The sequence below is a fragment of the Marinobacter mobilis genome, assembly GCF_900106945.1.
Taxonomy (GTDB): Bacteria; Pseudomonadota; Gammaproteobacteria; order Pseudomonadales; family Oleiphilaceae; genus Marinobacter; species Marinobacter mobilis.
Map to the genome: position 1 here is coordinate 227409 of NZ_FNNE01000003.1, position 57671 is coordinate 285079.

The following is a 57671-nucleotide window of genomic DNA, read 5'->3' on the forward strand; positions in this document are numbered from 1 at the left end:
TGGGTGCCTTCGCTATTAATAGCGGCTTTGTAGCTGCGGACCGTATTCCGGAAAACGGCATCTGCGTTGTCCGGATTTGGCAGGCAAATATCCGGAAAACCATCGTGGCACATATTCCGGTGACCAATGGCGAAGTCCAGGAAACCGGTGATTTTGAGCTCGATGGCGTCACTTTTCCTGCCGCGGAAGTGCAGATTGAGTTTATGGACCCCGCAGATGGCGAAGGCGCGATGTTCCCCACAGGAAACCTGGTCGATGACCTGGACGTTCCCGGCGTGGGAACCTTGAAAGCCACCATGATCAATGCCGGTATCCCGACCATTTTCCTGAATGCAGAGGAAATTGGTTACAACGGCACCGAACTGCAGGAAGCCATCAACGGTGATCCGGAGGCCCTGGCCCGCTTTGAAACCATTCGTGCCCACGGAGCCTTGAAGATGGGGCTGATCACGAGTCTCGAAGAGGCTGCGAGCCGTCAGCACACGCCCAAGGTGGCGTTTGTTGCTCCTGCCCGGGATTACCTGTCGTCCAGTGGCAAGCAGGTCATGGCAGCGGATATCGATGTGCTGGTGCGCGCATTGTCGATGGGGAAACTCCATCACGCCATGATGGGGACCGCTGCGGTCGCTATTGGTACGGCGGCTGCCATTCCAGGAACGTTAGTGAACCTGGCTGCTGGTGGCGGTGAACGTAACGCTGTGCGTTTCGGTCATCCTTCCGGAACCCTTCGAGTGGGGGCCGAAGCGTGTGAAGTCAACGGTCAGTGGGCGGCCACGAAGGCCGTGATGAGTCGCAGTGCGAGAGTACTGATGGAAGGTTGGGTGAGAGTGCCTGGCGATACGTTCTAGTGGCAGGCGTGATAGCAGCCGGTGCCTGAAAAAGCGAAGCCTCCAGGGCTTCGCTTTTTTTGTCGATAAATTTTACGACTGAGTTTTCCCGGATCTGGGTTTTATCCTTAAAAGTATAATTAAAACAGCAATCTGTAGTTGATGGCCCGGCTATTGCTTATTGGTGAGTGCGAGTGAACGAACTCAGGACCGCACTTATTTTAAGGAGCAGAACATGTTTAAGGGAAAATTGTCAGGAAGGACTCTTGGCGTGGCTTTGTCAGTGATGGGAGCTGTATCTGTTGCCGAGGCCGCTCCGATCCTGAACATCAGTGAAGAAGGTAGTGCCGCCACGGAAGCGGCGGAAGCCCAGTTTTTGTCTTACCTGCAGGGCGATTCAATCATCAAGGAGGGTTTCGAGGGGTTCGCCGACGGCCTTCAGCAGAATTCATTGGTAACGGCGGTGGGCGTGTTCACCCAGACTGTAGCGGGTGGCGATCCGGTTAACTCGCTGTGCGCGCCAAACTGTGCGGACGGAGTGGCTGTTCTGAGCGATGTTACGTCTCCGTTTAACGGGCGCTTCGCGGCCCCGGACGAGGCCGGTAATAATCAGTGGCTGGACAGCTTTGATTCCGAAGTAATGACACTGACTGTTGCTGACGGCGTCAACGCCATTGGCTTCTACATCACCGACCCCAACGATATCGATGGCCGCATGTCGGTGGGTGGCGTCGACTTCAGCTTTGCCGATATCTTCGGTCAGTTTAACGGTGACGGTGAGGTCTATTACATCAGCCTGTATGACGAAGCTGGCCTGGGCGATATTGTGTTCTATGCTAACAGTAACAACGACGGCTTTGGCATTGACAGCGTCACCATTGGCAAGGTTCCCGAGCCGGGCACCCTTGCGCTGATGGGTCTGGGGCTGGCTGGCCTGGGACTGACGCGCCGCAGGAAACGTGCCTGATTTGTATCGGCACAAACTGTCAGAGCCCTGATACATTCAGGGCTCTGCTGTCAGTATTTTTTACGCCTGCTTGTGCTGGATAGTTAGGAGGTGATTGATTGAAGTTTGAAATCATTACAGTACAATCTCTCACACCATGAGTTGGTTCCGTTGCAGTGGATGCACGGATCATTAGGTGTGGACAGCACAAGGAGTTGACGTGGCTCACGTCAGATTGTTCAGGCACTACATTCACCTTCCGTTTGTGATACTGGGACTGATTGACTTCCTGGTATTGGTCGCGTCCTTCACGATTACGGTCTTTTTTCGTTATTTCGGCGAAGTAGATTTGTTTCTCGAAAGCCTTGGCTTCGTGATGCCGTCTGCGCTTGTTTTCTCACTCATGAACCTGCTGGTGATGATCGCGATTGGCGTACATCAGTCCAGGCTTGAGGAAGGCATGTCTGGAATGATGCTCCGGACCATTCTCGCTCTGATCTTCAGTTTGCCGTTATCTGGTATTGCCTACCTGATCGCCAGCGACTGGCTCTGGTACCTGGGTACTGCCGGCGTCCTGACAACGTCGTCGGTCATTGGCTTCTTCCTGTTGGGTATCGTTCGCACCCTGTTTTTTGCCATTGCGGGTAAGGATGCGTTCAAGCGCAAGGTACTTGTATTAGGCGCTGGGGTGAGGGCCAGGCAGTTGCTTGAAGATCTCCAGACCCCCTTTAACCGTAAGGGTTTTTCCTTTGCAGGTTATGTTCCGCTTCCCGATGAGCCCGTTGAAATAGCCCAAAATCTGCTCGTTGACCCTGGAGCGTCACTGCATCGTTACGTGCTTTCTCATCCGGTCAGTGAAATCGTTGTAGCGGTTGACGACCGTCGCAAGGGCCTGCCCATGGAAGACCTTCTTGAGTGCAAGATGGAAGGCATTCGAATTGTCGATGGTGCAACGTTCTATGAACGAGAGTCCCGTAAGGTTGCCCTCGAAATGATTACCCGGGGCTGGCTGGTCTTTACCGATGGTTTCACGGTGTCTTCGGTGTCGGGTTTTGGAAAACGGGCCATTGACCTGTTGGCGGCGGGCGTTCTGCTGCTGGCGTCCTTCCCGCTCATGTTGCTCACAATCATTGCGATAAAGCTTGAAGACGGCTGGCGCGCGCCGGTGTTGTACAGCCAGGAGCGGGTAGGGCTCAACGGCCGGCCATTCAAGGTTCACAAATTCCGCTCCATGCGTACCGATGCGGAAAAGAACGGTGCGGTCTGGGCAAGCAAGAATGATAACCGGGTGACCAGAGTCGGGGCGTTTATCCGGAAGGTTCGTATCGATGAACTGCCTCAGATCTTTAATGTTCTCAACGGTACCATGGCGTTCGTAGGTCCACGGCCGGAGCGCCCGGTATTTGTCGAGAAGCTGGCGGATTCCATTCCTTTCTACAATGAAAGACACAGGGTCAAGCCGGGAATTACAGGATGGGCCCAACTCTGCTTCGCTTATGCGGATAATGAGGAAGATAGCCGAGAAAAATTGCGATACGACCTATACTACATTAAGAACCAGAGTCTGCTGCTGGATCTTTTAGTTATTATTCAAACAGTTGAAGTGGTGCTGTTCAAGAAGGGATCGCGTTGATCCATCGCTGAACGTATTACCAAGGGTAAATGACATGGAGACAGGAAGGGGACGCATGATGTCGCAGAAACTGAGTCTGGCCGGGGGCGTATTGTCCCTGTTGGTTACGTTGGTGTTGGCTGGGTGCGCAACCGGGCCCAATGCATCGTCACCGGACAAGATCCGGCGGGCACTTGCCCTGAATACGGACACCAGTGTTGAGCGTTACGTCCTGGGACCGACCGACGTCGTGAAGGTTTCAGTCTGGCGAAATCCTGAACTCAGCATTACCGTTCCTGTACGTCCTGACGGCATGATTTCCGTGCCGTTAATTGGTGATGTCGCAGCAGGTAACAAAACTCCCGAGCTACTTGCCTATGACATCAAAGGCGGGCTTTCCCAATATATTCGCGAGCCACAGGTCAGTGTGGTTGTAACTGCCATGGGTAGCCACGAGTTTACCGACCGGGTTCGTGTGACAGGAGCGGTGCAGTCGCCAATTTCGGTTCCGCATCGATCCGGTATGACCGTTCTTGATCTGTTCCTCAGTGCCGGCGCGGCCAATGCGTTTGCGTCTTTGAATGATGCCATGCTGTACCGGCCGATGGGGGACGAGGTCGTTGCCATTCCAGTGCGGCTTGAAGATATTCTGGAGCGCGGCGATATCAAGACCAACTATGCCATGCGTCCAGGAGATATTCTGTCAGTTCCGGAGCGTAGCTTCTGAGTTGGCTTGAATCGCTGATTCCTATGAATTGTACGCGTGCTCGTACAGGTTGTTGTACAGGATTTAAGTGAGAGCTTATGGCGCTTCCGTTGTCACAGTTGCCAGTTGAGATCCTCCGGGAAGTCCGTGAAAGGAAATGGACGGCTTTCCTGATGTTTCTGGTCATCAGTTTTACCGTACTCGGGCTCGGTTTTGTGTGGCCTTATAAATACAAATCCGAGGTTGTGATCTTTGTTGACGACAGCAACATAATCCAGCCGTTGATGGAAGGGAGTGCAGTTACGACCGAGGTTTCAGATACAACGTCTGCCGCCCGTGAGATGTTACTGACTCGAAAGGTCCTCGAAGCGGCGGCGGAGGACCGGGACATTTTTTCCGATTCCGGTCAGGTGTCGCCGGAGACCATGGATCGCCGTATCGGGGCATTGCGTTCGGGGTTATATGTGCAACCCAGAGGTGGGAATTATTTCAGTATTGGCTATGAGTCGACCTCCCAGATGGAGGCCTTTCGGGTAGCCCAGAAACTGGCGCAACTGTTTATCGAAGAAAGCAATGACCGCAAACGGTCGGAAAGTCGCAGTGCATATGACTTTATCGACAATCAGGTGAAGAGTTACGAGCGGCAGCTGGCGGAAGTAGAGCGACGGCTGCAGGTGTTTCTTTCGGAGAATGTTGATGGCACCGAGGGTGACGCTAATGCCCGCATGGCGACGCTTCGGGGCCAGATCGAATTGGCCCAGCTGGAACGGGAGCAGTTGGTCACCCGGGTGCAGTCCCTGGCCCAGCAGCTGAATGAGATCAGCCCGACCATTCGCCGGGAACAAACGGCGGATGAATATGCCGATCGCATTGCGTCTCTAGAAGAGCAACTTGATTCCCTGCGGCTGCGCTACCTGGATACCTATCCGGACATCGTGATTCTTCGTGAACAGATCGCAGAATTACGGCGGCAACGAACCAGAGCGATGGCCGACGGTGGTGCAGGTACCGTGATCAGTGATGACGTCGACAACCCTCTGTATCAGGAGCTAAGGACGTCTCTGGCAAGAGCCCGCACGGAAATCGAAACCATCGACACACGGATCAGTTCTCTGCAACGCCTGATGGTTCAACAGACCGCCCGCATGGAACGCATCCAGGGTAACAAGGCCGAATATGCTGAGCTAACCCGGGACATGCAGGTCAATCGCCAGATTTATGATGATCTCCTGAAGCGAAGGGAAAGGGCCCGGGTGTCTATGCATCTGGATATTGAAGGGCAGGGGCTCAAGTTCCGTATTAACGAAGCGGCGCAGTATCCAACGTCACCCAGCGGTCCGAAATTCTCAATGTTCGCGATGGCAGGCCTGGTGCTGGGCATTCTGGCGCCCTTTGGATCGGTGGCCGGGCTGCTTCAAATTGACCCTCGGGTCCGGGCAAAAGAGCAATTGGATGAAGAGATCGGGTTGCCAGTTCTGATTGAAATTCCCTACGTTCGTACGCCCTTTGAAAAACGTCGTGATCGCCGCCTGACCAACCTGGTGGTGTTCTGTTCCTTGGTCACGGCAGTAGTCTACATTGTGATAGCTGTAGCAAGCGGGGTCGGGTATTTCTGATGTCTGAGTCAAATCATCGTACAGAGAATGACAAGCGGGATACCATGGACGAGTCTGACGTCAAAGATTCCGCCACTGATAAAGAGAACACCGAGCAGACCGGGTCCTATTGGGGGCAGGCTTCAGCTGCGGGTGACGACCGGAAAGTGGCCTATTCCGAATGGGATGATTCTCGTTTGCTGGTGCCGAGTTCGTTTGATCTGGGGGCTGGTGCTGTTGATAAATATGTCATCAGCAAACAGATCTCGCGAATGCAGGAGCCGAGAAGGCTGACCCATGATGACCTGGATGAACGACGAATTATCTATCCGGAGTCGAAGGACCGAACACTGGTTAACCGTTTCCGGAGTCTCAGAACCAAGATCCTGGAACTGTCTGGTGGCAATAATTTCACCCTGGTGGTCAGTGGTGCCTGTGAAGGCTCCGGCTCATCGTTCGTTGCGCTGAATCTCGCAGCCGCGTTCGCCTTCGATCAAGCCAAAACGGCTTTGATCATCGACTGCAATTTACGAGAGCCGACCATTCATTCGCGGCTTGATATTGTAACCGACAGTGGCCTCACGGATTTTCTGGACGATCCGGAGTATGACATCGCCCGGATTCTCTATCCTACGGGTATTCCCAGGCTTCGGATGATACCTGCCGGAAGCCAGCGAGAAAGCGCGGCGGAGTTCTTCACTTCGTTCCGGATGAAGCAATTCATACAGGCAGTTCGCCGACGTTATCCCGACCGGTTCATCGTTATTGACACGGCATCCGTCGAGGAAAGCCCGGATGCCCGGATCCTGGCTGAACTTTGTGACTATTCGATGCTGGTTGTACCTCACGGAAAAATGACGCCTGGTGCCGTAGAGCAGGCTGCGCAGTCGTTCAATCCAGACAAATTTCTTGGGGCAGTGATCAATGGTTAATGCGGGTGAGCCAAGGATTCTCCTGAAAAGGCTTTTGTCCTGTTCTGCAGTGGTGATTTCAGGGTTTGCATCAATGCTGGCTATGGCTGAGCCCATTGCTGTATCCGTTGGTCTTGATGAGCGCTTCAGCGACAACGTCAGGCAGTCGAATACCGGCGAGGAAAGTGATCTGGAAAGCAGGGTAAACCTGAATGTGAGCTACAACTCCGACCCTGGTTACTGTAACGGTTCGATTGCCGGAAAATTTGGTTACGGTCGCTGGCTAGATAAGACGTACGACCCAGAGACCTATGTAAATAGCGATATTTTTGGCGATTGCCAATTATTCGATAATCTTTATTGGGATATCTCAAACCGAACCAGGGATATCGTGCAGGATTCCCGAGGGGGAGATAATCCAGACAATACCTCTCGCAAGAATATTTTCAGTACCGGTCCCAGGTACATCATGCGGCTTTCCGCCCGGGATCAACTGTCGTTCGATCTACGTTACGAGACTACCGACTACGATGAGCCTGATGAAACCGATAGTGAACGCTATGTGGGCTCAGCAGCCTGGAACCACTTGCTGAGCTCGACCCTCTCCGGTGGGCTCAGTGTACAGGTTGATCAGGCTGAAATGGACACCGGTCAAGAGGTTGACCGGGAAACCCTGAACCTTAATTTTAATAAGCAGTGGGTAGCCACCGTCGTTAGCGGTTCCGTGGGCCTCAGTAATATCGAGAACACCTTCGCAGGATCGACGACAGAGAACGATGGGCTTGTCTGGAATCTGTTTTTTGAACGTGAGCTGAACTCGTCATCCAGTGTCTACCTGAACGGCAGCCATGAGTTGACCGACCAGACGTCGGACTACGATTTCGTGTTTTCGGGGTTGGTTTTTAACGTTCAGGAAACGGAGGCCATTGAAGTTACCGCTGTGCGAGCCGGTTATCGCAATGCGCTTTCCAATGGCGATACTTTCCAGTTAGGGGTTTTCTTTAATCTTACCGATTACCTGGATTCTGGAGATGATGAGACGAGCTCGGGGTTTGAGGCGAGTTACAACCGGAAACTGACCAGTCATCTTCGCGGAGATCTGCTCGGTTCGTTTGACCAAAATTCCTACAGTGACGACGATACGGATGATCAAACCGTCACCGTTGCGGCTGGGCTGCAGTATGACGTAAGCCGGGCCATGACAGCGCAAATGCGTGTAGGCCGCGAAGATCGTAGCAGTGATGTGGCTTCGCGTGAATATGTGGAGCACTGGATACTCCTGGGGCTCAAATACCGTTTTCGGTAAGGAGTGACCCCGCCCCGATTATTGATTCAAGGCCAGGGAAGCCATGACAAAAATTGCAAATGCTTTAACCATTGATGTAGAGGACTACTTCCAGGTCGCTGCGCTTGCCGAGGCGGTCGACCGTGACGACTGGACGTCCATGGAATACAGGGTTGAAGCGAATACCGACCGACTTCTGGCGATGTTCGCCGAACGTGATATCAAAGCGACGTTTTTTACGTTGGGTTGGGTTGCTGAGCGTTCGCGGGCGCTTGTCAGGCGGGTACGTCAGGCTGGTCATGAAATTGCCAGCCACGGGTACAGCCATCAGCTGATCTATACCCAAACCCCCGAGGTCTTCCGTGAGGAAACCCGCCGCTCCAAGCATCTTCTCGAAGACATTATCGGTGAACCGGTGGCGGGGTATCGTGCGGCGAGTTATTCGATCACCGCACAGTCTCGCTGGGCCTTGGATATTCTCGCTGAAGAGGGCTTTACCTGGGACTCGTCGATTTTTCCGGTTCATCACGATCGGTACGGCATGCCGGGTAGCCCCCGTTGGCCCCACCGTCTCAAGACCGATAATGGTCATGAACTCGCCGAGTTTCCCTTAACAACACTTAAGTTGCCGGGCTATACCCTGCCCATTGCTGGCGGTGGCTACTTTCGTTTGTTCCCATACTGGTTCAGTCAGTGGGGCTTGGGGCAGATTAATCGCCAGGGCCAGCCGTTTGTGTTTTACCTGCACCCTTGGGAGGTTGACCCGGGCCAGCCGCGTCTGGACGTAAAGTGGTTTTCCCGTTTCCGCCACTACAACAACCTTGATGTGTGCCAGGACCGCTTGCAACGGCTGATTGATCACTTCCGCTTCACCACAATGAGTGACGTGTTGATCCAGCAAGGCGTGCTCGATCCAGGGCAGGCCGGTAACGGAGCCTTGCCGGCAGGACATACATCCACGGAATTTTCGGCTGCGCACCAGTTTGATGGTGCCTGAATCGTCAGTCTTCAGGTCACGGAAGAAATAGACCATGCTCATGGCTTTGTTTTGGCTATCGTTGTTCGCGTTGATATACATCTATATCGGCTATCCCATCCTGGTACGTTTTCTTGCCGGATACCTGCAATCCCCGATCAAGCAGGACGACAGTTTCGAGCCCTCCGTCAGCATCCTGATTGCGGCCTTTAACGAGGCAAAGGACATCCGGGCGACGTTGGAAAACAAGCTTGCTCTGGACTACCCGGCTGACAAATTTGAAATACTCGTAGTATCCGATGAGTCTGATGATGGTACCGACGACATCGTCCTCGAACTGGCGAGTAACGCCTCAGTTGCGATCAAGCTCCACCGTCAGGTTCCCCGTCAAGGCAAGACGGCGGGGCTTAACCAGCTCGTGCCGATGGCGAGTGGAAACATCATCCTGTTTTCAGACGCTAATTCTGAGTGGGAGCCTCAGGCACTGCGCCGGCTTGTGCGTAATTTTGCCGACCCCCAGGTAGGCTACGTGACCGGCAAAATGATCTATGTGAATGAGGATGGCTCTCTGGTCGGTGACGGCTGCAGTGCCTATATGAAGTATGAAAACTGGTTACGTGAGCAGGAGACCAGGGTTGGTTCAGTTGTCGGGGTAGACGGCGGTATTGATGCGATGCGGACCTCGCTTTATCAAACACTCAGGGCAGACCAGTTGCCGGACTTCGTACAACCGCTCAAGGTGGTGGAGCAGGGCTATCGGGTTGTGTACGAGCCGGAAGCCCTGTTAAGGGAGCATGCCCTTGCAGACGGAACCAGTGAATTCAGCATGCGCGTCCGGGTCAGTTTGCGAGCTTTATGGGCGCTGAAAGACATGGCTCACCTTATGAATCCGGGCAAGTACGGTTTCTTCGGGTTCCAGCTGGTTTCTCACAAACTGCTGCGCTACCTCGCTTTTATCCCGTTACTGTTATTGACTCTGTCGGCCTTGTTCCTGGCAGGTAAGGGGGGCTTTTTTGCCCTGTCAGCCATAGGTTTGGTTATGTTCTACGGCCTGTCCTGGGCGGGCCGAATGAGTGATCAATCAGGGCGTGATATGCCGGTATTCTATTCCATTCCCTACTACTTCATGTTGCTGAACATGGCCTCGCTTAAGGCCGCGCTGGCTTTCCTCAGGGGAGAGAAGAAGGTTACGTGGACTCCCAGGAAAGGCTAGGCCGATGAAAGTTCTTCACCTTATCGACAGCGGCGGTCTTTATGGCGCTGAAAAGATGTTGCTGGCGCTGGTCCAGCAGCAGCTCAAACAAGGGTTGTCGCCGCTGATTCTAAGCGCTGGTGAGCCCGGCATAGATGAGAAACCACTGGAAGCGGAGGCCCGCCGGCTCGGTGTTCCGCTGACTCCCTGGCGGATGCGTCCCGGCTTTAACCTCAGTGGTGCCAGGGAAATTTGGCGATGGGCTCGGGATAACGGGTTTGAACTGCTTCACTCCCATGGATACAAGTTTAATGTACTGATGGGATTGTGGCCCCGAACACTAAGAGGGCTGCCGCTGATCACCACATTGCATGGCTATGTCAAAGCTCCCAGATACACCAAGGCCTGGCTCTATGAATGGATCGACCGGATGATCCTGCCACAAATGCAGCAAGTCATCGTGGTGTCCGAAACCATGAAGCAGCAGATACCGCAGGTTCTCGCCCGGTCCGGCAAACTCTCTGTGATCGTCAACGGTCTGAACATGGAGCGGGTCATTGCGCATAGCCAAAACCCAGTTGATGAATCGTTGGAGGCATTTTTCGCAGCGCATAACCCGATGGTCTTGGGGGTTGGCCGATTATCGAGAGAAAAAGGATTTGATCGGCTCGTTCGTGCCTTTCCTGGAATATTGAAGGCATGGCCATCAGCCGGCTTACTCATCGTCGGCGAGGGCGGTCAGCGCCAAACCCTGGAAGAACTGATTCACACGTTGGGTCTGGAAGGCCGCGTTTTACTACCGGGGTATGTGAACAATGTCGCGGCGTCTATGGCAAAGGCAGGGGTCTTGTGCATGCCATCCCATACCGAAGGTCTTCCCATCACCTTGCTTGAGGCGATGAGCGTGGGCATTCCCATTGTGGCGGCTTCGGTTGGGGAGATTCCAGACGTTCTGGGGCATGGACGTGGTGGAACCGTACTCGATGATCTGTCGGAGCCGTCATTGTCGAACGCCTTGTTGGCGGCCATGGAGGGGCATGCGGTTGGCACAGAGGTCATTGCCTGGGCCAAGGACCAGGTGGCGGATCGCTATTCCGACAATGCCATGGCCGACAACTATCTCCGGGTCTACCAGAAGGTGGTGTCGTGAAGCTGGCGATCATCATGGATCAGTACAACAACCCCTTTGCAGGTACCGAAAGCCAAGTAATGAAGCTCGTCGAAGGGCTCAAGGCCCGAGGCTGGGACATTCGTTTCGCGGTATTTCGTGAAACCGCCTATACGCGTAGTGGACAGTTTCCAGTCCCCGTCGACCACCTGGGGGTGGGCAGTCTCTCCAGCCCGGGTAGCTGGATTAAGGTCTATCGCTATGCGCGCAGGCTGAAAGCCGAGGGTATCCGCCTGGCACATGTTTTTTTCAACGACACCTCCGTGATCTGCCCCCCCGTCATGCGAATGGCCGGGCTGCGAACTATCATTTCAAGAAGAGACATGGGGTTTTGGTACAACGGACTTTACCTACGGGCGCTGGGTTACACCGGGCGATTCGTCACTGCGGCGGTGTGCAACAGCCAGGCGGTTGCAGAAATAACAGGGCGGATGGAAGGCCTTCCGCAAGAGAAGCTGCATGTCATCTATAACGGGTATCCGGACACGGAGCAAGATTATCTGGCCGGAAGCACCAGAGACGATTCCGGCCCTCTGGTTATTGGGCTGGTAGCGAACCTGCGTCCTATCAAGCGTATTGATGACTTGATAAGAGCATGCGGCCGCCTCCATCAGTGTGGCTACAACCTGGAGTTAAGAATCGCGGGGGGAGGAACTCAAGACCGATACCGTGCATTGGCCGAGCAGCTTGGCATCGGGCATCAGGTGACATTCCTCGGTAGCGTGAGTAATCCAGAAGACCACATAAGAGAATTTGACGTTGCGGTTCTTTGCTCTGAAACGGAAGGCTTCTCCAACGCCATTATTGAGTACATGAGGGCAGGAAAGCCTGTGGTGTGCACCCGTACCGGCGGTAATCCGGAAATCGTGACGGACGGCACCAACGGCTATTTGGTACCCGTAGGCGATGTGGATGCTCTCGCAGAGGCGATACGTTCACTGATCGATAATCCTGAGTTAAGGAAGGCGATGGGAAAGGCAGCATTAGACGCTATGGCGGGCAAATACTCGATGGACAACATGGTTCAGCAACATGTCTCACTGTACGGCCGTTTTGCGGTACGAGAGGCCCGGCCATGATGAAGGTTCTGTCGAAGCACCTGTTTTATCCGCTATGGGATGCGAAAGATAAAAGCGAGCGCCTGCGGGAGTGGAAGCGACTGGAACAGCAGCAGTGGTGGTCCCGGGAGAAACTGGAAGCCTACCAGAAAGAGCGGCTGGCTGACCTCGTTCGTTATGCTGCCGAAAAGAGCCCCTATTACCGAGAGTTACTTAACAATCTCGATGCCGGGGCCAATGACCCAGACCTGAGAGCGTTTGAACGGATACCGGTAACCACGAAGTACGACATTCGAAACAACCTCGATCAGTTTATCAGCGACGATTACCGCAAAGATGAGCTGGTGCAGGCAAAGACCGGGGGCTCGACCGGCGTTTCCCTGCAACTGTTCTTTGATGAGCGTTGCCAGGAGTTCCGGAATGCCGCCCAGTTGCTGGCGGATCGTTGGGCTGGATGGGATCTGGGCGTGAAAAAGGCATCAGTCTGGGGGAATCCACCGGTACCTGTGGGGCTCAAACAAACGCTTCGCCTTCACCTGCTGGACCGGACCATCTACCTCGACACCATGGACCTGAACCCTGACTCCATGGGGGCTTTTGTTCAGCGCTGGCGGAAGGAAAAACCGGGTGCCGTATTCGGTCATGCCCATTCAATCTATATCTTCGCGAAGTACCTGACGGAAGAGGGTATTACCGACCTGCGACCCAAAGGCATCGTTGCGACGTCCATGATGCTGCTGGAGCACGAGCGTAACGTCATCGAACAGGCCTTTGACTGCAAGGTGACCAATCGCTACGGCTGCGAAGAGGTTGGCTTGATTGCCTGCGAATGTGAAGAGCATCAGGGGATGCACCTGAATCTTCCCCACGTATATGTCGAATTTCTTGATGGGGATAATCAGCCGGTGAAACCCGGTGAGCCAGGAAAGATCGTAGTAACCGACCTGAACAACCGGGCAATGCCACTGATCCGATACCGGGTGGAAGACGTGGGCGTCTATTCTGACCGCCAATGTGGCTGCGGCCGCGGTTTACCCATTCTCGAACGCCTGGAAGGCCGGGTTGCCGACTTCCTTAAACTGCCGGATGGGGGGCAGGTGGCCGGCATTTCACTGGTCGAACGGACCCTGACCAAGGTACCCGGAGTGGAGCAGATGCAGCTGGTGCAGGAAACCTTGTCTGAACTGCAGATCAACAGGGTAAAGGGGCAGGAGTATGATGAACAAACGGATGCCAACCTGATTGCAGCGTTGCGGGAAGTGTTTGATGAACAGGTTGAGCTGATTATCAACGACGTGCCCTCCATTCCCCAGGAAGCCTCTGGAAAATACCGGTTTTCAATATGCAAGGTCTAACTAACACACCCGAACCCCAGGTTAGCGTCGTCATCGCGACCTACAACATGGGGCAGTACCTGCCAGATGCCGTATCGTCGGTACTGGCACAGAACTGGGCAAACCTCGAGGTCATCGTGGTCGACGATGGCTCAACGGACGACACCTCAGAGCGAATGCAGGTCTTTGAAGACGACAGTCGGGTGAGATATATCCCGACAGAAAACCGGGGCCAGCCGAAAGCGAAGAACCGCGGGCTAACCGAAGCGAAAGGTGACTTTATCGCCTTCTGCGATGCAGATGATCTCTGGGACCCGGACAAACTCAAGGTCCAGATGCCCCATTTTGAAGACCCGAAAGTAGGGGTGGTTTACAGCGAAGTATCCTATATAGATCAGGACGGCAACCGCATAGCCAAGCCCCAGCCCTACGACAGGCACAGTGGCAGTGTGACCAACCACCTGGTGATCAAGAACTTCGTACCCTTCGGAACCGCAGTCATACGGCGCAAGTGCCTGGAGCAGAACGGAGGCTTTGACGAGCAGCTTCCTATGGGGATCGACTGGGATCTGTGGCTACGTTACTCCGTCGACTGGCACTTCACCTACGCACCAGACATCACCTACATCTACCGAATCTGGCCAGGGCAGATGTCGAAGAACTACCGGGGGCGGTATGACAATGCGTTTCGGATACTGAACAAGTTTATTAACCAGCACCCAGGTGTGATCTCTGAAAAGCTTAAATCCAGGGCTTGGGCTGATATGTATGTGAGTCGAGGGATGGCGGTAGCTGGAGGGGATAAAGCATTCGTTGAACCTTTGAAGGACATTATATTGGGGTTACGTTTGGATGTTTTCTACTGGCCAGCTTGGCGGGCTTTGGCAAAGCTAGTGCTGAGAAGAGTTTAAAAAATGGCTATTAACCAATGGATATATCGAGTTAGCAAGCCTCTTGGAGGGCTAAGTTTAGCTAAATTCCTTACTAGGAAACACCCAAAGATTTTGATGTACCATCGTATTGGCAACGAATTGGGGCGGATTAATGTAGATGAATTCCGTACGCAGCTAAAAATAATAAAAAAATACTTTAATCCGATAGCCTTGAACGACTTGGTAGAAATTAGTCGTTATGGAAATATCCCAGATAATTGCGTCGTAATAACATTTGACGATGGCTATTATGACTTTGGGGAATTGGCATTTCCCTTATTAAAAGAAGAATGTGTCCCTGCAACCCTTTTTTTGACAACCGGTTTCGTTGATGGAAATGTTTGGCTGTGGCCGGATAAATTAAAGTATGTATTGAATAACACTGATTTAAAAAATGTTGAAATAGAAGGGTTTGATTTTGACCTAGTTTCTAAATTTGATAACCACGAAGCTTGGAACCTAATCGCTGATTATTGTCTAACCTTACCAGATTATAAAAAAACATTATTAATTGAATCATTGTTTCATAAACTTGAGGTGGTGCTCCCCGATTCAATTCCAAAATCGCAATCTGCTGTTAACTGGGAGAAAGTGAACGAGTTTATAAGCAATGGAATTGAAATCGGTAGTCATTCAGTAACGCACCCCGTTTTGAAAAACGTTGATGAAAAACAACTAACTTATGAAGTTGTTAACTCTAAAAGTAGAATATTTGATATGACTGGCTATGAGGTTCAAGGTTTTTGCTACCCTAACGGAATGCCTGAGGATTTTGATGAGCGGGTTGAGTATGCCGTTAGAGCAGCAGGCTACCAATATGCCATTTCTGCGTACCCTGGAATAAATCCGTTAAATAATCGTTGGGCTATCAATAGATATCCAGCGCAATCAAATTTAGAAAATTTCGAGAAAAATTTGTACGGATTCACTAGACTAAATATGAAAAATAAATAAATCACGTGAATAGTAAAATAACATTTAACTCTCAAGAGAGAATGAAATGAAAAAAAAAGCCATATGGATTGGCTGGGAAAGGCATAGAAGAAGTCAAAGCTTGTCTAAAGAGCTTGCGATTCCTATTCATGAAGTCATTTTCCCAGGGCGAAGTATAAAAAGGTATATTAGATCTTCGTTTAAAACGTTAGAAATAATTAAGTCAAATAAACCAGATGTTATATTTTTTCAAAACCCATCTATTGCCTTGGCGTTGCTGTTAGTATTAACTAAGTACTACCATAAAGCTAAACTGGTGATGGATGCGCATAATGCTGGAGTTTATCCGCTTGAAGGGAGATTTAAATTACTCCAGGCCTTAGCAAGATGGTTGATTAGGGGCGTTGATTTAACGATCGTTACAAATTCACACTTGGCTGAAATTGTGAAGGAAGTTGGGGGTGAGTTTTTTGTCTTATCAGACCCGATACCAAAAATATCATGTGCTGATAGAAAATGCTCTTATCCTAAAGAATACATACTTTTTATTTGTACTTGGGCAGAAGATGAACCTTATATTGAGGTATTGGAGGCGATAAGATCGCTTTCAAAGCTAGATATAGATCTAAGAGTAACAGGTAAAGCTCCGGATTCGATAGTTCATAGATTTAAAGACAGAAATATAATTCTTGAAGGTTTCGTTAGCGAGAAAAATTATGAGGCTTTGCTTTGTAACGCAAAGCTGGTTATCGATCTGACAACCAGAAGCAATTGCTTGGTTTGCGGCGCTTATGAGGCTGCGGCTGTAGGGCGTCCAGCAATATTATCTGATGACAAAACCACAAGGGAAGTATTTTCTAATGGTTTTGTTTTCACCAAAAATAATGAGCATGATATAGCTAGGGTTATCGAAGAATCGATTAATTTAGTGCCAGATTTGGAGGATAAAATAAATGATTTCAGAGACGATTATTCTTCAAGACTAAATTCAGATCTTACAAAGCTGAAGAATCATGTTGGAATTTAATGGCTATATTCTCAATAGTAATTAAATTTAAATTTTTCTTTCTAATCGTTATTGGTAATAAATTCAATATGTGCTAGGATTTTTGAGGTTTTATTATTCAAGGATGATTGAAATGGTAAAGTTTTCGTTTTTATTGATTGCTCTTTTAAGTATATCTACTAATGTTTATTCAAGTCTAATAAAGTATGAATTTGTGAGTGAGTACACTAACATAGAAAGTGGTGAAATTTATCACGGTGAAATGAGTGCTGTTTTTGACCTTCGGAAATATGAATTATTAAGTCTAGGTATTTCGTTTAATAACATGACTTTTCACTAAAAAGTGTCTTACCAATACCCGTATCAAAAAATCATGTTGGACGGGAGAATCGCTATGAAGTATTTGCCTTACTTGATAGTGTAGAGATGTTATCGAGTTTTGAGCCAAATTTAACTGGCATCTTTAATTTTTCAGAATGGAAAATATATAGTGATTACCCAAATGATGACGTTTTGTTGAAATTAGGAGACGATGGATTGTCAGTAATAAGCTTTTTCCAGAAGGAGGGGGACCGGTTCGGCGTTACATCATCTATTACAAGGAAAATTATTGTTGATGTTGATGAGCCAGAATCTTTGTACCTATTTTCTATATTTTTAGCCTTAATTTTCTTTAGATATATTCATGATATGAAGAAGGCTTCTTGAACCAGAAGCCTTCTTCATATAATTTTTTCCGCTATTGAACACCTACTGAAGGTGGTGGGTTTGGCGGTGAAGGGCAGTCTGATTGACAAATTCTTATTCCATTAGAATTTGCTCGACCTTGAGCATCTACCACATACACATACAAGTTTGATGGAGAGTAAGACCCTGGGTCGAAGTAGGCGACTATTCTATTATCTTGCCATTCGCTTGGTACCTGAATTAATCTTTGCTTTGCCTCTAGGAAACTGGCCGCTTCTGAAACATATACTCGATGAAATGAATCATCGATATAAATATTATCGAAATATATATATAGGTACTTATCCGACGGTGTTTGATCAGTTATTTGATCAAAGACCAACTGGTCGTATGGTTCGGAATAACTTGATGTTCTCATTCTGAATGGCTGGTCATGGGCAGGGGAACCGTCTCTGATTAAATCAAAGCGACCATTTTTCACGCCAATATCACCTGATTGATAAACTATCTCTTCTTGGGACCATGTATTTTGAACTTGAGGTAGCCGGCTTCCAGTCCAAACGGCACCTCCATCAGCGGTATATTCAGGATAAACCCGACCTGAACTATTACCCTCCTTACCTTGATAGCCAATATAAATATTGTTTTTTGTATCAGCCCATAATCTATTGGTCTTTAGATTGAAACCATTGCTACCCCAGGTACTTGAGTCCGAGATAGAAAAATTATAGCGCCTGTGAAAATAGACATATAACTGATTAGAATTAAAGTCTATTTCTGGGATTGGTAACGCACGATAGTCCTGGGAAACCCGCCAGCGCATGGAATTACCGACACCAGTTGGAGTAGTCTCTGAGGTGGTTATTCCATTCGCAGTGACTAGCGACGATAGATGAGAGTACTTCGTATTTTGGCTTAAATTGTTGTTTTCAAAGTCGAAATAGTATAAAGGGGCGGCGTGATTCTTGCTGGTAAAACCTGACCCGAATATAATCATCTCAGAATTTTCTGATAGTGTTATCGAATCAATTACCGGATCCGCTAAGCCGATATTCGGAACCCCGATGATCGCAGTGATAGCTACTGCTGTAGTGATCGAACTGTGTCTGATGAGTTTCATTGCTGTTTTAACCCTTTACGGCAAAAGTAGTTAATTCATTAGTCTCCAGCACTAACTGTCAGTTTCTCACCTTAATCGACTAATGACAATAGTCTAAATAATTGAGCTAAATACGTTTTAGTTACAAAAAATGTAATTTATACTACTGCATGGTAGGGGCTGCTTAACGCACTTAGTTTGGATGGGCTTAATTTTATGCAAATTCTACCAGTTTTATTGGGTTTTAATATCAAAATGTACTATACGTTAATGTTTTAGTTGGTGGTTTTATTGCTAGATTTTAAGGGTTATGATTGGCTGATGAATTAACGATTTTGGTTATTTGTAGTTATTTTCCTGGGATCATAAGGCATGCCTGAAAATATCAATAAAGTTGCGTTTAATTTGTTTATTTTATACCTTGTGAGTTTCTTTTTACATCTTCCGGCGAGAATCCCATTTTTAGGTATCATCAGGTTTGATATGGTTTTGGTAGCCGCAATATGTTTCTATATTTTTGGCGGCGGACCATCTATGCGACCTAAAATGGACATAGCGTCACGCTACCTGTTATCCATATTCGTTTTTTCAATTATTTCACTACCATTAGTTGAATGGCCTGGCTCAGTAATTGGTGGTGGGCTGGTGTTGTTTATAAAAGGAGCAATATTTTATTTTTTTGCTGTTAATCTGATCACCACCGAACGTAGACTGAAAATTACCATTTTCTGGTTTGTTATTTTAAATTTGATAAGAGTAATTGAACCCCTGATCCTAAATCTTGCTACCGGGTATTTAGGTTCTCGTACTCACCTTGGCGGAGGTGAATTTGCAGGCCGTCTTTCCGGTGCCCCTTCAGATACCATAAACCCCAATGGGCTGGCATTTGTTATCGCTACGATTATTCCATTTCTGCATTATGTTTTTTTTCCAATAAATAAAAAAACTAAAGTAATATATTTTTTGTTATTGCCTGTTCTTGCATATGTAATGATGCTTACGCTTTCGCGATCTGGCGTACTTGCATTAGCTATAATTTCGTTTGGAATTTTTTTGAAGAGTAATCGAAAGTTTTTATTATTGGTTGTTGGTGTAACCGGTGTATTCATGATGTTTTTATCTATGAATGATATTCAGAAGGATAGATATCTTTCATTAGTCAGCTCAGATACAAGGCAGTCAGGCTCTGCAGAGGGAAGAATTGAAGGATGGGTTCGTGATTTTGAAGTTGCGATGAATAGGCCAATTATTGGGCACGGGCTGGGTAACTCGCGTGAGGCAAATTGGAACGTAGCTGGCAAGGATCAAATTTCCCACATACTTTGGGCTGAAATTTGGCAAGAAATTGGGTTAATTGGCTTGGTTATTTTTATACTTTATTTGAAGGTAATGATAACTAATTTTATTAAGGCGGGCGAATTGGTTAAAAACAATTTTCCCGTTGATAGTTTTTTATATCGGGTTATTCAGGCCATGCAAGTCTGGCTTTTAATGAATCTGCTTTTTAGTCTCGCAAGTTACGGGCTTAAAAGCTATGAGTGGTATTTTTTTGGCGGGCTATCAGTGGCAGTTCTTTCAATTGTTGAGAACAAAATAGCTAACGACAACGCAAATAAAGGTCCGGGTGCTGTGCAACCTGTTAGAAGTGCCCGATACCAACTTGCAGAGAAAATTAACAGAAAACGCCGTGTTACTTAAATAAATGCTTGGATGAAATGGAGTTTCAAGTGCAAATATTAATGACAGCATTGCAACCTGGTGGTGGAATACGAACTTTTTTCCGATACATTTACGGACAGCCCGCGTTTGATGGATTCACTTTCACTTTGTTAGCTCCTGACAGTGGATTGGAAGAATATATATCCAGTTATCTTCCGCCTGGTCGGATTAGGCTTGTCAAAGCGAAAGAAGGGCATCTAGATTTTATTATTCAAGCGAGAACATTGATTAAGAATGGTGGGTTCGATTTAATTCATTCTCACGGGTTCTCTGCAGGCTTGCTTACAGAAATCGCAAAAACTGGTATAAAAATTCCTCATATCATGACGGCACATGATGTTTTTCGTCCGGAACAATTCATTGGATGGAAGCAGCTCGTTAAAAAGAGGGTCATGTCATATATTTTCACTCGAATGACTGCAATACATACAGTGACAAATGATGCCCGGCTTAATTTTTTATCTTATTTCCCTAGCGTAGACGAGGCCAAAGTTAAAGGTATTTTACATGGCGTTGATTCTGAGTACTTCAAAAACGGAGCTAAACGAAATATAAAGGAAGAACTTGGGCTTAGCGAGGATACTTTATTATTGGGTTTTTTTGGCCGCTTTATGGGGCAAAAGGGGTTTCGCATTCTCGTAGATGCTGTTAAGAAAATTAAGAACCATGACTCGATCAACCCTATGCCTCATATAGTTACGTTTGGCTGGGGTGGCTACATCCGTGAAGATTATTCTTATTTAAACTCTTTAGGGCTTGGTGATTATTTTCATCAACTAGAACAGACAGATGACATGCCTTCGGCGCTTAAGGGCGTTGATCTTGTGGTGATGCCTTCGCGATGGGAAGCGTGCGGGTTGTTGGCAATGGAGGCTTTATCAGCCGGAGTGCCAATTGTCGGCACTGACTGCATTGGTCTTCGTGAAGTTCTTGAAAAATCACCTGCCACTATGGCTTTGACTGGTAGCAGTGATTCGTTAGCCGAAGCCATTGTCGATGAACTCAAGCAAATTAATCAAAGAAAGAAGCAGTTTCTTGAATATCAAAATGAAGCTGTCGACTTTTTTAATATTAAGCGACCTTCAGAAGAGTTGTCCGATTTATATGATATTGTCAAGTTGTCCGGATTATAAAATCATTTGTAATGATTGCTGTATTAAATAATAGGCATATAAATTTCCGGTGTTATTTATGTCAAGATTTAGTATTGTTGTTCCTATTTACAATTGTGAATCAAAAATAGCCGAAACAATCGATTCGATAATATCTGAAATGAGTGATTGCGATGAACTTTTATTGATAGATGACTGTTCTAGTGACTCAACACCAAACGTTGTCCAGAATTATTTGGGAAATAATATTAAATATTTTTGTTTGGATGAAAATAGCGGTGGACCATCAGCCCCAAGAAACTATGGCATTGAGAAAGCTATAGGGGAATATGTAGTCCTGTTTGATTCTGATGATATTATGATGCCAGGGAAGTTGAATCTCACTGAACAAGCTTTCAATAGATTCCCAATAGCAAATTTGGTATTCACTAACTTTAATACCATTGATGAGTCTGGTGAAATGATAGAGTCAAATTTCCTGGTTAAATATGATTTCATTAAAAATATTTGTTATAAATCTGATGATAAGTTTATCTATATTGATACACCAACAAACCTTCGACAACTGGCAAAGGCAAATTATATCGGAACATCAGGTGTAGCGATCAGAAGAAAATTGTTTGATGTAATTTCACCCTTCGATTCTTTGCTAAAAAATGGTGATGATTACGATATGTGGTTACGTATTTCCAGAATATCTCCATTTGTTTTTGTTGATGAGATATTACATAGTTATCGAATTACTGGTAGTGGTATTTCGAATAAAGGATCACTTAAGCTATCTCCTGCTAGAATTGAAGTTTTAAAAAGGCAGCTCATTAATCCGCTAGATCGTGAGTTTTGTAATGATATAAATTATTGGATTTACAGAAACTATATATCTATGTCTAAGAGTTATATAGATGGCCAAGAATTGTATTTAGCAAGGCGATGTGCACTTAATGCTATGCGTTCAAAAGTTTCGTGGGAACCTTTAAAAATAATAGCATTAAGCTTTTTGGGGAATTCGCTAATATCTGCCATTCGAAATATTAGAAAGTCTTAAAATAATCGCTGTCTAAAATTACAGGAGTTATTTGGATGTGTGGTATTGCAGGGATAGTTAATTTTAATAATGGTAGTTATAAAGAAAATCTAGAAAAAATGAAAGATTCTATTTCTCATCGAGGGCCTGATGGTTATGGAATTGAAGAGTTAACTGGCGCGAATCTTGTACACACTCGACTCAGTATTGTCGATCTAGAGGGTGGAAAACAGCCAATGTATTCCACTGATGGTCGGTTTTGTATAACTTTTAACGGCGAGATATATGGGTTTAAGGAGCTTGCTAAAGAAACGGGTTATAATTTTTCAACTTGTTCCGATACTGAAGTAATTCTCGCCATGTATATTAAATATGGTAAGAGTATGATGTCCAAATTATCAGGGATGTTTTCTTTTGCTATATGGGATAATCTTAGTAAATCATTGTTTTGTGCCAGAGACCGGTTTGGCGAAAAGCCTTTTTACTATGCTTTTGGGAGGAGTGGTGAATTTGTTTTCGCGTCTGAGCCTAAATCTATTATTGCATCTGGATTGATATCTAACGAACTTGATGAAAATTCAATTTGTCATTACTTAAAAAAACTCTATGTTCATCCTTCTACTTCAATATACAAAAAAATATCAGTCTTAAGGCCTGGATTCTTTCTGGAAGTGAATAAAGATGGAGTCAATGAGACTAGGTATTGGAGCTTTCCAGATACTCGTAAAGATTCAGTAACACTAGATCAGGCTGTTGAAACAGTATCTTTTCTATTAAAGTCTTCGGTAGAGAAACAGCTCATAGCTGATGTTCCAATAGGAGCATTCTTAAGTGGTGGAGTTGATTCCAGTTCCGTTGTATCCGTTGCTTCTTCAATTAAACCTGATCTTATGACAATGTCATATAGGTTTAAAAGTGGATTTGACGAAGGTGAATATGCCAAAACAATAGCAGAAATATATGGTACAAATCATATAGAGCTATATGAAGAGCCTTTTGACTTGTTGGAAATTCTTAAAAACCTTTCGTTTGTTTACGATGAGCCATTTGCAGACTCGTCAAGTGTACCAACCTATCAAATATGTAAAGAGGCTAGTAAACATTGTAAGGTGGCTCTAACAGGTGATGGTGCTGATGAGTTATTCGGTGGATATACGTGGAAGTATAGGCCGTTGGTTTACCAGGCGATATTTGGTAATTCAAATTATTTTCGCACACTTGCGCTTTATATTGTCAGTGGTATTTTAAAATCTTTTTCGAAAAAAGCATTAAATATCCATAGGTATTATGCGTTAAAAAATGTTGTTCTTGAAAGAGATGTAAATTCTTCTGTTGACGATTTGTACTGGTTTTTTTCAGATAAAGAAATTAGCAAATTAGGTGTTAAAAAAACATCAGATAATTTAGAACGTTGGTTTGATGGTAGTGGTAGGTTGTTAGATTTTAATGACGCGTTAAAAGTAGATTTATCAGACTATATGGTAGGAGATATTCTGGTTAAAACTGATCGAGCATCTATGGCCAACGGTCTTGAGCTCAGGTCTCCATTTCTTGATAAAGAGTTGGCTGAGTATGTAATATCTCTACCTGGCCGACTTAAATTAGACAAAAAATCCGACAAAATCATACTAAGAACGGCTTTTGCTAAACAATGGCCAGATAGAATTAAATATCGCTCTAAACAAGGTTTTGGTTCACCCATTGAGGGTTGGCTCACTTCGCCTTCTTTAGATGATGCGAAGGATTTTTATTTTTCCAAAGATAGCAGGATTTCTAAGTTTCTTAATCCGGATCAGGTTCAAGCCTATAAAAACTCCAATGATTCAAAAACTTGGGCGCTGTTAATTTTTTCTATGTGGTGTGAACGTTGGGCTGTTTAGGTTAGTGAAACTTTAATGATGTCTAAAATTTTCAGGAATTTTCCGTGAAATTGTCAGTTGTTATTCCGGCGTATAATTGTGCAGGCTTGATAGGGCAAACCTTAGACTCTGTATTATCAGATTCTACCGTAAGCAAGGAAGTGATCGTTGTCGATGATGGCTCGACCGATAACCTATCTCACACTTTGTCTCCTTACCTGGAAAGCAACCGGATCAGGTACTTTAGGCAGGATAATTCAGGAGGTCCGGCCTCTCCACGCAATAGAGGGTTATCCGAAGCCTCAGGAGAGTTTGTACTGTTTCTTGATGCTGATGATGTTGTTGTCTCCTCCCAACTATTACCTACTTTGGAGCAGATGGAGGCAAATCCGGAAGCAACAATGGCGTGCGGAAATTTCGATGTAACGGATTCTGAACTAAATGTCAGGATAGGGCGTAACATCGATCGTTATAGGGATTTGCAAGAAGTGCTCAACAACGAACTTACTAGGGGGGCTTGGATTTTATCGTCATTTGATGCGGTTCGCACCTTATTACAATCCAATTATGTGGGTACATCTAGCGTTATTGCTCGCCGAGAAGCGTTGATCCGGGCTGGAAGTTTTGACGAGTCAATGAAAAATCTCGACGACCGCGATATGTGGATTCGCCTGGCTCAACTTGGCCCCATAATCTACCGCAGCGAAGTGTTTTATCTTTACCGTGATGTGCCGGGTAGCGTATCTAAACAACGCGAGGTTGAGCAGTTCCGTGAACGTGTGAGGGTTGCCGAAAAGGTCCTGTCGAGTTCGCCTGATCGGGAAATCAGGCGTGAAGCCAAGAAATGGCGCGCGAGAAGCTTGCTCAAAATTGGCTATATTTTGTTTCATGAGCAGGGCGACCGGCTTCAGGCCCGGACGGCCTTCGCTCGTTCATTCACCAGTTGGCCAACCCTTCCTGCCTTTAAGGGTGTGATCAAGTCACTACTGCCTGAACGGTTGTATCAGCGGTTGGCGAAACCTTAATAGAGAAAAATAGGGCGGTTGGTGCCCTGAGACCCGGATATATGGATATTTCTGTTGTACTGGCGACGTATGATCGCGATGACATACTCGCAAAGACGCTCAGTAGTTTTAGCAAACTGGATGTTGCTGAATGCGAGTGGCAGCTTTTTGTGGTTGATAACGCCTGCAGGCGGGAAACCGAAGCCCTGGTCAGCGGCTATTGTGAATCGCTACCGGTGAAGTACCTCCAGCAGAAGTCACCCGGCAAGAACAACGCTCTCCTGACCGCTATGCCGCTGGTTGAGGGTGAGCTGGTGGTCTTTACCGATGATGATGTGGTTGCCGACTCCCAGTGGCTATTGGAGTTATGGCAAGCCAGTCAACGCCTCATGGATTACGACCTGTTTGGGGGTAGAATCCTGCCGTTGTTTCCTGAGGGGATGGGGCCTGAGCCAGGGGTTGACCTCAGTCAGGGGTTTACCCGGGCTGCCTATGTGATTGCGGATTGGGATCTTCCGGAAGGAGAGATTCGGCCAGGCCGGATTTGGGGGCCCAATATGGCCGTCCGCAAGCGGGTGTTCGAATCCGGAATTACGTTTGACCCTAAGATCGGTCCATCTCAGAGCCAAGCCTACACCATGGGAAGCGAGACGGATTTTCTCCTGCGAGCGGCAGGAGCCGGATTCAAGAGTGCGTATGTTCCGAAGGCCTTGGTCCACCACCAGATCAGACCCAACCAGTTGTCGATTGATTGGCTTAAGGGTCGGGCACTGCGGCAGGGTAAAGGGAAAGCCGCTTTATTCCGGGAGTTTGACCATTACAAACATCTGTTTGGGGTGCCCCGATTCCTCTACAGGAAACTGATCACCCTGAAGTTGCGCTCGCTTTACTATCGGCTTACTGGGGATAAGTCCCGCTATTACCATAATGCAGTCGAGTTAGGCATGTACCAGGGAATTCATGAGTTTTATCGTGGCCTAAGCACGACGAAAAGCTCGCCCAAGGCATCCTGACTCTGGTCATGGTGAAGTCAGGCCTGTTTTTTTCCGCGCACTCCCAGGCCCTTGAGTAACAACTGGCGTTCTTCCCCGGTCAACAGGATGAGCAACACAAACGCTCCGTAGACAACACCGATCAACGCTATAAAACCAAGTAGCGCCAGGAGTGTCATTGCTGAAGGCGCTACCGTGGCCAGTAGCAAATGGCAGAGGTAACCGAACACCAGTATCGGAATTACAAGGGGCAGTAAGGTCTTGTAGAGGAGCGCAACACTTAACCGGGTGTTCCGTTGAACAATGAATGGGACGATGAGTGTTCTGGTGATGGTAAAAGGCAGCCCGATGGCAAGGGCGGCCGCCAGTAGCGGGTTATCCAGTACCTGCATGAATACGGGAATGAGTGCGAGGGATGTAATGGCCTCGGCTCCAGAAACGTATGCCTGGTAGCGGTGCTTGGCCATGGCAAAAAGTACGTTGGTGAATGGGTTGGTTATGAAGACCAACAGCTTGGCAGCCAACAGTACAATGAACACAATGGCGGCATCGGCTGCACTGAACGAATCGCCCATCCAGATTCTGATCACGTCGCGCCCAAACAATACCGCACCAATCAGGACGATACCGGAAACCAGCGTATTGAGCCTGAGGAAGAGCTTTACCTTCCGTTCAAGTTCCTGATCGTCCTCTCTCGCAATGGCTTCGGTATACAGGGGTAGGGTGAAGCCAAACGCCTTGTAGAGAAGTTGGTTGGAATATTCGACGAGACGCACACCCACGTAATAGACCGTCAGCAGGGCGGGGGATGTAAAGGCAGCCACCATCCAAACGTCGCCTCGCTCTTTCAGCAGCCGTGTCAGGTCGATCACAAAGCTCCAACTGCTGAATCCGAAAATCTCTTTGAAGGTTGGCCGGTCAACCGTTTTTAGCCTTACTCTAAGTTTTGGTTCCAAGTAGTAGGCGATATAGCGGAACACGAGGTTAGATAATAATGAAACTGTAAACTGAACTAGAGCAACCGCAATCAGCTTGTAGCCTGCGTATAGTAGATAGGCTGTGAGTGCGGCGCCGAGTATCCTGAAAATGATTTGTGAGTATGACATCAGGTCCTGGCGAAGGTGGTATCCCGCTATGCCGGCATAACTCTTGAACGGGAATTCCACCGCGACATTCATACCGACAATGATGATAAGTATCTGTACCAGGCGAGTATTGTCCGGGTTTTCGACGATGTAGCCGGAAAAAAAGGCAATGATGACACTGGCAGCGAACACAATCAGGGCAAGGCAGGAGTAGATGGCAAAGGCCGTAGAAACCACCCTTGTAGCTTGTTCCCGGTCATCCCGCGAGAGCGAGAAGGAGATAAATCGGGTAACGGAAGACGCCATACCAATATCGAACAGGTACAGCGAGCCGATAATACTGCCAATGACAATCCATATTCCGTAGAGATCTTCGCCGAGTAGCCGGATCATCAGGGGCATCATGATGAGGCCGGCAACGATCGAAACGATGGTTTCCAGAGTCCGGGCGAAAGAACTGGCGAGGAAACGCTTCGCGCGCATTTGAACTGTCCTTGATCAATTGGTTGCCGCGGCAGTATATCGTAGTTTTTCAGGCAATGATCTGAGGCAGGTAAGGTTTACGATTGGCTATAAAGAGGGCTGGCGTCCCTGCCAGCCCTTCAATCATCTGGAAAGCGTTAGCTTCCTAGAACCTGAGCGCTTCATGAATGGTGCTGTATGAGGTCCCGGACTGAACGCCGCCTCCGACACTGTGGACTATGTCGTTAATGGTCGCTGTTGCAGCGCCATGCCTTGGGGTCGGGGCTGAGGTGAGGCTTCTCCAGCTGTTGGTATCCGGGTCATACTCTTCGTTCTGTTCAAATACGCCGGAGACGTTGCTCGGGTTGTGCTCACCACCGGTGATCTGGGCTTTCCCGTTCGCTGTTCCAACAGACATAGCCCGTCGTCCGGTTGGCATTGGGGTCTGGCTTACCCAACTACCGTTACTGGCGTTGTACTTCTCAACCGTGGCCAGTGCCGGTTCCGGGGCTGTTCCGTCTGCATTGCGGGTTCGGCCTCCGAACACATAGAACTCTCCGTTCAGAACGGCAGACCCTGGGTTATCCCTGCGTGTCTGCATGGGCGGCAGGTTCAGCCACAGGCCGGTGCTGGGGTTAAACGCTTCGACGGTTGCCAAAGATGAGCCACTGCTATTCATGCCGCCGGCTACAATGATCTGGCCGTTGACGGACTGCGCCGTTGCCCCGCCTCGGGCGGTGGGCATGCCGGCCAGTGACTGCCAGTTTCCTGTTGACGGGTTGTAAACGGCAGCGTTGTTGACGGCGCCTGAGAATGGCCCGGTGGAACCGCCAAACACATAGAGCAAGCCATTGTGGGCGACCACCGCTGGGTTTTCGACGCCGACACCGGGTAGGTTAGCGCCCTGGCTCCAGCTGTCGCTGAGGGCGTCATAAATCCACAGGGTGGACAAGTGACCAGATGCATTTTTGCCACCGACGACATACATCTTGTTGCCGATTGCGGCTGCGCTGGCATCAAGGAGGTTAGTGGGTGAGGGGGCGAGCGTCTGCCAGCAGCCAAGGCTTACTGGTTGCAGAGACGTGAGCTTGCTGCCGCCAAACTGCCCCACAAACAGGACGCCGGAGGGGTTGCCTGCTAATGGCAGCGGATCGTTGAATCCGGTGATCAGTGGCTCTCCTTCAATCACTCCATCGCCGTTTGCATTGAGCTGGATCCGGAAGATATCGTCGCCGATGGAATAGTTGGTCACCAGCAACTGCCCGTTGAGGAAATCACCAACGCAGCCTTCGGCACCCTTATATTCAATAATCGCGTTGGATGAGGTGTGGTCTCCAATGACATAGATCGGTGGCTCCCAGTTCGGTAGCGGCGCTACGTTCTGGTAGGAGCCGTCCTTGAATACACACTCGTCGCGGTAGGGGTTCGGGTGACCGTAATACTTGTCTTGCTCGATCAACAACAGGAGATCGGGTTGTGGTCCCGGATTGTGGCCCCCGTTCTTATAACTGGCCGTGTTACCAAAGCCGGTACAGACTGGCTCGGGCTTCGGTGGATAGGTTCCTGTGACCCCCAGGCCATTGTCAGTGGCGTACATGCGTCCGTTGCTATGGAACACAAAGTCATAGCTGTTCCGTAAGCCGGTTGCATAGGTGACAACGTCGCACGGCGCAGGACCATAGATATCAATGGGGTTGGCGCAGGTTCCATCGAATAAGGGGGCAAACACGTCGGCAACCAGTATTGCCGCACTCAGGGGTTGCTCCGCCCGTTCACCAAATTCTGATCCGGACTGATTGGGAGCCCCGGCACCGGTGTTACCGCCAATCGCGATATACAGCAGGTTATCTGGACCGAAATGGATCGAGTTGATGGAGTGGTTGGCGATTGCCCGTGGCAGACCGGTAATGACGTGCTCAACCGTTGCGAAATTACTTCCGCCCAAGCGAGTCACCATGCCGGAGTTTGCTTCTCCATTGTCCACGGATGGGCTGGAGTGAGCGACCCAAAGTTCGACATTGGTGGGCGTCGAATCAGGAGACGTGGTGATACCAAGTGTGAGCCTTGGTCCAACAGCGTTTACCAGGGATTCAATGACCTGGTCGTTGATCAGGTTCATGTTGGCGTCGAACGTCAGCGCATGGATGGTGCCGAACAACTCGGTCACATACAGACGGTTGTCAGGACCCCAAACCATGGAGGTCGGGAAGCTGAAGTCGTAATCCTTGCGTACAAACTCAACGGCTGTATCCGGCGCAAGGGGGCCACCACCGGCTTCGAGGGTGAACTCGTCAAACAGGTAGGTAAGCGGGGTGGAACCGTTCCTGTGGGTCGCCAATATGCCTGTAAAACTCCGGGTGCCGATCTCCGGATCAATGCCAGCGGCATCAAAACTGAAGAACTCATCGGGAGGCGATACCGTTCCGGCCTGTTGGGTTGTGCCGCCCTCGATCTTGTAGGCCAGATCAACGTTCCGTTCATAGGGGTTTACAGACATGGACAGGGTAATATCCAGCCCGGACAAGGATCCGGCTGAGATCACCTTTTCAGTTGCGGTGACGCCGCCGAGCTCCATGAGATAGTGAATGCGAAGTCCCTGCGGTGTCGACATCACCACAAGTTTGACGTAGTTGTCTTCGTTGTTTCCAAACCAGAGGCCTGCCTGCTCATAATTGCCGCTACCCGGTGGAATGTTAAGGACTTCAGTGCTGATGTGCGTCACCTGGTTGGGGGCAGCAAAGCCTACCGCAAGGGCATTATCCTGCGTGTTTACGCTCTTGTACTGGATGCCGGCAGTGGTGGTGAGCTGGAGTACGCCCTGGAAGAAGTTCATCTCCAGATTATCCGGAATATAGCCCGTACCGTTGCTGGGCTTATCGATCCAGGTAAAGCCGGTACCCCATCCGTTCCTGTCCGGGTAATGGCCCTGTCCCTCGGTAAACGTCAATTGGTAGGGCAGGCTTACCCGGACATCACCACAGGGGATCGGCGCGCATTTGTCATTGCTCGACAGCACCATGGTGACGGGAACTTCCACGGCCGTATTGGTCGGCGATGAAATTGTGATAACACCACTGTAGTTTCCCGTGGTCAGTCCGGAGCTGTCCGCGGAGATGGTTATCCCCTGGGGCGTGGAGCCGCTGGTGGGGGATGCGTTGAGCCACGGCGCATTTGTGCTGACGGTAAAATCATGGGTTTCGTTGGCCGAATGGCTGACGTTGAGTGTCTGGCTGGCTATGGGTGAATCTGGTTGCCCTTCAAAGTTCATTGATGTGGGAGTTGTGAGTAATCCCTGCGCACCATCGGTGATGGTCAGGGTAAAGGTCAGGTTACCCTGGGAATAGCCATTCGCAGTGGCGCTCAGTGCCCCGGTGTAAACTCCGGCGGGCAGACCCGCAGGATTGGCCGTCACGGTGACAGTGGCGGGGGTCGTGCCTGAATCCGCACTGCCACTGAGCCAGGCCGCGTTCGAGGCCAGGCTGAAGCTGGCATTTGAACTGTCACTTGCGGTGAGGTCTACCGTCTGCACCACGGGTTCCGGATTATCGACGTGCCTGGAGCCCGACAGAGAGCCTTGGCTGAAGGTCAGCAAGGGCCCTTGGTTTGTTACTGAGAAAAAGTCGGTAATTTCATGAGTGCCGGCATCGCTGGTGGCGATGACGGCGGTAACGGTATGGTCACCGTCCGGGAGTAGCGTGGAATCATAGGGGACAGCCGTGTCGTTGGCCTGGGTGCCAGCCATATCATAGGGAGCAAGGTTTTCGGTCTGGTCGGGGGAGCCTGCTTTATTCGGATTGTCGATGTAGAACTGAACCCGTGTCATGTTGGCCTGGGCCGGCACGAAGACATAGATCTGGCCCGCAACCGTTGAGCCCTGTAACGTCGTTGCCGCGCTCCGGTCGGGGTTGGTGCTGACCATCAGGGCGAAGTCGCTGGGCTGATCGGCAACTACCGTTAGGGATACTGACAGGCTTGCACTGGAAACACCGTCTCCGGTCGCTTCTACGGTGCCGGTATAATTGCCGGGAGCCAGCCCGGCAGGGTTGACGGTCACGGTTACATCCAGCGGCACCGACCCTGAGGTAGGCGATACCGACAACCAGTTGGCGTCATCCGACAGAAATATAGTCGAAGCGGTGTTCTCACTAGCCTGCAGAGTGACTGTCTTGTTTTGAGATGCAGGGTCGCTTTCAGAGGTCGTGAAGGAGAGCGACGAAGGGGAAAACGAAAGTGCCGGTATAGCGTTATTGATTGTAAAGGCGGCTGAGAGCAACTGGGTCGTCGTATCGATATAGGTGATCTCAGCATACACGGTGTGTTGTCCGTCACTGACAGACCCGGTATTGAAGGGGTAGGCCGTATCGTCGGGGGCTGTTCCGCTGAAATCATAGGGACCGAGGTTCTCGGTTTGTCGGGCGGTCGCTGGTGGCGGATTGTCCAGATAGAATCGAACTCGCTGTACATTGGTGGGTGAGCCAATGAATATGTAGGCATTTCCGGTAAGTTCTGACCCTGAAAGTGCTGATGGAGCACTTCGGTTCGGAGAACCGCTGACCAGCAGACTGGGGGCGGCAAGGGCCAGTCCTGACAGTAGGAGCAGGCAGGTGACAAGTAGTGTTTTTACCAGTCGATGTACGGTGATCAGGTGGAAACTGCCGAGCTGCTGAAATCCTGTTTTATTCTTCTGCTGAATGGAGCGCATTGGATTAACACCTCCCGCCGAATAGAATCGATCCCAATCGGTAATGGAGGCAGCTTTGGTGCCAGTGCTGTATTTCGCGCCTAAATACAGTCCATTATGCTGATCAATTATTGCACTATCATTACAGGTGTGTAAGTTTTTTCGACGGTGTGCAAGGCTAAAAGGGAAGTGCCTTTATCGTGAGTCTTTTCCAATCTAAAGCGTGGCAAGACGCCTGGTGGAACGTATGGGGGAATACCCCTGGTTTCCAGCGAATCAGTGAAGGGAAAGCGGGATCATCGGGGGTGTATCTCGACTGCTACCGCCTTTTCCGCTGTCTTCCCGTTCGCTGTTTTCAGTTTGTCGGGACCAATTACCGGCGATTATCAACGCCGCGAGCGGAATACAACACCTTATGCCCGGATCCGTGTTCCCATCAAGAGCGTGAGTTGGCGATTTCTGAGATGTTGGATGTCGAGGCGTGGGGCGAAGCGGTGTTTCGAGATGTCCGTGAGGATGCGCCCGATCTACAGGTCATGGAAAAGCTGGCGGCTGGACGGGGTTGGTTGGTTCGCTCTGTCTCAACAGACCGGGCCTATGCCATCGATACCCGGGGGAGGTTTGAGGATTATCTGGCGAACCTGGGGCGAAACACCCGCCTTAAGTTGTTTAACAGACGCAAGCTGCTGGCAGACGGTGGCTCGATAGAGCTTCAGAATGCGTGGCCCAATCGGGTTGATGAATTTTTTGAGTTATTGAACCGTTTCCATCGCCAACGCTGGGGAGGGGATTGTTTTAATGGACACAGTCTCCGGTTCCACAAGCAGTTTCTCCGCCAGGTTGGTGAAGAGGGAGGAGCGCCGGACCTTTCGTTATTAACCTGCAATGGGCAGGTTATTTCTGTGCTCTACAATGTTTGCTATAAAGGAAACGTCTATAACCTTCAGTCAGGCTATATCGAGGATTTCCACCGAAAAATTGCGTTGGGGACCTTGCACTTGGGGTACAGTATTGAATCTGCATTTCGTAACCCGGGGGTATATGGGTTTGATATGCTGGCGGGTACAGGAAAGAACGACAACTATAAAGTCAGGCTGGCCACTCTCAGTGTCGGGCTTCAGTCGATCATGCTGGTCAGGAGTCCGCTTTTAAAAGCATTGTACCGCCTGAAGGACCGTTTGACGTCTGGATGACCGGGCGGGATTGGACTTGAGCGCCTGTCGGGGTGACGCCCTGCCCGTGGGCGGCACGAAATTCGTTAACGGAAGTAGAGAGCGGTGTACATGGATCGTAGTTCTGAAATATCTCGAATTGACCGGTTATCTCCTTTTGCATTTTTAGCCATATTTCTACTCGGAACCTGGCCTACCCTCTACGGCTTGGGTACCCGCTGGTTAAAGTTTGACGAGTCTTATTCCCACGGCTTTATGGTTCTGGCTGTCAGTCTGTTTCTTTCGATTCGCAAGTGGCAGGCTACCCGGCCGGTGACGGGTTTCTATCCATTCTGGCTACTTCCTCTGGCGCTGTCCGTTGCACTGTATCTGGTGGGGGGCATCCTCCTAATTGAGGCATTTCAGCAGGTTGCATTGTTGCCCATTGTGATAAGCGGGTTGATGGTCTTGTGGGGCTGGCGACAGACTCAGACGTTTTTTCTGACCATTGGCATCTTGCTGTTTACGATTCCCGTGTGGGACTACCTGTCCTGGTATCTCCAACTGATTACGGTTGCAGTCAACCAGTTCATCCTGTCCTGGCTGGATATCGAATTTATCGTTGAAGGTGTCATTGTTTATTTCCCCGGTGTGGGGGCTTTTGAAATAGCTCACGGTTGCTCCGGACTTCGGTATTTGCTGGTTGGCATGACTCTGACGGTACTTTATTGCGAGCTCAACCTTCGTCGTCTCCATGACTGGGTATGGCTCTTTGGCGCCGGGATCATGTTGGCTCTGGTCGCCAATTGGATTCGGGTTTTTGTAATCATCTATGTAGGTTACAAATCCGATATGACGTCGTCCCTGATCCAAGAGCATGACTTTTTTGGCTGGTGGGTCTTTGCAGGCACGCTGGTGCCTCTGTTTTTCTTTGCCCGTTGGCTTGAACGAAAGGACGACGGTGCCCAGCCAGACGATACCGCTGAGCAAGCCCTGAGGCCGCGGGTAGGCAAGCCATCCAGCGGCGTTGCAGCTCTGATCCTGGGCGGACTGCTGTTCGTGGCGCTGTCCTGGTGGACGGTACAGGGTGAAAGCGGGCATGCGACCAGGGCCTCAGTCCCCCATGAGGATCCGTTTTCAGACGAACTGCGTCAGTGGTTACCGCTCTTTGAGGACCGCTTGCTTGGCTGGCGCCCCATGATCGAATGGCCAGACCGAACATTCAGTAAAAGCTTCTTTGCACCAGCGCCTGCAACTCGGGACTCCGGGAGCGGCTCGCAGGTTTTTCTTGGACTGTACAGCTACGACTATCAGCGTCCTCAGCGGGAAATCGTTCAGTACCATAACCATGTGTATGATCCGGAAAGGTTCCTGCCCAACGTAACCTTTACGGTCCCGGTAGGTGCTTCCGGTGAGCTGTCAGGCTTGACTCTCAAAGGGCTTGGCACGGACCAGAGGATATACATTGCTTATGGGTATTACGTAGAAGGGCGCTGGGAAACCAATGATCTTCAGGCCAAGCTGGCGCAACTCCCCGGAATTTTCAATTCTCGGACCGATGCATCATTACTGGTGATAGGCCTTGCCTGCACTGATTGCGATGGCGAAAACCGCTTAAAGGCTATGTCGCCGGCTTTAAAAGAAGCGGCCCAGGATTACCTGGACCGCCTTTACAATTGAGGCTTGAGGTCTCATTACTGCACGGTTGCGCTGACCATATCGGAGGGAGCGCTCTTCAGCCCCGCATTATCGACGACCGTGACTGTAAAGTACCAGGTACCTGCTGAAAGACCGGTGATGGTTGCTGAGCTATTCTCACCGCTGACCGGTGGCCACTCCTGATTCAGGTTCCCGGCACTCTCGCCATAATTGATCTGGTAGTAGTCGATTTCACTGAGTGAAATCGATGAGCCGTCCACCCGTGTGCCAGGAGCGGTCCAGGACAGAGTGACTTCACCGGCTGCGGGCTCGGGAGGTGGAGGCGCGACCGGGTCAGGTTCGGAGCCACCTCCGCCACTGGCAACTGTTTCCAGGGTGAATGGGTGCAGGCTGGATTCATAAGCCTCCAGGTTGGTGATCCCGCTGCTGTTGTTAACGGCCGTGGCATCACTGATATAGGCGTTCAGGCCATAACCCAGCTCCCACACATCCGGAATGCCATCGCTGTCAGAATCCTGAGTACTGGTGGATGAGAGGTCGTGGGTTGCAACGCTGCCATCCGGTGAGACAGCGGAACCGGAACTGGTGTCAATGATTGTCAGGCGAGCGAACGCACTCCCTGTTCCCTCGTAGTTCTCCATCGTAATGCGAACCTGCTCACCAGCTCCGAGTGTCAGTGTGTAGCTGTTATCCCGGGTTGGGGAGCCCCGCCAGTCATCGATTACGGTCTGCCCATTGAGATATAGCCGGACACCATCATTGGTGGTGGTGAGGAATTGATAGTCCCGGTTACCACTGGTGTGAGGAGCGCTGAATTCCCCGGTCCAGCGAACACTGAACTTATTGTCAGGAAGTTCGGGCATGGGCTGCCCCCGTCCCCAGTCGAAATCAATGACTTTGTCATTTCTGGCGAGTACGAAGGTATCGAAATCTGTTCCAATAAAATATTGACCCGTGAACCCACTGATCATCGTCGGCGTTGGTTCGGGGATGGGCTCAGGTTCCGGCTCAGGTGCGGCTGGCATACTTTCAGGATTATCCAGTGCGGTGCCTGCCAAATACTCCTCAAGATTGCTGTAACCGTCGTTGTCGATGTCTCCGTTCGCGTCACTCGCTGAGAGAGGGTCGAGTTGATACGCGAACTCGGCGCCATCGGGTATACCATCCCCGTCGGTATCGGCCTTGTTCTCACTGGTGCCGATCAGGAACTCATCCGCGGCCACCAGAAAATCACCGTCCGGATCGCTGTTGGCATCGTTGGGATCATTGGGGTTCAGGCCATTCACAATTTCCCAGTTATCGTACAGGCCGTCCTGGTCCTGATCGGCTGGTGGAAAGCCCGGGTTGAACACCAGACCTTCTGTGCCATCGACGAAGCCAACGCGGTAGCCAAGGTTGTAAGCTTCCTGGCTGCTCTGTCCATCGCCAAGATCCATGCTGGGCTCTGCCCAGCTGAAAATATAGGCAGAATCGACCACTTGCTGTGACATCCCCGGGCCTTCCCAGGTCACGGTGAAGTGATCGCTCCCACTGCCTTCCTTGTGATGTACCTGGAAGTAGTATCGCTTCGAGGCGTCCAGAGTCACATAGGGGGAGGTTTGCGATGTGTATTTGGTGAAGTCACTTTGGTTGGTGTAGGAAGGTACGCTCGCGATAACCTTTGCATTCGTGGCTGAATCATCGGTACTTAGCCAAAAATCAACCTTGTCATTGCCGCTGACAAGAAACCGGTAATCACCACTTTGAGGGGGTTGAATGAAGCCCCGGACATAAGTCCCGTAGTCTTCCGCCCGATACCCCGGTATTTGCAATGAGGTGATGGTTGCGACTTCATCAGGATTATCCGGGTACTGTGGAGAGTCCGTTAGCGTAGCCAGATCGGTTCCTGGTAGGTTATCGAAGTAACGCACTTCGACTACGCCGGGCTCGCTTGCATCCGGCAGTGCCGCCGTAGGAGGGAGGTCCTCAATATCGCGATATTGCCAGCTTTGACAACCAGCGATCAGTATTACTGTGCTTCCAAGCCATAGTGCTTTTACAACAGACATAAGCCACCCACTTTCCATGCATAAGTCAGTCTGTTAAGTATTGTGTCGTTAAGTAACCTCTGCCAGTGGTTGTTAGGACCGTTTAGATATTTAAGTGGCAGTGTTATAGCGGATAAATCTGAAACAGAAAAAGCCCTGCCTTCCGGGTGAAAAACAGGGCTTTTCTGAGAGTGTGACGGTTTTAGGTTTACATATTGCTGAGCAGCTGGCGGGCCTTATCTTCCTGCCCGGTCGCTTTGTAGGCTTCTGCGAGGTGCAGCGCGATCTCATCGACCTCGGGCGCTAATTCGTAAGCCTTCTCAAGGACGGGCAGGCTTTCGTCATGGCGCCCGGAGCTGAAAAGAATCCAGCCATAGGTATCGGCCACGGCTCCCGACTGCGGGTTAAGGCGAAACGCCCGTTCAGCCAGGTCGATGGCTCTGGAATCACCATTTTCATGGTACATCCAGGCCAGATTGTTCAGCGCCAGTATGTTATCCGGGGAGAGCTGCAGAACTTTCTCATACGCTTGATTTGCCCGATCATTCTTGCCGGTTTCCTGGTACAGCATCGCCAGAGACAACATGATGGTTTCATTGTCAGGGTGCCGGTTGGTGGCTTCCTCAAGGGTGGCAATGGCCTGATCTGTCATTTGTGCCCTCTGCAGAGAGCGGGAATAAGCGATCGCCGTCTGAACGTCATCCTTCTTATCAAGGGCCAGTCGGTATAGTTCAGCAGCGGCCTTATGGTCGCCCTGGCTCGCGCGATAATTGGCTTCGGTCAGGAAGGGGCGGGGCGATTCCGGGTGCAGGCGTTTGACGTCCTGGAGAATGTCCTGGGCTTGATCTTCGTCGCCCTGACTGTAGGCCAGCAAGACAGATTGCAGGGCAATGTCCTGGTTGTCGGGGAACAGAATACGCCCGCGGTTAAGTACCTTACCCGCCAGGTCGAACTGCTCGCCACGTGCTAACCGTGTTGCCACGCCGTTATAGATAGCGGCAACCATGGGGGCCTGTTGCGAGGGGTGGTTTGCATCGGTCTGCTCCAGCAGATTGGCGGTGTAGTCATCGGCTTCGGCATCGTTCCCATCCATCAAGGCCGCTTCAAGCAACACCAGGCGGGGGCCGACAGCTTGTGGTTGCGACTCCATAATTTGCTGCATCAACGCAATGGTCTCCTCACGGGAGAGGGCGCTGGTGACTCCTTGCAGTGCCTGGCGGTTGTCCGGAGCCATAATCGTCGCTTCGCGGAAGAAGCGTTTTTGAGCTTCCTCATCATTCTGGCTGCCGGCAAGGTTGCCAAGTGCGATCAGCGGAGAGGGGTCCTGAGGCGCGGTTTCGCGGGCCTGATTAAAGTAGTTACGGGCCTCCTCCGAGTCTCCGGCTGCGCCTGCCAGCTGGCCTCGGGTTAACAGTGCAGAGACATTGTCTGGTTGTTCCTTGACCCAGGCATTGGCAGACTCCGTCGCAGAATCACGATCGCCGGTGTCCATGTAGATCTTGATGATCAGCAATCGAGCCTGATCGAGATCAGGGTTGCGCTCCATGGTTTCCCGCGCCAGCCGGAGAGCTTTGCTGGGGTCGCCCTTCTGGGCCAGGTAGGTCGCATAACGAAGGCGAAGAGAATCGTTGTCCGGATTGAGCTCCAGCGACTTTTCAATAAAGCCCTCGCCAGTGCTTATATCACCACTGGCGAGGGAGGCTATTCCAACAAGAGCGAGGATGTCAGGGTCAGACTGAGATCCCTCCAGGTTCTCGAGCAGTTCCCGGGCACCTTCAGCGTCCCGCATTTCGAGTCGTGTAGCCGCCAGCAACTTGCTGACTTCTGTTGAGTCTCCTTGCTCGGCAATCGGAGCAAGCAGTGCCTCCGCTTCTTCGGCCCGGCCTTGACGGAACCGGATCATGCCAAGGAGCATGGCACTCTGTTCGTGGCTGGGGGATTGGGCGAGGATCTCTTCGAGATATCGGCCCGCTGATTCCAGATCACCATTGGTAAAGGCTTCACGAGCCGCGGCCATATTGCTTTTGATGGTGCCGGGCGCTGACTTGGCGAGAATCTCTTCATAGACGAAGGCTTCCGCCACCTTTCCCTGCTCTCGCAGTACTCGGATCAGGGCTGAAATTGTTTCGTACTTGCGATAGGTCATGACATCAAACTGACCTATATCCTCGAGCGCCTTAATGTAGGCATTCTCGGAGGTTTCCCATTCGCCTTGTGACTGGGCAAACTGCGCTTTCCATAGCCAGAGTTCCGGGTCCTGGGGATCAATCGCGTTGGCCTGCTCAATGAGCGACTGAACCTGCTGCTTATCATTCCTTGCAAAGGCGACGCGTGACAAACCGATCAGCGGCAGGACCGAGCTGCCATCGAGTTCCTTCGCCTGGGTGTAAGCCTCTTCAGATTTGCCGAGTTCGGCGCTGGCAAGGTAGACCTTGCCACGGAGGAGGGCGGCTTGCAGCTCTTGGGCACGGTCGGGATTGTTGAGACTGTCCAGCGTGGCCAGGGCCTGGTCAAACTGCGCCTGCATGGTTTGTGTCTCGGCGCGGATCAGTGCTGCCCGGTTAAGGATGTCCGGTGACAGCGATTGTTCGGGGAGCTCGTCAAGGAGTGTGTCGAGTTGCCGTTCGGCATTAACCGCATCGCCCGCGGTCACAAGGTTGGTGATGATTACGAAGTAGGGATCGGCGTTCTGGGGCTGGAGTTCAATAGCACTGCGTGCCTCCAGGGTACTCGCCTTGAGTTCACCCTGACGCTGAAAGAATCGCGACTGGTCGAGGTGGCTGATGTATTGAATATCTTCCTGGCTCATGCCGCCGTTGTCCTCGGTACAGCCAATCAGAGCGGTAGAAATGGCGGCGGAAAGCAGGGTGGCACGGAACAGCGGGGACAACTTCATGGATCCGATCCTTATTTTCATTACGTTATATCCTTGTACTGCCTACTGACTAGTGTCTGGTGCTGGCAGCCTCTGCAGACGATTCGATCTTGTATTTATCCGTCAGGTTATAAAGGGTAGGGCGGGTGACACCGAGCAGCCGGGCGGCCTGAGCCATATTGAAATTGCTGCTTTGCAAGGCCTGGGTGATGGCCTGGCGTTCGGCGGTTTCGCGGACCTGACGAAGGTTTAACTGGGTATCCATCGGGCTGACATCGGATTCCAGTTCAAGATCAGCGGCGGTGACCCGCTTACCGTCGGCCATGATGGTGGCACGCTTCACTTTGTTGATCATTTCCCGGACGTTGCCCGGCCAGGCATAGCTGCTGATCGCCCGCACGGCGTCCTCGGAGAACGAAAGATTGGGCCGATCCATTTGTTTGCCCAAGGATTTGAGCAGCGATTTGGCAATCACCAGTGCGTCACCATCCCGCTCCCGCAAGGCCGGGACGTCGAGGGTGATTTCACTGATCCGGTAGTACAGGTCTTCACGGAAATCGCCGCTGTCGATGAGTTGGCGGACTTCCCGGTGGGTGGCGCAGACGACCCGCACATCAACCGGGATCGGGGTTACGCTGCCAACCCGGTCAATGACCCTCTCCTGGAGGAAGCGCAGCAGCTTAGCCTGCAGTGGCATCGGCATGTCGCCAATCTCATCGAGGAACAGGGTGCCGCCGTTGGCGCTTTCAATTTTGCCTTTCTTGCTCTGGGTGGCGCCGGTAAAGGCACCTTTTTCGTAGCCAAAGAGCTCGCTTTCAAGCAGGTTTTCAGGGATGGCCGCACAGTTGATGGCGGCGAACGGTTTTCCGGAACGGTGACTCAGGTCATGCAGTGCCCGGGCGAGAAGTTCCTTGCCGGTCCCTGTCTCGCCACTGATGAGGGTGGTGACGTCGGTGGGCGCAACTTTCTCGAGGGTGCGGCAGATAGACACCATCTGTGGGCTGGCGGCAACAATACCCTTGATGGTGGTACCGTTCTGGGTAGACTGGAGTTCACGGTTTTCGCGCTCCAGTTCGCTCAGCCGCAAGGCCCGGTTGACCACAAAGGTGAGGATGTCAGCGTCCAGCGGTTTCTGGTAAAAATCGCAGGCACCCATGCCGATGGCTTTCACCGCGTTTTCCTTGTCTTCACGACCGGTTACAACGATGACTTTGGTTTGGGGGGATAGGCGGAGGATATCTTCAAGCAGTGCAAACCCTTCCGAAGCTCCGCCGGGGTCGGGGGGTAACCCCAAATCCAGCGTGACCACATCGGGTTCGAGACGGCGCAGGGCCGCCAATGCTGTTTCCCGGGTGCCTGCGACGGCGACTTCAAGGTCTTCACTGAAGCACCAGCGCATCTGGCTTTGTAATCCCGGGTCGTCCTCAACGATCAGAAGTCGTTTGCTCACAACTGCCACAAGTCCTTTTTGTAGAGTGATGTTTTATCTTCAACGATTCTTAACTGAACACTTGGTTAATGCAATCATCCCCCGGTGTTTTTTAAAAAGCGCCAATCATTCGGCGTATCTTGCTGGTGGTTTGGCGTCAGAATCTTCGCGTTGCTCGCAAGTTTCCCCTTCAGCGGCAATGGGAAGGCGGACGGAGAAGCAGGAGCCGATGCCCGGTTCACTGGTTACGTCGATATTGCCGCCAATCTTGCGAACGTATTCCCGCGCCTGGTATGCACCGATGCCCATACCGGTCAGGCCCTTGGTGCTTTCAAACGGTTTGAACAGCTGAAACTTGATGAACTCTTCGCTCATGCCTGAGCCGGTGTCCTGAATGAACAGGACGGCCTGGCCTTCTGAGGTCTTGATGGTCAGTGACACTTCACCATCGGATGGGGTGGCGTCCTGGGCATTCTGGATCAGGTGGCCGAGCACACTTTTCAGCTGATCAGGGTCCGCATTGACAAAAACGGAGGTTGGAGCGGGCGCGAACACCGGTGCGGGTTCGCTTTTGCCATGCTGCTCACAGAGTTGGGTCACCAGCAGGTTGAGATCGAGACACCCGGTTGGCCCCGATTCGTCCATGGGTTTGCGTATATGGTCCACCAGTAGTGACATCTTGCTGACCGCGTGTTCGGTGGTAAGGATCATGTCGTCAATAAACGCCGGGTTGGACTTGTGTCGGGCAGCGTTGTTGACCAGCAGTGTGAGTTGGGCAATCAGTGTTTTGAGATCGTGGACCATGAACGCCGAGGCCTTGCTGACCGCCTCGAACTGCATGGCCCGGGAAAGGCGGTTCTGGGCATCAGCCTGGGCCAGAAGGTTACAGGTCTGACGCGCAACTACCTTGATCAGGTCGAAGTTTTCCCAGTTGAGTTCAACTCTGGCGTAAGGGCTTCCTATCAGGGTCATGCCATAAAGATTATTGCCAAGGTACATAGGGATAACCAGCCAGCCGTCGCTGAATCGGGTGATAGCATCAGGAATTTCCAGAAGGTTGTACCGTACAGGGTCCTGGCGGTATTCCTCCAGATTGATGATCCATTCCCGCTCCTGGAGAAAGCGTGCCAGTTCTGACTGACCGTCAATGGTGGTGTATTTGGGGGCGGCCATGTTGGCGGTTGCCTGGAGGGCGAAGTTACCGTCCTCATCCCTTAGCCAGAGCACGCCAGAATTACTTTCTACCAGCCCACCGAGTATGCGGATCACCCGTTCCGGCAATGGTGGGTTGTTACTCAGGTCTGCCAGCTCGCGGGTCATCTTCAGCCATTCTTCGCGGTAATCGTACTTGTAATCGAAGAAATTCTGGCTGATGAACACCATCAGCCGGGCACGGATACGCTGGGACGTGGCTAGCAGAACAAAGAAGGCCAGGGAGCCAGATACAAACAACACCTGAAGTGCGTTACCCCAGTCCCCGCCCATGACCTTGACGTAGTATCCACCAATGGCGAGGCAGATCAGATAAAGACCGGCGAAGCTGAGGGCGCCAACGTGATAGACCGCCGTGCGCGACAGCTGGAACTCGATGGGCTGCTTGCGGGTGTTGACGACATTCACCGCAAGCAGGGGGACGATCAGTGCGATAACAAATCCGCGGGCATCCCAGAAAGAATCAGCAATCTGGCCAAACAGCAGGGCGTCTGAATACATGAAAAAGTCGAAGGCCATCATCGTGCTGATGGCGATACAGATATACTTGAGGCTGGAGCGCCCCATCGACCCGCAGTTTCTCCAGATCTGCTCGACCAGTGACAGGCCGAGTAACGACAGCGCAATCTGGCCAACCACCTTGGTTTTTCCATCAACGATGGCAATGCCGAACGCGTATTCCATAATCCCGAAGGTGATCAGGAGTACAACGAGGGTAATGGTCGCTGCGCTGAGCGCGTTGCGAATCTTGCCCATGAACTGGCCAGTGCGGGAGGCGTCCCGGAGTAGCGCCAGTAGCACGGCGATCCAACTGGCATCACGCAGCAACTCCAGCAGGTAGCGCATGAAGAAGCCGGGTTCAGCCCAGAGCGATTGGGTGACGAGGGAGGCGGACCAGAGGGTGGTGACCAGAGCGGCCAGGAACATGGAGCGATCCACGTCCCGGCGGAGGTATTTGCTGGCAATCAGGATCGCCAGCAGCAGATAGGCGAGTGCTGCCGTCGAATGGCTGATCACCGTCAGATTTGTCACCATACCTCTCACAACCCTGTGATTTGGCAGCTACTAAACCGGCCGTTTGTTTTCCCGATAATAACGGAAAATTTCTTTGAGTGGCCGTCTTGGCTTGAAATTGAATTCCCGGGCAAAGGAACGACCGTCAATGACCACGGGGTACTTGAAGAAATTCATTAGGTACGACGGGAAACTCTTTAATTTCAGCGTACGCAGAATCGCGGAGGTTACGGCCGGCGGTATAGATGGCACTGGAATGCGAGAGCAACCACACATGCTCAGTGCCCGTTGGTAGGCAACCCAGTCATCCGGCGCTACGTTAAACACCCCTCGGGTCTTTTTGCCGTAGGCAAGAACAATAGCATCGGCCATATCATCGATGTGAATGAACTGCATCATCGGTGAGAAGCCCATCAGGACCGGTGCGCGTTCGCTGGCGAGTAGCAGGCTTATCGTATTGCGGACACCGGGACCAACAATGTTGCAGGGCCGAAGAACCGTGATGTTGAGATCGGGGTAGCGCCAGAGGTAGATGTTGGCGAGGTTCTCCAGTTCGACTGAATCCACAAGATCCATGGTAAGGCCCGCGCTCTTCAGCGGTGCCTCTTCGTCGATCAGCGCCGGATTGTAGGCCATGGCACCGTATACGTGGTAGGTCGACAAGACCACGACACGTGAAATGCCGTACTTGTGGCTCAGATCGAGCAGTTTCTGGGTGCCCAGCACGTTAGCGTTATAGCGGCGCATAGGGGTAAGCTGGCTGGACTGGATGCGCCCCAGGTGAATGACGCCATCAAACTCATATCGGCGAAACAGGTCTTCAAAGACCCGCTTATTGAAATCAATGCAATAGCTGGGGATGTCGTCGCCAAGATACACCTGCTCGCGGAAATCCACGGCAACCAGGTCGCACTCATCCCTAAGCCGGTTGATGACCTGCTGGGCCAGGGCGCCAGCCGCGCCGGTTACCAGGATGCGGGGGCGTTTATTTGGGGTGGTTTTTTTTGCCGTCATCAGAATAGCCTTTTCCGTTCACTCAATCCCTTGTCGATCTGTTCATTGATCGCCGCTTTCACCTGTTCAACCCGTTCAGTCACCTCTTCCTCGGAAATTTCGCCATCTTCAAAGAACAGCGGGTCGCCGAAGTTCAGATACACCTTTGCGGGAAGCACTGCCGGCAAGGCAAGGGGGACATAGGGAACGCCAAGCATGTTGGCCAGCGGCTTGATGTTTGCGATGGCTGGGATGGTTTCTTCACAACCTACGACGCCAACGGGAACAATCGTGGCTTTGTATTTCATGGCCAGATGCATGAACCCGTTGCCAAACCGTTTGAGCTGGTAGCGATCCTGATAAAGCTTGCCGGATCCACGGACACCCTCAGGGAACACGATAACCGCCTCGTCATTCGCGAGCATTTTTGCGCAGTTGGTCGGGTCACCAAGGACTGCACCGAACTCGTTCAGCAGGTTGCCCAGGTAGGGCACGGTCGGAAAGAATCGTTCGATCATGGCCCGGGGAATGCGTGGTTTCTCCTCCCTTGAGGCCAGGGCATAACCGATCAATACACCGTCAATCGGCAGCTGTCCGCTGTGGTTGGCAATGATCAGCACCGGGCCTTTCTCGGGAATCTTGTCAACGCCGTGGGCCTCGACCCGGAAATAGCGGTCGTAAAGAAGGCGGGCCAGGGAAAAGCCAATTTTCACCGACTCATTATTGTATCCCCAGGGATCATAGCCCAGCGACCCGATGGGCTTGCGTATCTTGTTGATCTGTTCGTCGAGTGCGGGAGCGACAAGCAGCGATTTGATCCTTGACGTTAAGCTCATTGCGAATCCTTGTGTTCCTGTAACCTGCTGATCATGACACCTAGGGTGTGACTTTGTCCGTAATTGAGCACGCGAACGTCGTCGAGTGCATTGGCAGTTTCGACGCATAGCATGGTTTGCCAGGCATGGTTGGGAAAGTCCGACAATCTGCCGGCTTTTTCCGGACCCGGGTTCCAGACGACCGCTGACTGACTGCCGTTGCTGCAAAGGCGGTAGGCGGATGTCGTCGTGGTTATGCCGATATCGCGGAAACCCGCTTCATAGATACGGTCGACTTCTCCGGTAAAGCGGACATCACCCTGTTGAGGCTTGTGGCTCCATTGGTCCAGTGCGTCGATGTAGCTTGTGCCGTCCAGTCCGGTCACGGCGGTTTGGGTGATGTCGGGTGTCGGAAAATAGCTATGCAGGGCCTGGGACAGCGCCAGAGGGGTGCTGCTGAGGTTGGTGGTCGTTAGCGCAAGTTGAAGCGTCGTGGCGGAGAACCGGAAAGTCAGCAGTGCTTTTGCATGGCCGTCCCACAGGTCCGAAAAATCGTCGTTAGCGTCGAGCGACAGAGAAATTTCCACGTCGTCCGGGGATTCACGAACATCTTCCAGTGACCATACGGCGGTGCGGGCAAAGCCGTGGGCAGTGTTCGTGCGGATGTGCCTGCGGACGGCTTCCGGGTTTTTGTCCGGATTCCCAAACCAGGGCCAGCAGATGGGAATGCCACCGCGAATCGCGGAGCCGGTGTGAAACCTGGCGGTATCGCTGAGCCACAACCAGTTGGATTCATTGCTTGGAGCAAAGTGGGTCAGATGAGCGCCCTGTAAAAACAGCTGTGCGTGGAAGTCCGGGTGGCGGATTTTAAGGGCTTCGAGTTGATCGACGGTGGTCCAGCGGGTAAACGACCAGGAGCCTGGGGCTGATTTCACTGCTTGCCTCATAGGTTGGCGGTTGCTCAGGGGCGCCGTGGGTAGGTAAATCAAGGCGATCCTGGCGAGCGTAATAGTGTCAGGAAGCCTGTTGAATCATAAGCATAGTGAAGGTTAATGGAATTTGCGCGAGTGCGCGATATGTGAGCTCCGGGCAGGGGCATTATTTGACGAATTCGAGCGAGGGGGATTGATGATGCCCGCAACCCCTGTTAACATGCGCGCCGCATCTGAACGAGCTGGTTCGGATCGTTATGGTGGCTCCGCTGGTGCCTCCGCAACAATAAACCGTGAACCCGGTCAGGCCCGGAAGGGAGCAGCCGCAGCGGTGGACTTGTGTGCCGGAGTGTTGCTGGTGGGGCCACCCCCAGAATTTTCCTGCCTTGATTCTTTTCCCGAATTTATCAGTCAGTTGGGCACCGTAAACCCGGAATGATCGGCTTCTTCTCATGTCGTGACCGTGCTATTGTTGAGCCCGATAACAGCTGCAGTTGATGGAATATGAGCTACCAGGTACTCGCCCGTAAATGGCGTCCCCAGACATTCCAGGGTATGGTCGGTCAGGAGCATGTGCTCCAGGCTCTCGTCCATGCCTTGGAAAACCAGCGTCTGCACCATGCCTACTTGTTCACCGGTACGCGCGGGGTGGGTAAGACCACCATTGGCCGCCTGCTCGCCCGTTGTCTGAATTGCGAAACCGGTATCACGCCGACGCCCTGTGGCGAATGCTCCAGCTGCCGCGAGATTCAGGAAGGCCGGTTCGTTGATCTTATTGAGATCGATGCGGCGTCCAGGACCGGTGTCGATGACATGCGTGAGCTGACCGATAACGTCCAGTACGCACCGACCCGAGGGCGCTTCAAGGTCTACCTGATCGACGAGGTCCACATGTTGACCAATCAGTCGTTCAACGCCTTCCTGAAGACCCTTGAGGAACCCCCTGAGCACGTCAAGTTTCTGCTGGCGACGACCGATCCGCAAAAACTGCCTGTGACGATCCTGTCCCGCTGTCTCCAGTTCAACCTGAAACGGATGACACCGGAACACGTGGCTGGTCACCTCAAACACGTACTGACTGAAGAGAATATTCCTTTTGAAGAGCCGGCGCTGTGGTTGCTGGCACGGGCCGCTGACGGGAGTATGCGGGATGCACTGAGTCTGACCGATCAGGCCATTGCGTTCGGTAACCAGAAACTGGCGGCCAGCGATGTGAGCAGCATGCTGGGTACGATTGATCAGCGGGATATCGAGAAGCTGGTCAGTGCGCTGGTGAGCGGAGATGGCCCGGCGTTGTTGTCGGAGATTCAGCGCATTTCTGATTTTTCACCGGATTACAGCGTCATACTCTCCGACCTTCTCGCACTCTTTCACCGCGTCACCATGGAGCAAGTGGTGCCGGGCAGCGTGGATAACTCCCTGGGTGATGCCGGGCAGGTGCAGTCATTGGCGCGTCAGCTCAGTGCCGAAGACGCCCAGCTTTTCTACCAGTCTGCATTGATGGGCCGTAAGGATCTGGCGGTCACGCCGGATGCCCGCATGGGCTTCGAAATGACCTTGCTGCGGATGCTGGCCTTCCGTCCGGGTGTTGACCGGCGGGAGCCATCGGCCGTCCAGCCGCGTACGACCGATTCTTCCGATGCTTCCGAGGAACCTGCGCCGGCTGCCTCTACACCTGAGCCTTCACCCGCTAACGCACCGCAGAACATTGCTGCTCCGGCCCCTGAGCCGGAGTCGGTGGAAGCGCCAATTCCGGACAACGTTTCGGCCGCCAGCGAACCTGTAAGCGCGCCTCCCCAGGTCGAACCCGTGTCCGCGAGCGATTACAGCGATCTGGACAGACAGAGTGCAGGGACCGATGGCACTGCCGATGAGTTTCAGGGAACGTCAGGTTCAGAGCCTGTCATTGCTGAACCTGACTTGAATGATGTTCCGCCCTGGGAGCCTGACCCTGTCCAGCCACAACCTGAGGTTCCGGCATCTGTAGACACCGTTCAGGCGCCGCCATCGGCACCGGCTTCCGCAGAGCTCGACGCCGGATTGCCTGTGGTGACCTCTGAAGCCCCCGGTATGAACTCTGAGTTACCTGTGAATGACGCCGTGGAAACGGACGGAGAGTTCCTGTGGGCCAGGGATTTTCGCAGTCTGGGCCTGACCGGTATGCCGGGTAACCTTGCCAGCCACGCAGCGATGGCCTGGCAGGGAACGACGGTTCTGCTCACCATGGATCAGGGCCACGAACGATTGCTGAATGACCGCCACCGTGTTCGCATCACCGAGGCGTTGCAACACCGCTTTGGCGATCATATATCCCTGCAGATACAGCAGGGTGAGCCCGGAGAAGATACGCCAGCCGCATGGGAAGAGCGCGCGCGCATTGCCCGCCAGCAGGCGGCAGAGGCGTCGATCCGGAACGACCCCCTGGTGAACTCGATCGTTGAACGATTTGAGGGCCGGGTGGTCGAAGAATCGATCAAGCCGGTGTCCTAGGGCCAGGTCCTGAGGCCGGCACGGAATTCAAAACGTAGTTGGAAAAGGTTTAAGAGGTACTCGATATGATAAATGGCATGGGCGACCTGATGAAAAAGGCCCAGCAGATGCAGGAAGAGATGCAAAAGGCCCAGGAAGAGATCGCCAAGGCCGAAGTCACCGGCGAATCTGGCGCGGGCCTTGTCAAGGTTGTGATGAACGGACGACACGACGTCCGCAGTGTCGAGATTGATTCCTCGCTGATGACGGAAGACAAGGACGTGCTCGAAGATCTGTTGGCTGCTGCCGTCAACGACGCGGTTCGTCGCGTAGAGGCTAACCAGAAAGACAAGATGTCCGGCATGATGTCCGGAATGGGGATGCCGCCCGGCTTCAAAATGCCGTTCTAAAGCTCTTCAAACACGGGTATTACGAGGTTCTTTGATGGCATTCAGTCCGCTGGTCGATGAGTTGGTTGAATCTTTGCGCTGCCTGCCCGGTGTCGGTCAGAAGACCGCTCAGAGAATGGCGTTTCATCTGCTGGAAAAAGGGCGGAGCGGCGGTGAACGGCTGGCTGGAGCGCTGGCCGGTGCCATGTCTGGTGTACGCCGATGCGAGCGCTGCCAGAACTTTTCTGACACGCCGGTCTGTGGCATCTGTGAGAACCCGAAACGCAACAATGGCACAGTCTGTGTGGTTGAAAGCCCGTCTGACCTGCTTGCGATTGAGCAGGCGGGTGGTTACGACGGCGGTTATTTCGTATTGATGGGACACCTGTCGCCCATTGATGGCATCGGCCCCGCCGACATCGGGATTGAATGCTTGCTGGACCGGGTCGCGACGGACGCGGTTGAAGAACTTATCCTGGCGACCAATCCCACCATCGAAGGTGAGGCCACCGCTCATTACATTGCCGATCGTCTGGATGGAAGGAATGTTCTGGTGACGCGGCTCGCCCACGGTATTCCAGTGGGCGGTGAGCTGGGTTATGTCGATGGTTTTACCCTTACCCATGCTTTTCGCGGGCGTAAGCCGCTTGCCGAGTAAGCCCCCCCAAACCTGCCTGAAAGTTTGTTATGACCTCTGATACCACCGAGCACGTTCACTGGATTGAGTCACCACTGGAGCTGGACCAATGGTTGTCCTCTATGGCTTCGGAGCCGTTGGCGGTTGATACCGAATTTGAACGGGTCTCCACATTTTTTCCGATCCCGGGGCTGGTCCAGCTCGGTATCGGCAAGCGTTACTGTCTGGTGGATCCGGGCGTTGCTGAAGCATCGGAAGTGTTCAGGTCCGTGATGGGGGACGCCAGCAAAACCAAGCTGTTCTATGCGATGAGTGAGGATCTGGAGCTGTTTCGTCATTGGCTTAAGGTCCGGCCCGCCGGTGTGGTGGACCTACAGATTGGTGCAGGTCTCGCCGGTGCGGGCTTCTCTGTCGGGTACGCCAAACTTGTCGAGTCCTTGTTCGGGGTGCAGCTGGACAAATCAGCCACCCGGTCTGACTGGGTCAGTCGGCCATTGTCGCCGGAGCAGGAACAATATGCCCTGGATGATGTCCGTTTCCTGGTGCCGCTTCAGGAGTGGGTGTGTGCCCGGCTTGGAGAAAAGGGATTGCTGGATGCCCTGAATGAGGAGTCGGCCCGGTTTGCCGCCGATCTTTACGAGCAGGACGACCCTCACAACCATTATCTGCGACTTCGTGGTGGATGGGCGTTGAAAGAGCGTCAACAGAGGGTTTTGCAACGTCTGACGGAATGGCGTGAACTCGAAAGCCGGGAGCGGGATCGCCCACGTAACCGGGTGTTGCCGGATCCTGTGCTTATTGCCTTGGCGGAAGCCATGCCGGACTCCAGGGCAGGGCTCAAGCAGGTCAGTGACTTACCTCCGGTAGTGATACGCCGCTATGGCGATACATTACTGGAACTGATTCAGGCGCCTGACGACAGCGGCTTGTTCCAGTCGATCCGGCCGCCGCTGTCGAGGAGCCAGCAGCAGCTTTACAAACAGGTGAAGCAGATCTTCGTCAAGGTCGCCAATAGTCAGGATATACCGATTGAAATACTGGCCCCCAGAAAACGACTGGAAGTGCTGGTGCAGAACGGCTTTTCCCCGGATGACGCTCTTCTTCAGGGCTGGCGGGGAGAGTTGCTGAACGGGGTTTTGAGTGAAATTGAGGCAGCGCTGACATTATGACAGACAAGCAGTTTGTGTCCGTTTTCCGCAGTGGAAAGAAGGAAGACACCTATATTTACGTACGACGTGGCCAGGACTGGGATGCGCTCCCTGAGCCACTTCGTGCCGTGTTCGGTAACCCGGTTCACGCCATGGATCTGATCATGACGCCTGAACGCAAGCTGGCACGGACGACTGGCAAGGTGGTACTTGAAGCACTGGATAAGCAGGATTTCTACCTGCAGATGCCTGAAGAGCAGGAAGGCTATGTGGTAGCGTTCAAGGAAAAGCTGCGGAAACATAAGGAATGATTGCAGCGATTCCTTTCTGGCAACGCAAGCGTCTCGATGAGATGACCCCTGCTGAATGGGAGTCGCTCTGTGATGGCTGCGGGAAGTGTTGTCTTGCCAAACTGGAAGATGAAGATACTGATGAGGTGTATTACACCGATCTGGTCTGCCGCTATATGGATAGCGAAAGCTGCCGCTGTACGGTGTACGATACCCGCCTGGCAAAGGTGCCCGAGTGCATCGTGCTGACGCCACAGAGTATTTCTGACTATCACTGGCTGCCGTATACCTGCGCGTATCGCACTCTGGCGGAAGGTCGTCCCCTGGCGGACTGGCACCCGCTCAGATCGGGAGATCCTGACAGCGTTCACGAGGCGGGCGTATCGATTCGTCACCGGGTAATCTCTGAAGACAAGGTTCCTGAAGACGATTGGGAAGAACATATTATTCATTGGATTTTGTAATCATGACTGCAGATGCACAGCTGGCCTATGGCATTTTCTGGGCCGTTTACGCGATTGGTTTTCTCATATTTTTCATCATGATGAGCCGAATTTTCAAAGTGATTCCTCTTTATGGTCTGAGAACGCTGCTGCAGGCCGTGCTGATCGTACTCATACTTCCTCCGGTCGAGTCAGCTGAAGTGGCCGGCTGGTGGGTACCTGCTTGGTTGCATGGCGGGTATGAAACTATCCTCGGTAACACCGAAGAGGCTGCCAGGGCCTTCTTCAATATCGGGGCTGCCGGCTTGGTCATGGCCCTGGTCTGGATACTGGACCTGGTACGCTATCGTCTGGTGCGCCGCTAAACCTGACCCCACGGAGGACTCATGGTGCGGATTCTGTCCCGGCTGATCATGCTTGGCTGTCTGGCCCTGCCGTTTCACGGCAATGCCCAGTCAGCCGTTCCTCAGATACCTCCGCAGCAAGATGTTCGCATCATTGTCGATATTTCGGGATCGATGAGGCAGACCGATCCGCTCAACCTCAGGCAGCCTGCCGTGCGTCTGTTGGCTCGCCTGCTACCGGAAAACGCCACCGCCGGAGTCTGGACGTTTGGTCAGTACGTCAACATGCTCGTGCCACATGGGGCCGTTACCGACGCCTGGCGAGACCGCGCGGTAGAAAGTTCTGCCGAGATCAATTCGGTTGCGCTACGCACCAACCTTGGCAAAGCCCTTGAAGTCGCGAGTGACGGTTATTACAGCGACGAAGATCTGAGTAATACCCACTTCATCCTGTTGACGGATGGCAAGGTTGATGTCTCCGAAGACCGCGCCATCAATGAACAGGAGCGGGTGAGGGTCGTCAATGACGTGCTCTCACAGTTAGCCGATGCTCATGCCACTATTCATACGATAGCGCTCTCGCAGGCGGCGGATCTGGAGCTTCTGGAACGGTTTGCTGAACGCACTGGCGGCAGTTTCACGCTCGCCGAATCAGCAGACGATCTGAACCTTGCCTTTCTCCGCTCTCTCAATTCAGCCGTTCCCCAGGAGCAGATTCCCATTGAAGGTAATCAGTTCCTGGTTGATGAAGGTGTTGAGGAGTTTACCGCGCTGATTTTTCCCGGTGATCAGGCCGATGTTTCAGCGCAAGGGCTGACGCTGGTTGATCCCCTGGGTGTCCGGCATACCACAGGCAGTCACTCTGAGGCTTTCCGTTGGGTGAGCGAACCCGGTTACGATTTGATTACCGTCACCGATCCCCCCGCAGGCGAATGGCAGGTAGCCGGTCCTCTGGGGCAGGGAAGTCAGGTCACCGTGGTCAGTGATCTGAGAATGGTGCTGTCACCCCTGCCTTCGCGGTTCACCGAACAGGAGCCGGTCAGTCTGGAAGCGATGTTCTATGAACAGGCCGAAGCTGTGACGGACCCAGACTTTCTGGGGGTGATCGAAGTGTCTGTCACACTGACGTCTTCTGACGGCCGCTCGGGCACCAAGACGCTGTCCCCTGAGAGGCCACCCGAAGACGGCGTTTACCGGGATGAAATCACCCGCTTGCCGTTTGCCGGCGACTTCACGGTGGAAGTCGTTGCCAATGGCAAAACGTTCTCGCGTAAATTCAGCCAGGCCCTGACCTTTGTGGTGCCGGAAACGGACGGCGACGAGGCAGTCTCAACAGAGCTGCCTGAACCGGATGCGACGGTGGAGAACGCTGACGCGGATTCGTTGGTTGCAGCTGATCCTGAATCCGACGTGCAGCCTGCGTTGCCGGAAGACGCAGTGTCGGAGGGGGGCGTCGAAATGGCTGCTGAAACAGCCGAGCCCCTCTCTGCCGGTGACTCGCTCGCCGAGCCAATGCTGCCCATCGATATCACGGCGGTGGAAGCGCCGGCACCCGCGGCATCAGTGGAGCCAAGTCCGAAGCCGGATGAGAGCGACCGAACGGTGTGGTATATCGCCTTGGGAGCCGGCGGTGTCGTGGTCATCGCTACAGTGGCGGTGTTGCTGTGGCGCCGCAAATCAGCCACTCAGCCCGCCGCTGACATGTCCACGACAGAAACGCCACTTGCGGACGAGTTGGATGACGAACCCGCCGAAGCTGAAGCCGAGGCACAGGTTCCTGACGAGGCTGCGCCTGACGTCGCTGAGGCATCGGAAGAGGAGAAGCCTGAGGCTGAAGAGATTCCGCAACTTGAGGAAGACGTTGCCGAAGACGAAGAGTTCGGGCTCGAAGATTTTGATCTTTCTGATATTGACGACTTTGACGAGTCGGCAACCGATGACGAAGAATCAGAAGACGCAAGCGATGACAAGGACGAGAAGAAACGTTGAGATGATCCGGTTGCCGCTGAGCGACCGGGATCGACAGCGGGCGCTCAGGAAGATAGCATCCTACTAACACATGGGCGGCGCCAGTTCGCCGCAAGCGGAAATCACGACACAGGACTTTGAATATGAAGTTTACCGGTACCGAAAACTACGTTGCCACTGGCGACCTGCAAATGGCTGTTAACGCAGCGATTACCCTGCAGCGTCCTTTGCTGATCAAAGGGGAGCCAGGTACCGGTAAGACACTCCTGGCGGAAGAGATGGCCTCGGCCCTGGGGATGAAGTTGATCCCATGGCACATCAAATCCACGACGAAGGCCCAGCAGGGGCTATACGAATATGACGCGGTTTCCCGGCTGCGAGATTCCCAGCTGGGTGACGAAAAGGTGAAGGACATTGCCAACTACATCGTCAAGGGCAAGCTGTGGGAAGCCTTTGAGGCCGACGAGCAGGTCGTTTTGTTGATCGACGAGATCGACAAGGCTGATATCGAGTTCCCCAACGATCTGTTGCTCGAACTTGATCGCATGGAGTTCTTTGTTTACGAAACCCAGCAGTTTGTCAAAGCCCGCAAGCGCCCGATTGTTGTGATCACCAGTAACAATGAAAAGGAGCTTCCGGATGCCTTCCTGCGTCGCTGCTTCTTCCATTACATCAATTTCCCGGATCACGACACCATGAGCAGCATCGTTGATGTTCATTTTCCGAACATCCAGCAAGATATTGTTCGCGATGCTCTGGAAGTGTTCTTCGACGTACGCAAGGTACCGGGGCTGAAGAAGAAGCCGTCCACCTCTGAACTGATCGACTGGCTCAAGCTGCTGATGGCTGACGACCTGTCTGCCAAGCTGCTACAGGAAAAGGACACCAGCACTGCGCTGCCGCCGCTGTATGGCGCACTGGTCAAGAACGAACAGGATGTCCACCTGCTCCAGAAGCTGGCCTTTATGGCCCGTCGTCGAAGCTGACACCGAGGGGTGAGTGCGGTGTATGCCAATACATACCCTGAAAACCGGGGGCTGCCATGCTGATTGATTTCTTCATGGAAGTAAGACGAGCCAAGGTGCCGGCAAGCCTGAGTGAATTTCTCGACCTGCTGGAGGCACTGAAAAACCGGATGGCCTTTGCCGATATGGAGGAGTTCTACTACCTTGCCCGGCTGTGCCTGGTTAAGGATGAACGCCATTTCGACAAATTCGATAGAGCATTCGATGCCTACTTCAAAGGCATTGAAAACCTTGATGCCTTGCTTGAAGAGCTGATTCCCGAAGACTGGCTGCGTGCTGAATTTGAGAAGCAGCTCAGTGATGAGGAGAAAGCAAAGATTGATTCTCTGGGCGGTCTGGAAGAGCTTATCGAAGCGTTCAAGCAGCGTATGGAGGAGCAGAAAGAGCGTCATCAGGGGGGAAACAGGTGGATTGGCACCGGTGGTACTTCGCCGTTCGGGGCTAATGGCTATAACCCGGAAGGATTCCGTATTGGTCAGAAGGACGGCCGTCAGGGGCGCGCGGTCAAAGTCTGGGAGAAGCGAGAATATCGGGATCTGGACGACAGCATTACCCTCGGAATCCGTAACATCAAGGTTGCGCTTAGGCGGTTGCGGAAGTTTGCCCGCCAGGGTGCAGCAGACCAGCTGGATCTGGACGATACCATTGCATCGACTGCCCGCAACGCCGGGTATCTCGACCTGAAGATGGTTCCTGAGCGCCACAATGCGGTCAAGGTGCTGATCTTTTTCGATGTGGGTGGTTCGATGGATCCCCATGTCCGGGTTTGTGAGGAGCTGTTCTCTGCCGCCAGACTTGAGTTCAAGCATATGGAGTATTTCTACTTCCATAACTTTGTGTATGAGAGCCTCTGGACCAATAACATCCGACGGATGAATGAAACCACCGATACCTGGGATATTCTGCGCAAATACTCGCCAGACTATAAAGTGATTTTCGTGGGCGATGCCACCATGGCACCTTACGAAATTACTCACCCTGGAGGATCGATTGAGCATTGGAACGAGGAGGCTGGTGCGACCTGGTTTCAACGTATCGCAGATCACTTCCGCAAGGTGGTGTGGCTGAACCCGTTGCCGGAAAGCTATTGGGGTAGTGGCGGGTCGCTTGGAATTACCAAGCAGCTGGTTGCTGACCACATGTACCCACTGACCATCGATGGCCTTGAATCCGCCATGAAACAGCTGAGCAAATAAGCGGCAAAAAAAAGCCGATGCGGTTGAGGGCATCGGCAAAGCTCGGCATATCAAGCGGTAATGACATCGATTGCGTTCCCGCCACCTAAGTCTTTGCAACCTCAGGGCCATATTCTGAAAGCGCTTATAAATCAGCTAGTAATTAATTATGTGTTTAAGAGCCTCAACTAACCTTGAGGCTCTTTTGTTTTTGCCTGTAAAGAATCCTGACGTCCGCCCCAGAGCGGGGCGGAGGTCAGTTTTCCATTTGGTGACCTGATACCGTTCTTGCTCCAGCGCCAGTGTTACTCTTTCTGTACTTTTGTTACGGAATATATCGGGGGCGACAGGGACATGTTGGGGAACGCTCATTCACCGCTTCGCACTACCTGGACACTGCTGGTGTTGGTGGTGTTTCTGCTGACCGGTCGCCATGGCCTTGCGGGTGATGCGCAGACTCCGGACGGCGCCCTGGAAATCGAACGCCTGAAGGGCGAGGTTGCGGCGCTGAGCCAGGAACTGATTGAGCTCCAGCAAGCGGCGTTTTACCCGGCCGACACCCGGTTTTTCCTCTTTCTCTCCCTGGCCAGTAATGACGGGCTGACGCCCGAAAGCATAGAAATCGCAATTGATGGCCGTCCCGTCGTCAGTCACCTCTACAGTGAACGGGAAAAGCTGTCGCTGCAGCGGGGGGGCGCACAGGCGCTGTACACCGGAAACCTGAGCCTGGGCGAGCATCGTCTCGACATTACGCTGGCCGCACAGGCCCAGAACGACCGTTACGTTCGGCGCGAATCCTCCCTGACGTTCCGCAAGAGGGCGGGCGAGACCACGATTGAGCTCCAATTGGCCGCGTCTCCACCTGATTTCGAGCCTTCTATCACCCTCCAGGATTGGCAATAAGGGCGGTGATTGGCATGTTGGATTGGGGGCGATATCTGAGCAGGCAGGCCATTCGTACCTGTGCCGTTCTGCTTGTGGGCGGGGGGTTATTGGTGTCCGTCAGCCAGGCGGCCCCTCGGGGTACAGCGTCTGCGGAGCACGAGCAGATTCGTATCAGGCTCGCCCAGTTCAGTGTGGCTGGCGGCCGGTTTGCCGAGGCACTGGCACGGGTGGAGGATCTGGATTCACCACTGGCACTCCTCCTGCGGGCTGAATCCCTAGTGGGTAGCGGCCGTTCAGACCAGGCCATCCCCATTCTTCGCCAACTGACGGCTGGCGAGCGCTATCGGGGCCAGTCCTGGCTGATGCTTGCTGAAGCAGCAATGAACGGAGCAACCTCGGTGGAGGTGAATATCGAGCAGGCGCTGGACAACGCCGTTCGCTATGGCCACGGCGAGATTCGTGAGCGGGCACGGTTCCACCAGGCGGAGCTGTTGCGTGCGCAATCGATGCCTGAGCGAGCCGGTCAGGTGTTGGCGACCATGGAGCCGGGCTACTGGGCGGCCGTTGGTTACCAGAATGTCGCCTC

At 52.1% G+C, this 57671-nt stretch carries 45 protein-coding genes and 1 other RNA gene (2 of these 46 cut by a window edge); 36 read left to right on the forward strand and 10 right to left on the reverse strand.

Features of this window, described 5'->3' with window-relative positions:
• The 15 genes from prpF to BLV11_RS06015 form a co-directional block, all read left to right on the forward strand.
• A protein-coding gene (gene prpF, locus BLV11_RS05945) for a 2-methylaconitate cis-trans isomerase PrpF (protein ID WP_091812052.1) crosses the window boundary here: on the forward strand, positions 1-848 show its 3' portion. It extends 331 nt beyond the left edge of the window; 848 of the gene's 1179 nt are visible here — the last part of the coding sequence; its start codon lies beyond the left edge, outside the window; the stop codon is at positions 846-848.
• Positions 849-1098: 250 nt separating this feature from the next.
• Positions 1099-1794, forward strand: coding sequence for a PEP-CTERM sorting domain-containing protein (locus BLV11_RS18400; RefSeq protein WP_245725929.1), 696 nt, complete (start codon positions 1099-1101; stop codon positions 1792-1794).
• Positions 1795-1993: 199 nt separating this feature from the next.
• Positions 1994-3406 carry a TIGR03013 family XrtA/PEP-CTERM system glycosyltransferase gene (locus BLV11_RS05955; protein WP_091812054.1) on the forward strand — a complete coding sequence of 471 codons (1413 nt, stop codon included), beginning with the start codon at positions 1994-1996 and terminating at the stop codon, positions 3404-3406.
• 55 nt (positions 3407-3461) lie between these two features.
• Complete coding sequence (locus BLV11_RS05960; RefSeq protein ID WP_245725930.1) at positions 3462-4112, forward strand: XrtA/PEP-CTERM system exopolysaccharide export protein; 651 nt, start codon at positions 3462-3464, stop codon at positions 4110-4112.
• A gap of 77 nt (positions 4113-4189) precedes the next feature.
• Positions 4190-5707, forward strand: a complete 1518-nt coding sequence (locus tag BLV11_RS05965; RefSeq protein ID WP_091812055.1) for an XrtA system polysaccharide chain length determinant — start codon at positions 4190-4192, stop codon at positions 5705-5707.
• On the forward strand, positions 5707-6618 hold the full coding sequence (locus BLV11_RS05970) for a P-loop NTPase family protein (protein ID WP_245725931.1): 912 nt from the start codon (positions 5707-5709) through the stop codon (positions 6616-6618). The genes BLV11_RS05965 and BLV11_RS05970 overlap by 1 nt, the downstream gene beginning before the upstream one ends.
• A gap of 73 nt (positions 6619-6691) precedes the next feature.
• Positions 6692-7903, forward strand: coding sequence for an outer membrane beta-barrel protein (locus tag BLV11_RS05975; RefSeq protein WP_175528292.1), 1212 nt, complete (start codon positions 6692-6694; stop codon positions 7901-7903).
• Positions 7904-7946: 43 nt separating this feature from the next.
• Complete coding sequence (locus tag BLV11_RS05980; protein WP_091812057.1) at positions 7947-8879, forward strand: XrtA system polysaccharide deacetylase; 933 nt, start codon at positions 7947-7949, stop codon at positions 8877-8879.
• 34 nt (positions 8880-8913) lie between these two features.
• Positions 8914-10071 carry a glycosyltransferase family 2 protein gene (locus BLV11_RS05985; RefSeq protein WP_091812058.1) on the forward strand — a complete coding sequence of 386 codons (1158 nt, stop codon included), beginning with the start codon at positions 8914-8916 and terminating at the stop codon, positions 10069-10071.
• Positions 10072-10075: 4 nt separating this feature from the next.
• The gene (locus BLV11_RS05990; protein ID WP_091812059.1) at positions 10076-11200 is read left to right on the forward strand and encodes a glycosyltransferase; all 1125 of its coding nucleotides are present in this window, start codon (positions 10076-10078) and stop codon (positions 11198-11200) included.
• Positions 11197-12297, forward strand: coding sequence for a glycosyltransferase family 4 protein (locus BLV11_RS05995; protein ID WP_091812060.1), 1101 nt, complete (start codon positions 11197-11199; stop codon positions 12295-12297). Before BLV11_RS05990 ends, BLV11_RS05995 begins: the two co-directional genes overlap by 4 nt.
• Complete coding sequence (locus tag BLV11_RS06000; protein ID WP_139173211.1) at positions 12294-13631, forward strand: phenylacetate--CoA ligase family protein; 1338 nt, start codon at positions 12294-12296, stop codon at positions 13629-13631. The genes BLV11_RS05995 and BLV11_RS06000 overlap by 4 nt, the downstream gene beginning before the upstream one ends.
• Positions 13619-14521: a glycosyltransferase family 2 protein gene (locus BLV11_RS06005; RefSeq protein ID WP_091812062.1), complete on the forward strand. Its 903-nt coding sequence runs from the start codon at positions 13619-13621 to the stop codon at positions 14519-14521. Before BLV11_RS06000 ends, BLV11_RS06005 begins: the two co-directional genes overlap by 13 nt.
• Positions 14522-14524: 3 nt before the next feature.
• Positions 14525-15496, forward strand: coding sequence for a polysaccharide deacetylase family protein (locus BLV11_RS06010; RefSeq protein ID WP_091812063.1), 972 nt, complete (start codon positions 14525-14527; stop codon positions 15494-15496).
• Positions 15497-15542: 46 nt separating this feature from the next.
• Positions 15543-16502 carry a glycosyltransferase gene (locus tag BLV11_RS06015; RefSeq protein ID WP_091812064.1) on the forward strand — a complete coding sequence of 320 codons (960 nt, stop codon included), beginning with the start codon at positions 15543-15545 and terminating at the stop codon, positions 16500-16502.
• Positions 16503-17220: 718 nt separating this feature from the next.
• On the opposite strand, the gene BLV11_RS18205 is transcribed toward BLV11_RS06015, so the two are convergent.
• Positions 17221-18288, reverse strand: a complete 1068-nt coding sequence (locus tag BLV11_RS18205) for a hypothetical protein (protein ID WP_139173212.1) — start codon at positions 18286-18288, stop codon at positions 17221-17223.
• A 351-nt stretch (positions 18289-18639) separates the two neighbouring features.
• On the opposite strand from BLV11_RS18205, the gene BLV11_RS06025 reads away from it, so the two are divergent.
• The 6 genes from BLV11_RS06025 to BLV11_RS06050 are packed head-to-tail and all read left to right on the forward strand — an operon-like array spanning position 18640 to position 25998.
• On the forward strand, positions 18640-19965 hold the full coding sequence (locus BLV11_RS06025) for an O-antigen ligase family protein (protein WP_091812066.1): 1326 nt from the start codon (positions 18640-18642) through the stop codon (positions 19963-19965).
• A gap of 29 nt (positions 19966-19994) precedes the next feature.
• Positions 19995-21119 (forward strand): glycosyltransferase family 4 protein, encoded by a 1125-nt coding sequence (locus BLV11_RS06030; RefSeq protein WP_175528293.1) that lies wholly within the window; start codon positions 19995-19997, stop codon positions 21117-21119.
• Positions 21120-21177: 58 nt separating this feature from the next.
• Positions 21178-22143: a glycosyltransferase family 2 protein gene (locus BLV11_RS06035; RefSeq protein WP_091812068.1), complete on the forward strand. Its 966-nt coding sequence runs from the start codon at positions 21178-21180 to the stop codon at positions 22141-22143.
• A gap of 35 nt (positions 22144-22178) precedes the next feature.
• Positions 22179-24002, forward strand: a complete 1824-nt coding sequence (gene asnB / locus BLV11_RS06040; RefSeq protein WP_091812069.1) for an asparagine synthase (glutamine-hydrolyzing) — start codon at positions 22179-22181, stop codon at positions 24000-24002.
• 44 nt (positions 24003-24046) lie between these two features.
• The gene (locus tag BLV11_RS06045; protein ID WP_091812070.1) at positions 24047-25006 is read left to right on the forward strand and encodes a glycosyltransferase family 2 protein; all 960 of its coding nucleotides are present in this window, start codon (positions 24047-24049) and stop codon (positions 25004-25006) included.
• 41 nt (positions 25007-25047) lie between these two features.
• Positions 25048-25998, forward strand: a complete 951-nt coding sequence (locus BLV11_RS06050) for a glycosyltransferase family 2 protein (protein ID WP_091812071.1) — start codon at positions 25048-25050, stop codon at positions 25996-25998.
• A gap of 17 nt (positions 25999-26015) precedes the next feature.
• Here the strand turns inward: BLV11_RS06050 and BLV11_RS06055 are convergent, their stop codons facing one another.
• Together BLV11_RS06055 and BLV11_RS06060 are read right to left on the reverse strand one after the other, a co-directional pair.
• Positions 26016-27545 carry a lipopolysaccharide biosynthesis protein gene (locus tag BLV11_RS06055; protein ID WP_091812072.1) on the reverse strand — a complete coding sequence of 510 codons (1530 nt, stop codon included), beginning with the start codon at positions 27543-27545 and terminating at the stop codon, positions 26016-26018.
• Between the two features lie 145 nt (positions 27546-27690).
• Positions 27691-32226 carry a Kelch repeat-containing protein gene (locus BLV11_RS06060; RefSeq protein ID WP_091812073.1) on the reverse strand — a complete coding sequence of 1512 codons (4536 nt, stop codon included), beginning with the start codon at positions 32224-32226 and terminating at the stop codon, positions 27691-27693.
• A gap of 428 nt (positions 32227-32654) precedes the next feature.
• Here BLV11_RS06060 and BLV11_RS06065 point away from each other — a divergent pair, with 428 nt between their 5' ends.
• Both BLV11_RS06065 and BLV11_RS06070 read left to right on the forward strand, forming a co-directional pair.
• Positions 32655-33398: a GNAT family N-acetyltransferase gene (locus tag BLV11_RS06065; RefSeq protein WP_091812074.1), complete on the forward strand. Its 744-nt coding sequence runs from the start codon at positions 32655-32657 to the stop codon at positions 33396-33398.
• 90 nt (positions 33399-33488) lie between these two features.
• Complete coding sequence (locus BLV11_RS06070; RefSeq protein ID WP_091812075.1) at positions 33489-35036, forward strand: exosortase/archaeosortase family protein; 1548 nt, start codon at positions 33489-33491, stop codon at positions 35034-35036.
• A gap of 14 nt (positions 35037-35050) precedes the next feature.
• Here the strand turns inward: BLV11_RS06070 and BLV11_RS06075 are convergent, their stop codons facing one another.
• The 7 genes from BLV11_RS06075 to BLV11_RS06105 all read right to left on the reverse strand — a co-directional run bounded on the left by BLV11_RS06075 (position 35051) and on the right by BLV11_RS06105 (position 46315).
• Positions 35051-37063 (reverse strand): PA14 domain-containing protein, encoded by a 2013-nt coding sequence (locus BLV11_RS06075; protein ID WP_091812076.1) that lies wholly within the window; start codon positions 37061-37063, stop codon positions 35051-35053.
• A gap of 187 nt (positions 37064-37250) precedes the next feature.
• Complete coding sequence (locus tag BLV11_RS06080; RefSeq protein WP_091812077.1) at positions 37251-39938, reverse strand: tetratricopeptide repeat protein; 2688 nt, start codon at positions 39936-39938, stop codon at positions 37251-37253.
• A gap of 49 nt (positions 39939-39987) precedes the next feature.
• Positions 39988-41367: a PEP-CTERM-box response regulator transcription factor gene (gene prsR / locus BLV11_RS06085; RefSeq protein ID WP_091812078.1), complete on the reverse strand. Its 1380-nt coding sequence runs from the start codon at positions 41365-41367 to the stop codon at positions 39988-39990.
• A 105-nt stretch (positions 41368-41472) separates the two neighbouring features.
• Positions 41473-43593, reverse strand: a complete 2121-nt coding sequence (gene prsK, locus BLV11_RS06090) for an XrtA/PEP-CTERM system histidine kinase PrsK (RefSeq protein WP_091812079.1) — start codon at positions 43591-43593, stop codon at positions 41473-41475.
• 30 nt (positions 43594-43623) lie between these two features.
• Positions 43624-44586 (reverse strand): SDR family oxidoreductase, encoded by a 963-nt coding sequence (locus tag BLV11_RS06095; RefSeq protein ID WP_091812080.1) that lies wholly within the window; start codon positions 44584-44586, stop codon positions 43624-43626.
• Complete coding sequence (locus tag BLV11_RS06100; RefSeq protein ID WP_091812081.1) at positions 44586-45401, reverse strand: lysophospholipid acyltransferase family protein; 816 nt, start codon at positions 45399-45401, stop codon at positions 44586-44588. The genes BLV11_RS06095 and BLV11_RS06100 overlap by 1 nt, the downstream gene beginning before the upstream one ends.
• Complete coding sequence (locus BLV11_RS06105; protein ID WP_245725932.1) at positions 45398-46315, reverse strand: D-hexose-6-phosphate mutarotase; 918 nt, start codon at positions 46313-46315, stop codon at positions 45398-45400. The genes BLV11_RS06100 and BLV11_RS06105 overlap by 4 nt, the downstream gene beginning before the upstream one ends.
• Positions 46316-46579: 264 nt before the next feature.
• On the opposite strand from BLV11_RS06105, the gene ffs reads away from it, so the two are divergent.
• From ffs to BLV11_RS06170, 13 genes are all read left to right on the forward strand, one after another.
• An RNA gene (gene ffs, locus BLV11_RS06110) (signal recognition particle sRNA small type) lies at positions 46580-46676 on the forward strand.
• 140 nt (positions 46677-46816) lie between these two features.
• Positions 46817-48802 (forward strand): DNA polymerase III subunit gamma/tau, encoded by a 1986-nt coding sequence (dnaX, locus tag BLV11_RS06115; RefSeq protein ID WP_091812083.1) that lies wholly within the window; start codon positions 46817-46819, stop codon positions 48800-48802.
• Between the two features lie 65 nt (positions 48803-48867).
• Entirely contained in the window at positions 48868-49191 is a 324-nt protein-coding gene (locus BLV11_RS06120; RefSeq protein WP_091812084.1) for a YbaB/EbfC family nucleoid-associated protein, read from the forward strand.
• A gap of 34 nt (positions 49192-49225) precedes the next feature.
• Positions 49226-49828 carry a recombination mediator RecR gene (gene recR, locus BLV11_RS06125; RefSeq protein WP_091812085.1) on the forward strand — a complete coding sequence of 201 codons (603 nt, stop codon included), beginning with the start codon at positions 49226-49228 and terminating at the stop codon, positions 49826-49828.
• Positions 49829-49857: 29 nt separating this feature from the next.
• Complete coding sequence (locus BLV11_RS06130; protein ID WP_091812086.1) at positions 49858-50976, forward strand: ribonuclease D; 1119 nt, start codon at positions 49858-49860, stop codon at positions 50974-50976.
• Positions 50973-51266: a YcgL domain-containing protein gene (locus BLV11_RS06135; protein ID WP_091812087.1), complete on the forward strand. Its 294-nt coding sequence runs from the start codon at positions 50973-50975 to the stop codon at positions 51264-51266. Before BLV11_RS06130 ends, BLV11_RS06135 begins: the two co-directional genes overlap by 4 nt.
• Positions 51263-51709 carry a YcgN family cysteine cluster protein gene (locus BLV11_RS06140; protein ID WP_091812088.1) on the forward strand — a complete coding sequence of 149 codons (447 nt, stop codon included), beginning with the start codon at positions 51263-51265 and terminating at the stop codon, positions 51707-51709. Before BLV11_RS06135 ends, BLV11_RS06140 begins: the two co-directional genes overlap by 4 nt.
• On the forward strand, positions 51709-52053 hold the full coding sequence (locus BLV11_RS06145; protein WP_091812250.1) for a hypothetical protein: 345 nt from the start codon (positions 51709-51711) through the stop codon (positions 52051-52053). Before BLV11_RS06140 ends, BLV11_RS06145 begins: the two co-directional genes overlap by 1 nt.
• Before the next feature lie 21 nt (positions 52054-52074).
• Positions 52075-54021, forward strand: coding sequence for a vWA domain-containing protein (locus BLV11_RS06150; RefSeq protein ID WP_245725933.1), 1947 nt, complete (start codon positions 52075-52077; stop codon positions 54019-54021).
• Positions 54022-54143: 122 nt separating this feature from the next.
• The gene (locus BLV11_RS06155; protein ID WP_091812089.1) at positions 54144-54986 is read left to right on the forward strand and encodes an AAA family ATPase; all 843 of its coding nucleotides are present in this window, start codon (positions 54144-54146) and stop codon (positions 54984-54986) included.
• Between the two features lie 56 nt (positions 54987-55042).
• Positions 55043-56221 carry a vWA domain-containing protein gene (locus BLV11_RS06160; RefSeq protein WP_091812090.1) on the forward strand — a complete coding sequence of 393 codons (1179 nt, stop codon included), beginning with the start codon at positions 55043-55045 and terminating at the stop codon, positions 56219-56221.
• 333 nt (positions 56222-56554) lie between these two features.
• Entirely contained in the window at positions 56555-57103 is a 549-nt protein-coding gene (locus BLV11_RS06165) for a hypothetical protein (RefSeq protein ID WP_091812091.1), read from the forward strand.
• Positions 57104-57117: 14 nt separating this feature from the next.
• Positions 57118-57671, forward strand: the start of a protein-coding gene (locus BLV11_RS06170) for a tol-pal system YbgF family protein (protein WP_091812092.1). The gene runs 1138 nt beyond the window's last position; the window shows 554 of its 1692 coding nt (coding positions 1-554); its start codon is at positions 57118-57120; its stop codon lies off the right edge, out of view.

What these genes read in the sequence shown, in the direction of transcription:
- BLV11_RS05960 (WP_245725930.1), top strand. Translation starts at nt 3,462, where the DNA reads ATGATGTCGCAGAAACTGAGTCTGGCCGGGGGCGTATTGTCCCTGTTG.
- BLV11_RS05965 (WP_091812055.1), top strand. Translation starts at nt 4,190, where the DNA reads ATGGCGCTTCCGTTGTCACAGTTGCCAGTTGAGATCCTCCGGGAAGTC.
- BLV11_RS05970 (WP_245725931.1), top strand. Translation starts at nt 5,707, where the DNA reads ATGTCTGAGTCAAATCATCGTACAGAGAATGACAAGCGGGATACCATG.
- BLV11_RS05975 (WP_175528292.1), top strand. Translation starts at nt 6,692, where the DNA reads ATGCTGGCTATGGCTGAGCCCATTGCTGTATCCGTTGGTCTTGATGAG.
- BLV11_RS05980 (WP_091812057.1), top strand. Translation starts at nt 7,947, where the DNA reads ATGACAAAAATTGCAAATGCTTTAACCATTGATGTAGAGGACTACTTC.
- BLV11_RS05985 (WP_091812058.1), top strand. Translation starts at nt 8,914, where the DNA reads ATGCTCATGGCTTTGTTTTGGCTATCGTTGTTCGCGTTGATATACATC.
- BLV11_RS05990 (WP_091812059.1), top strand. Translation starts at nt 10,076, where the DNA reads ATGAAAGTTCTTCACCTTATCGACAGCGGCGGTCTTTATGGCGCTGAA.
- BLV11_RS06000 (WP_139173211.1), top strand. Translation starts at nt 12,294, where the DNA reads ATGATGAAGGTTCTGTCGAAGCACCTGTTTTATCCGCTATGGGATGCG.
- BLV11_RS06005 (WP_091812062.1), top strand. Translation starts at nt 13,619, where the DNA reads ATGCAAGGTCTAACTAACACACCCGAACCCCAGGTTAGCGTCGTCATC.
- BLV11_RS06010 (WP_091812063.1), top strand. Translation starts at nt 14,525, where the DNA reads ATGGCTATTAACCAATGGATATATCGAGTTAGCAAGCCTCTTGGAGGG.
- BLV11_RS06015 (WP_091812064.1), top strand. Translation starts at nt 15,543, where the DNA reads ATGAAAAAAAAAGCCATATGGATTGGCTGGGAAAGGCATAGAAGAAGT.
- BLV11_RS18205 (WP_139173212.1), bottom strand. Translation starts at nt 18,288, where the DNA reads ATGAAACTCATCAGACACAGTTCGATCACTACAGCAGTAGCTATCACT.
- BLV11_RS06025 (WP_091812066.1), top strand. Translation starts at nt 18,640, where the DNA reads ATGCCTGAAAATATCAATAAAGTTGCGTTTAATTTGTTTATTTTATAC.
- BLV11_RS06035 (WP_091812068.1), top strand. Translation starts at nt 21,178, where the DNA reads ATGTCAAGATTTAGTATTGTTGTTCCTATTTACAATTGTGAATCAAAA.
- asnB (WP_091812069.1), top strand. Translation starts at nt 22,179, where the DNA reads ATGTGTGGTATTGCAGGGATAGTTAATTTTAATAATGGTAGTTATAAA.
- BLV11_RS06050 (WP_091812071.1), top strand. Translation starts at nt 25,048, where the DNA reads ATGGATATTTCTGTTGTACTGGCGACGTATGATCGCGATGACATACTC.
- BLV11_RS06055 (WP_091812072.1), bottom strand. Translation starts at nt 27,545, where the DNA reads ATGCGCGCGAAGCGTTTCCTCGCCAGTTCTTTCGCCCGGACTCTGGAA.
- BLV11_RS06060 (WP_091812073.1), bottom strand. Translation starts at nt 32,226, where the DNA reads ATGCGCTCCATTCAGCAGAAGAATAAAACAGGATTTCAGCAGCTCGGC.
- BLV11_RS06070 (WP_091812075.1), top strand. Translation starts at nt 33,489, where the DNA reads ATGGATCGTAGTTCTGAAATATCTCGAATTGACCGGTTATCTCCTTTT.
- BLV11_RS06075 (WP_091812076.1), bottom strand. Translation starts at nt 37,063, where the DNA reads ATGTCTGTTGTAAAAGCACTATGGCTTGGAAGCACAGTAATACTGATC.
- BLV11_RS06080 (WP_091812077.1), bottom strand. Translation starts at nt 39,938, where the DNA reads ATGAAGTTGTCCCCGCTGTTCCGTGCCACCCTGCTTTCCGCCGCCATT.
- prsK (WP_091812079.1), bottom strand. Translation starts at nt 43,593, where the DNA reads ATGGTGACAAATCTGACGGTGATCAGCCATTCGACGGCAGCACTCGCC.
- BLV11_RS06095 (WP_091812080.1), bottom strand. Translation starts at nt 44,586, where the DNA reads ATGACGGCAAAAAAAACCACCCCAAATAAACGCCCCCGCATCCTGGTA.
- BLV11_RS06100 (WP_091812081.1), bottom strand. Translation starts at nt 45,401, where the DNA reads ATGAGCTTAACGTCAAGGATCAAATCGCTGCTTGTCGCTCCCGCACTC.
- dnaX (WP_091812083.1), top strand. Translation starts at nt 46,817, where the DNA reads ATGAGCTACCAGGTACTCGCCCGTAAATGGCGTCCCCAGACATTCCAG.
- BLV11_RS06120 (WP_091812084.1), top strand. Translation starts at nt 48,868, where the DNA reads ATGATAAATGGCATGGGCGACCTGATGAAAAAGGCCCAGCAGATGCAG.
- recR (WP_091812085.1), top strand. Translation starts at nt 49,226, where the DNA reads ATGGCATTCAGTCCGCTGGTCGATGAGTTGGTTGAATCTTTGCGCTGC.
- BLV11_RS06130 (WP_091812086.1), top strand. Translation starts at nt 49,858, where the DNA reads ATGACCTCTGATACCACCGAGCACGTTCACTGGATTGAGTCACCACTG.
- BLV11_RS06135 (WP_091812087.1), top strand. Translation starts at nt 50,973, where the DNA reads ATGACAGACAAGCAGTTTGTGTCCGTTTTCCGCAGTGGAAAGAAGGAA.
- BLV11_RS06140 (WP_091812088.1), top strand. Translation starts at nt 51,263, where the DNA reads ATGATTGCAGCGATTCCTTTCTGGCAACGCAAGCGTCTCGATGAGATG.
- BLV11_RS06150 (WP_245725933.1), top strand. Translation starts at nt 52,075, where the DNA reads ATGGTGCGGATTCTGTCCCGGCTGATCATGCTTGGCTGTCTGGCCCTG.
- BLV11_RS06155 (WP_091812089.1), top strand. Translation starts at nt 54,144, where the DNA reads ATGAAGTTTACCGGTACCGAAAACTACGTTGCCACTGGCGACCTGCAA.
- BLV11_RS06160 (WP_091812090.1), top strand. Translation starts at nt 55,043, where the DNA reads ATGCTGATTGATTTCTTCATGGAAGTAAGACGAGCCAAGGTGCCGGCA.
- BLV11_RS06165 (WP_091812091.1), top strand. Translation starts at nt 56,555, where the DNA reads ATGTTGGGGAACGCTCATTCACCGCTTCGCACTACCTGGACACTGCTG.